Below are 55,353 nucleotides of genomic sequence, written 5' to 3'. Positions count from 1 at the left end.
CCGGCCACTTCATGGAGTCCGTCGGCTACCGGCCCGGCAAGGCGAGCGCCACGGCGGCGGGGCTGGCTGAGTGGGGCGGCGGCACGCTGCTGGCGCTGGGTCTGGCGACCCCGGCGGCGGGTGCGGCGGCGGCCGGCGGGATGGCGGGCGCGGCCACGGTGCACATGCCGAACGGCTTCTTCAACCAGGAGGGCGGCTACGAGTACGCCGCGACCCTGGGCCTGGCGGCGACCGGCCTCGCGGTGGCGGGCCCCGGCCGCCTCTCCCTCGACCACGCGCTCGGGCACGTCTTCGACCGCGGCTGGATGGTTCCGGCGGCGCTCGGCGCGACGGCGGCGGTGACGGCGGTGGTGGTGGGGATGCGGAACAAGAGGCTGGACGAGGCGAAGAAGGAGGAGGAGGCGGAACAGTTCGGGGAGCAGGATGCCCTGTTCGGGGAGTAGGAGGGTCTACTCACGGAACAGCCATGGCATGCCGTGCCAAGCTGCCCGCATGACTGATCAGTGCGCCTCCACCGAGGCCTCCGCCGAGACCTTCGCCGACCTCTGGACCGATATCGACGCCCTGTGGACCTGGCTGGACGAGAACCGGGCGCACGGCGACCAGGAGGGCCTGCTGCTGCGCATGCTCAAGCTGTCGGAGGAGGTCGGCGAGGTGGCCCAGGCGGTGATCGGCGCGACCGGCCAGAACCCGCGCAAGGGGACGACCCACACCTGGGACGACGTCCAGTCGGAACTGTGCGACGTGGTGATCACGGCGCTGGTGGCGCTGCGCACGCTGACTCCGGACACGCGTGAGGTGTTCACGCGACATCTGGCGAGGGTCAAGGAGCGTTCGCTGGGCGGGTCCTGAGCGCTGGCGGGGCGCGTCCCTGAGCGACCACTCGACTGAACGGCTGATCGGCGGAGACGCGCTGAACGATCAGGCAATTCGGTGTGTTTCACCATAAGAGTGGGCGAATGCAGTCCCCCGCACTCACCCCCGCCCCACCACAGCCGACAGCACGCCCGCCCCGGCGCCGTACCCCTTCAGTCCCGCTCATCACCACCTGCGCGGCCCTCCCCCTCTACGGCATCTGGGCCACCATCCTCGCGACGGGCGGCGGCGACCTGGCAGCCCAGTACGCCTGGGCGGGCTTCGCGGCAAGGCACCCCGGCACCCCGTACGCCCTGTTCTGGTACGCCGGCACGCACACCGCCAACTACAGCGTGCTGTCACCGCCGTTGATGGCGCTGCTGGGCGTCCGTACGGTGTCGGTCCTGTCCGGCGTGACAGCCACCTGGCTGCTGTCCGCACTCCTGACCCGGACGCCCGTACGATCCCCGCTGTGGCCGTCCCTGCTGGGCGCACTGGGCGTATGGGCGAACGTGGCCTCGGGCCGTACGACCTTCGCGCTCGGGTTGGCGTTCGGCCTGGCGGCGCTGCTCGCAGTCGTGGACAGGGCACACCTGAAGGTGACAGCGGTCGCCGCGTCGCTGGCCACCCTCGCGAGCCCGGTGGCGGGCCTGTTCCTCCTGGTGGCGGCTGCGGGATACGGACTGAACCGGCGGTACGCGAAAGCGCTCGCGCTGGCCCTCCCCCCGGTTCTTCTGGTGGCGTCGACGACCCTGTTGTTCCCCTTCGAGGGCGAACAGCCCATGTCCGCGCTCCGGTTGGCGTTACCGCTGCTGATGTCGACCGTCGTGGCATGGGCGGCGCCGCGAGAGTGGCGTGTGGTGCGGGCGGGCGCCGCGGTCTACGCGATCGGGGCCGTCCTGACATGGCTGATCCCGTCACCGGTCGGCATGAACGTGGAGCGCCTGGCCATGCACTTCGCCCCCGCCGTACTGCTGGCGGCGCTGCTCCACACGAGCTGCCGCCGCACCCTCGCCCTGTCCATCGCGTTGGCCGTCTCCGTCCACTGGTGCGTCCTGCCGACGGCGCTCGACCTGCGCGTCACGACCCCCGTACCCGCCTGGTCCAGACACACCACCGGAGTCCGCACCGAACTCACCCGCCTGGGCGCGACCCGGGCCAGGATCGAGATCCCCCCGGCCCGCGACCACCGCGAGGCCACCCTCTTCGCCCCCCACATCCAGCAGATGCGCGGCTGGAACCGCCAACTGGACGTGGAGAGAGGCGGGTTGTTCTACGACGACCACCTCGACGCGTCCCGCTACCGGGCCTGGCTGCACCACTGGGCGATCACCTACGTCGTCCTCCCCCGCGCCACCCCCGAGCCCCACTCCGTCGCCGAGTCGACCCTGATCCCCCGGGCGAGCAAGTGGCTACGCCCGGTCTGGCACGACGCCGACTGGCAGATCTACCGCGTTACCGACCCGACCCCGCTGGCCTCTTCCCCGGCTCGGGTGCTGCGCGCGGACGAGGCGGTCGTAAGCCTGAAGCTGCCGCGCCCGGCGACGATCACCGTGCGGGTCGCGTACTCGCCGTGGCTGCGGGCGGAGGGGGCGTGCGTGCGGGAACGGGAGGGGTGGACGGAGCTGACCGCTGCGGAGGCCGGGGTGTACCGCTTGACGTCGAGCTATGCGGGTTTGCTGGAGGGCCAACCGGCGTGCGGACGGACGTAATTACGCACGACCTCGCGCAATCGCACGCTGCATGAGCTGCCGCAGTTCGGCCCGCGCCAAGTCCTCGAACGTACGCAGCTTGACGTGCCGATGCACTTCCCCCGCCCCTCCATCAGCCCTGCCGGATCGGGCAGGCTCGCGCCCCCGGCGATGCCGAGCGTGATTCTCACGCCCGAGGTCGGCGACGGGGGCGTCCCGGGCGGCGAGGACTCGTTCGACGTCAGCGTTCTCCACGCCGCCACGGTGACATGCCACGGTCCCCGCCGCACCGCCTCAGCGACGACGCAGAGCCTTGCGCTGCACGGACTCCAGCGGCCCGTGCGAGAACCGCCGCAGCCAGAGAGTCGACCCGACGACGAGCAGGACACAGACAGAGCCCCACAGACCCATCACCCACCAGGGCCCACTGTCCGCAAAGCGCTCGGCAAGCCCGAGGCCGAGCCCGTAGCAGGCGAGCATGCACAGCAGGTTCTGGAGGACATAGCAGGACAGGGCCGTACGCCCGACGGAGGACAGCCCGCGGGTGACGAATGCCGGGACCCACCCACGGTCGAGAAGTACACCGATCAGCCCCATATACCCGACGGCGACCACCGGAGCGGCGACATACCGCCCGAGAAAGAAGAACTCCTCGCCACCCAGCCACAAGGCCCCATTGAACGGAAGCCCCAGCCCCAGCCCCCAGACCGCCATCCGAGACCGCAGCCGCCGCCCGCTGTCGCTCGGCGCGAACGCACCAGCGCGATGCAGCCGAACACCGAGCAGGAAGAGAAAGACCAGGAGCCCGAAGGAGATGACCGGCTCCATGCGCAAGGCGAGCGCATTCTCGAGCCGGAAGGAGATCTGATCGGCCCAACTGCCGTGCGCGTACACGTCGACGGCCTTACTGGACACGCCACCCTCGGAGTCTTCTGCGGGCGAGGCCAGCAGGGCGAGGGTGATCAGCGCCATGAGCGCCACATGCAGGCTCACGGACGCCCACATGACCACCCGCCGTACTCGATCGGAACGCGCCAGCAACCGGGCGACCAGCAATGCGGTAAGGGCGTACCCCATCAGCACGTCGAACCCGAAGACCAGCACGAAGTGCAGGGTGCCTTCGGCGAACAGGAACAACGCACGGGGCCGATATCCGCGCGGCCACGGAGTGCCCCGGCGGGCGGCGGAGTCGTACTGGATGGCCAGCCCGACCCCGAACAGAATCGTCAGCAGCGACAGAAACTTCCCGTCCGCGAGAAACCGGAAGAGCGCCTCGGCGGGCTCGTCAGCCGGATCCGGCATGGGCACGCCCTGCAAGAACGCCCACTCCGAGCCGGGCGCCGCGAAAATCCACACGTTCGTCATGAGCGTGCCGAGGATCGCGGCGCCGCGGAGCACGTCGAGCAGTGGCAGCCGGGCCGGTGCGGAGGAAAGGGAGGCGGACGCGACGTCCTTGGACGCGCGGAGGCTGTTGGGCATACCTCCAGGTTCTCGGCGCTTCGGGGGGCGATCGTCGTGCGGCCGGAGGAAACCGTCGTACATCCTTCGATGCAGCCGGCCGGGAACGGCGCTCTCGCGAAAGGGCGGCCGTCAGTCCTGGCGGCGAACCTACCGGCGCACCTTGAACCTCAGGTGCAGCACCCGGTCGCCCTGGATGACCACGTGGGGATCTTCGAGCAGGTGCTGCCCATCGATGCTGCCGAAGTAGCGTTTGCCCGACCCGAACACCACCGGCACCACATCCATCGCCACCTCGTCCACGAGTCCGGCCGCGAGGATCTGGCCGCCGACTTCGCCTGCGCTCACCGCGACGACGCGCTCCCCGGCGAGTTCCTGGGCCTTGTCGATCGCGGCCGTCACGCCATCGAAGAAGTGGTACGACGCCTCGGGGTGCCAGCCCGCGGGCTTGGGCCGGTGGGACACCACGACCACGTGGTCGCCGGCGGGCTGGTTGCCTTCCCACCCGTTCATCAGGTCGAAGAAGTGGCGGCCCATCACGATCGTGCCGATCGACTCCCACATCGGCCGGACGTACTCCGCCGACGCACGTGAGACCTTGAAGCTGCTTCCAGCTCCGGAATGGTCATACTCCTGGTCGCCGCTCTCGGTGATCGGGGTGTCCCCGCTGAAGTACCAATCGTGCAGTGGCCCGACGTCGTCGTTCACGTCGGCGATGAAGCCGTCCACCGACACCACGTTGTGCATGATCACTGCGCCCACGGGTTCTCCTCGGGTCTCCTTGCTCGCTCGCCCCCGATCCTGTCGCCCCGGGAGGTGACTGGGCATGTAAAAAATCAATCAGCCGGCATCGGACCGGCATCCGGCGGGAACCCCGGCTCGGCGGGGAATCGGCGCCGCAGTGCGAGGTATTCGGTCGGGGCGTGGCCGGTGAAGTCCTTGAACTCCCTGCTGAAGTGGGCCCGGTCGAAGTAGCCCGCCGCATGAGCGAGCTCCGACCAGTCGACCGGACGCAGGGCGTCCACGGACAGGATCAGCCGGGCAAACCGGTAGATCCGCGCCACCCGCTTCGGCGTGACTCCGACATGAGCCTTGAACTGCGTGGCCAGGTGATTGCCGCTCACCCCGGCGGCCTCGGTCAGCGCACCGACCGGTACCGCACCGTAGGACGCCTCCAAACGCCGGCCCGTGTGCAGGACCAGGTCGAGACCACGCGACGGCGCCTCGGCAAGCCGCGACCGCAGCTCCTCCTCCACTACCCGCAGCGTCTCGGTGGCCGATGCGAGGTCCCCGACCTGATTACGAATCCGGTCCACAGACCGTTGCCATACGGCGTCGACCGGCACCCATCGGTCCCGCAGCTCACTCGCCGGCACATCGACGAACGGCGACATCCCCCAAGGCTTGAAGTGCACCCCGACGAGCCGCACCCACGTGGGGTACTCGACGAGGAAACGCCTGGTCCATACCCCCATGAACCACCCGTCGCTAAACACTGCCGGCGGCACCGAAGGGTCGGAGTCGCGGAGGCGGGCGGGTCCGCCCAGGTTGATGAACAGATGCGCCGACGGCATCGGCGGGACGTTCATCCGACGGTGCCGCGGCGCCCCGGTCAGGCAGTAGATGTCATCGATGAACCGGTCCAGCGGCGGGGCGGGCACCCGGCCGACGTATTCCATGGAGTCAGTGTGGCCGACGGGGGTTCAGTTCGCGAGGGAGCAAAGACGCCCCGGCCGTATGCCGCCCCGACCGCCGGTCATCAGGTCACCAACCCGTGCCGGTAGGCGTAGACGACGGCCTGGACGCGGTCGCGGAGGCCGAGCTTGGTGAGGATGCGGGAGACGAACGTCTTGACGGTCTCCCGGCTGATCATCAGGGCCGCGGCGATCTCGTTGTTGGACAGGCCGTCCGCGATCAGGCGCAGGACCTCCAGTTCGCGGGGGGTCAGCGGAATGTCCTGGGCCGGGCCGTCCTCGGCGGGACGGATACGGGCGGCGTACTTGCCCACCAGCTGACGTGTCACCTCGGGGTCCAGCAGGGCGGCGCCCACGGCCACGGTGCGGATGCCGTGCAGCAGCCGGTCCGGCGGCGCGTCCTTGAGCAGGAACCCGCTGGCCCCGGCGCGCAGGGCCTCGTAGACGTACTCGTCGAGGTTGAACGTCGTCACCACGAGCACCTTGGCGGGGTGCGGCACCCCGGACCCGGCCAGCAGCCGGGTGGCCCCGATGCCGTCGAGTCCCGGCATACGGATGTCCATCACGACGACGTCCGGACGCAGCCGGCCGACGAGGTCGACGGCGGCCTGTCCGTCGCCGCACTCGCCGGCCACCTCCATGTCGGGCTGGGCGTCGATGATCGTCACCAGCCCCGTGCGGATCAGCAGTTGGTCGTCGCAGACCACGACCCGGATCGGCGCAGTCACGACGGGCCCTTGGCGGGGATGCGCGCCCGTACCACGAACCCGCCGCCCGTGCGCCGGCCGGCGCTGAACTCGCCACCCAGGACGTCGACCCGCTCCCGCAGCCCGGCCAGGCCGCGTCCGCTGCCGCCGGGGGATGTCGCCCGCGAGCCGGATGCCTCCGTAGTGACTTCCACGGTTATCTCCTTGTCGCCGTGGCGCACCATAACCGAAGTGCTAATGCCGTGGGCGTACTTGAGGGCGTTCGTCAGGGCCTCCTGCACCACCCGGTAGGCCACCAGGTGGGCGCTGCCGGTGGACTCCGGCGGGGTGCCCTCCTCGGTGAACTCCACCGGCTGGCCCGCCCTGCGCGTCTGTTCCACCAGGGTGCCGAGGTTGCCGACATGCTGGGTCCTGCCCTCGGTCGGCTGCGGGCTGTGGTCGGGGTTGAGCAGGTCGAGCAGGTGCCGCAGGTCGCCGATGGCCTGCCGGCCGGTTTCCGAGACGGCGGTCAGGGCTTGTTCGAGGCGCTCGGGAGCGGAGGTCAGATAGCGGGCCGCCTCGGTCTGCACGACCATCGCCGTCACATGGTGGGTCACCACGTCGTGCAACTCGCGGGCGATACGAGTGCGTTCGGCGGTGCGGGTCTCCTCGGCGACGCGGCGCCGGCGTTCGGCTTCCGCGATGCGGGCGGCGCGCAGCCACGCCCCCATGCCCCAGACCAGGGCCGTCGCCACGTAGAACATCACGAACCCGCTCGTCGACTCGCCCGAGCCGAGCCGGGAGAGGGCGACGGCCAGCGGTACGTACGCCACGGAGAGGACGAGGATGGTGGCGCGGCGGTGCTGTTCCACCCGGGACCCGGCGCCCAGCAGCGCGAGGGCCAGCGCCGTACCGGCCAGCGAGTGGTAGCCGAGCAGTTGGTCCAGGGCGAAGCCCACCGACACCAGTGCCACACTGGCCACCGGCCATCGGCGGCACATCATCAGCGGGAGGCTCTCCAGGACGATGACCACCACGGCCAACGTGTCGTAGGGCCGGTTCGGGACGCCGCCGAGCTGTGTGCCGTGGCTCTGCAGCGAGGGGAGGAACGACGCGGCCAGCAGCAGCGGGCCGAGGACGAGGTACCAGGCCGTCACGTCGAACTGGAGCCACTGGCCCGGGGTCCGGCGGAGCCGGATGCGGGGGAAGGCTCTCCGGAGGGCGATCACCGGACGAGCCTAGTGGTGGCGTCGTTCCGGTCGGTGTGTCGGCGGGGCACCACGTGGCCACGCCGGTGGGCCAGCCACATGAACGCGATCGTCACAAGCACGCCGAACAGGATCGCGTACACACTGCCCTCCGGCCCGAAGTCGCCGCCGGTGAGCAGTTCCGGGCCCGACATCGAGGAGTTCAGCAGGCCCTGCGGTGTGTCGTTGCCGGAGACCTCGGTGCTGTAGATGCCGGACGCGGCGAAGTTCCAGCCGAAGTGCACGCCGATCGGCACCCACAGCCTGCGGGTGGCGACGTACGCGGCCGTGAGCATGCCGCCGGCCTCGATCGCGATGGCGAAGGCGCCCCAGAGGCTCGCGTGCGGGTTGAACAGGTGCGACGCGCCGAAGAGCAGGCCAGTGAGGATCAGCGCGATCCACGTGCCGGTGCGTTCCTCGACGATGCGGAACAGCACACCCCGGTAGAGGACTTCCTCCGTCACGGCGGCGGCGGCCATGAAGCCGAACAGTCCCACCGCGCCCGTCGGCGATCCAAGGCCGTCGACCTCGTACTGCCCCGAGGAGAAGAGGTTCACGACGACGGCCGAGAACATCGCGGCACCGATCAGCAGACCCCGGCCGACCGCGGGGGCGGCGCCCTCCAGTCCGACTTCCGTGGACGGGCGGTGCTCGGTCCGTCGCACCACCCAGCCGTAGACGAATATCGCGAGTACGGCGGCCAGGCTGCCGACGACGAGTTGAAGCCACGGATTTCCGTCCACTGCGGCGAGGCCCTGACCGCCTGCGATGGAAATTGCCACGACGGCCAGAAGCTGCCAGATGAACCTCATGAGAACCCCTCTGAGTTCCTTTGAATTCCTTTGAATTCCTTCGGAAAAAGCCCGTCGGCGTGCGCGCCGAGGCCAGGACAAACGCTAGGGATTTCGTGGTCCGGGATCGTCACCACGCAGAGCGCACTTGGGCGTGGCTCCCGTGGGGGACAGCGCCGGCTGGTGGTTGTTCCCGGCGGCCCGTGCGGCCTATACGGCCTATGGGCCTATGCGGCCTGTGCGGCCTGTGCGGTGACGCGCTGGATGGCCTTGACGGCGATGTCGGGGCGGTCGACGTGGATGTAGTGGCCGGTTCCCGCGGCGGTGCTGAGCGTGCTGCGGGAGGACAGCGCGCGCCACTGCTGCTGGCCCTTGGACCACATCTCCTCCAGCGCGGGCCCGTACTCGGGGACCTCGGCGTACTGGGACTCGTGCTTGATGATCTGCACCGGGATCTTCCCGGCGGAGCGGACCTTCGTGTCGGCGATGATGAACTGCTCCGGGTTCTGGCCCTCGTTGACCGCCATGGTCTGGTCGCGCAGTTCGGCCGCCATGCCGGTGGCCGACTCGGGGATCGTCTTCGAGAGGCCTGCGGTCAGGGCGGGGATGGTGGCGTCCATGAGCACCAGTCCCTTGATCCGGTCCGGGTGGTCGGGGGCGTACCGGGCGGCGATGTACCCGCCCAGCGAGTGACCGGCCAGGACGACGGAGCGGTCACCGGCGAGGCGGTCGAGGACGACGGTGAGGATCTTGGCGCTGTCGTCGATGGTCTGCGTGCCGTTCGGCTTGTCGCTCTTGCCCTCGCCGAGCCGGTCGTAGGAACAGACCCGGGACTTCTCCCCCAGTGTCTTCTGCAGGCCGGCCATGGTGTCCAGTCCGTCGCCGCCGCCGGCCATCAGCATCACGAGAGGCTTGTCCCCCATCGCGTCGCCCGAGCAGGAGACGTTCACGAAGTGCTTTCCGACCCGGATCTTCTTGGTGCCGGAGAACTGGTCCCCGTCCCCGAGGTTCTTCTCCGCGGTCTCTTCGGTGACCTTGCCGGTGGCCTTCTCCGCGGTCTCCTCGGTGACCTTGCCGGCGGTCTTCTCAGCGGTCTTCTCAGAGGTCGACACGGGTCCGTCGCAGGCGATGAGCGCGGCGCCGGCCACGACGGAGGAGAGTGCTGTGATGGCGGTTGCCTTGATCCTGCGGTTCATCTGTTGCCTCCATAAAGCGGTGCACATTTCGAATGCGGCGTGCATTTCAAAGGGATGTCTATTTCAGGGCTCTGCGGCCACGACCAGAACGCTATGGAAAGCGAGGCGTGAAATCGTCACTCCCTGGCGCGCACTTGCGTGTGGCTCATCAGGGGGACAACAGGCAGGGCTTCGGGCGCAGTCGCACGCGCCACGTGGAGCTGACGGACGAGTTCATCGCCGACCGCACACCCCGACCGTGGCCCTGCGACAGTTCCTCGCACACCTCGTCGAGCGCCGCGCACCGCACTAGGGCTACGGCGACCTCAACATCCATCCCCTGTGGTCGCTCATGCAGATCCGACCCAACCTGCTGCGATCGGGCGCGGCAGCCTGGGCAACTGCTCGACCGGCTCCCCGTGATGTCGGATAGCCGTGAGCTCTCGTTGAGCAGGCGAGCATCCGGTACACGATCCGCCTCGCCGAGGCGTGAGAGGTGCCGCACGGTGTCCGAGGACTGACCGCGGTTGCCGGTTTCCTGTATGAGGCGGGGACGCTGAAGAACACCGCCCGCACCGGATGGTGGATGGCAGGCGTGCAGCACCCCGAGTCGGTCGTCGAGCACTCATGGCGCACCGCTCTCATCGCGACGATCATCGCGAAGCTGGAGGGCGCCGACCCCGCCCGGGCCGTGTTCCTCGCCGTCTGGCACGACTCCCAAGAGACCCGCACCGGCGACGTCAACCACCTCGGCAAGAAGTACACCGGCGGAGAGGCCGCCCCTCGCGACATCACCGCCGACCAAGTCGCTGGCATGCCCGAACTCCTGGCCGAAGCTGTGCGTGACCTTGTCGCCGAGTACGAGGCCAAGGAGTCGCCGGAAGCGATCTGCGCGCGGGACGCGGACAAGTTGGAGTGCATGATCCAGGGCATCGAGTACCGGGATCAGGGTTACGCCAATGCTCAGCGGTGGATCGACAACAGCCGGGGGCGGATTGTCACCAATGCGGGGCAGGCGCTGGCTGACGCGGTGCTGGAGACGGGGTCGTTGGACTGGCTGCGCGCTGCGCTCGGCGAAGGGAAGAGCTGAGTTCAGACCAACCGGCGGATCACAGAACAGCGGGCCACGACTTGCGCACGACCTTGGGCTGGCCCAGCCGACCATTCAATCAGCGGCACCAGTCAGGGCTTGTAGTCGGAATGTGGGGTGGCGATGTCCCAGAGCAGGTCGCGCAGGCTGATGCACTGGGCCACGGTGTCGGGATCCTCAATGAGTTCCGACCCCAATACCCGGCCTTCGGCATCGAAGTGGCCGACCGCGAGAAGACGATCGTCGTACAGCCACCAGTCGTTGCCTCCGGCAGGGAAGGTGATGCCCTCGGGTCACCGGTGTCGCGGCAGCCAGCGGATGTCCTCGCCGGCCTCGACGTTGAGGCGGGTCAATGAGTGCTCCCACCCGACGTATTGGGAGTGCGGCTCCGCAACCACCCGGACGCGTCGGACCGTCTTGCCTTCGCCCGTGACGCGCTTCATGAGCGTCATCCAAGGCTTGAGCCAGGCGTAGTTGTCCGGCTCGCCCCTCTGCCACCGCGCGTAGGGAGTGTCTTCGACGGGAGACCCGTAGTCGTCCCTCAGCTCCAGGTGGAAAGCGTCTCGTTCAAAGCTGTTGAACAGCTCGTCGCGCTGGGCCGGGGTGATCAGGTCCACTGTTTTCCTCCAGTTCCGTCACGCTGCTTCAGTCCCCCGTGGCGCATCGCTTACGTCAACGTGTGGGACAAGCAACCCCGCAGCCCAAGCTATTGCCTGGACCAGGTGCTCGGGCAGAAGACCGATGCATGGGTCGGGCTGGAGGAGTCGCGTCGTCAGGCCGTGAGCCGTGCGCTCGGCGGCCCATGCGTAGTCGAGGCTGGTGAAGTCGTCGTCGATCCAGATTGCTGGTGCGTCGCCGAGCCAGGTGCCGACGTGGTCGCGCTTCCACAGGTAGCCGTTGGGGTGGCTGGTGGTGATCTGCGCATGCGGGAGGTCGACGTATGGCAGCGTCGGGAGGCCGAGGAGCGGGCCGATAAGAGTGGTGGCGTCTTGGCGCCAGCTGGTGCACCAGACGGGCACGACCAGGCGGGTCTCGATCACATGCATGAGCAACGGACCGTGCGCAGGGTTGATCCAGATCGTGACCGGGTCGTCGCTGCTCCTGCCAGTAGGCACAACGTCGTGGCGGGTGTGGGTCGCCGGGCCGGCCCCCTCCGCGTCCGGGAAGGGTATGAGGACGCCGTCGACATCGAGGAGTAGATAGGGCAGGCGCATCTGTTTCTCCCATGTGAGCCGGGATGGGGTCAGAGCTTCCGTGCGGTGATCAGCAGGGTGGTGGGCCAGCGGCCGTGACGCGCGTCGTGGAACTCCTGGGCCGAGGTGAGCCACAGGCCGACGCGGTAGAGATGTTTCTCCCAGCGGTCGGCGTCGAAATCCCAGCGGGCGATGGGTAGTCGGGTGCGGTCGGGCAGAATGACGTAGTCGCGGCGGGGCCGGTCGTCGGCGGCGGGGCGTAATCCACCGCGCTGGGGGTGGGGGACGGAGAACGCGAGAACGCAGCCGGGTCTGAGGTGATGGACGATGGCCGGGAGCAGAAGCTCGGGGGCTACGAGCCCGATGGCGCCGAAGACGGAGTAGATCGCGTCAAACCGCTCGTCGGAGGCTTGCAGGTAGTGCAGGGCGTGGCTCGCCACGAAGGTGAGGTTCTTCAGCCGGCCGTAGTGCGAGCGGGCTCGGCGGACCTGGAGGCCGACGACGTCAACGCCGGTTACCTGGGCGCCGTAGCGGGTAGCGAGGTGGGCGGCGTTGTGGCCGGGGCCGCAGCCGAGTTCCAGCAGTCGCTTGCGGCGCAGATCCGGGCCGAGGATTTCGGCGCCGGGCCCGGTGCCGGGCCGCGTGGTCCATTCCATCCGCGCGGGTACGGACAGTGGCTCGGCGGGGCTGGCCGTTGTGCGCTGGAGAGCGTGGACGTACCAGGGGGACGCCTGGGCAAGCACGTCAGACCTCCAGGAGGTGGAGGACATCGGTGAGGTGGCGGCGGACGGCCTTGATGTAGGCGGGGTCGGTGTCCGGGTCATTGATCCAGCGGATGGACTGCTCCATGAACCACTCGACGGCCCACATGCGGTGCCAGCCCAGAGCCCACTGCGCGGCGGGCAAGCCACCGCGTTCGGCGAGGGCGTCGGGGGTGCCGCCTTCGGTGACGTAGGTCTCCAGGAAGACCCGCAAGCGTAGGGGGTCGGGTGTGTCGAGGGTGCCGTGCCAACTGGCGAGGTCGAGCAGGCCGGGACCGGTGAAGGCGCGGGCGAAGTCCAGCAGCCGCCAGCCGTGTCGGCCGATGTGAAGGCTGGTGGGGTGGAATTCGGAGTGCACCCATCCGAACGGAGCCACCGTCGTACCGGCCGAGCGTGCTTCAGCTGCCTGCGCGGTGCGGTCGAGGGCGTCCTCGATATCGTCCGTGTCCTGCCAGCGCTCAGCTTTGCGCAGCTGGCCGAGGTGCTCCAGGGCACGGCCCGGAAGCCGGCGCAACCCCTCCTGATCGAGGACCGGCAGAGCGGCGGCGGTGCGGGCGTGGTGCAGGACGACGGCCGCGGTGGCACCATCCAGGTCGTCGGCCTCGCGGGCGGGAGCGCCGAGGTCCTCCAGTAGCATCCCGAGCCATCCGTCCACGACCGCGGAGGCGTGAACGGCAGGCACCGGGACACCAAGGGTACGTGCCAGTCGAAGGGCCTGATCCTCGCTGTCGAACGGCTTCTTGGCGTACTTGAAGATGGCGGTGGTGCCGTCAGCGAAGGTCAGACGCTCGACGCCGGACATCGACCAGACCCGCACCTCCTCGCGCACCGCGCTGGACCGGCTAGCCATGGTCAACAGGTTGTCCAGGAGATCGGCGTTGAGGTTCATGTCCACAGGTGGCTCCAGTTGCTGTTGAAGGCATCCGGGGCGGGCGAGAGGTACTTGCCCGCCCCGATACCGGGACGGTGGTGTTACGCGGCAGGGCCCACGCGGTGGGCGTAGACCTGCTCGATCCATCCGGCCTTGAAGGCCGCGAGGTCGTCGCGGAAGGTGGCCATCGAGGCACCGTAGGGCGCCACGACGCCACCGGACTGGTCCGGCACGGACTGGCAGCCGTGCACGAGCCGTCCGCCGAGAGCGGCGTGTGCCTTGATGGACTCGATACGGCGGTGCTCGTTGAACCAGCCGCCGTGGTAGACCTCGTCGAGCAGGCCACCCATCTCGTCGTCCAGGTCGAAGACCACGGAGGTGGCCGCCGGGAAGAACCAGCACGGACCGACGTTGGAGATGTGCCCGTCCAGCTCCACCTTGTTCAGCGCCATCAGCGTGGCCGCCTCGCGCAGCATCCGCAGGTGCTCGGCGGTGATCTGCGGTAGCCCGAGACCGGCTAGATGCTCGTCGCGGAACACGTACGTATACACCTCGTATGCAGTGGCGAGCACACGGGCGGCGTCCGACGTGGACTTGGCGTGGGTCTTGATGAACTCCAGCGCAAGCTGCTCGACCGCGCTCTCGCTCGTCTCCTCCATGTCCAGGAGCTCGGCCTTGACCAGCTCCCAGTCGGCGACGAGCCAGGTGCTGGACTCGAAGCGGAAGAAGTACTCGGCCGGGTCGATGGTGATGCGTTGGCCGTCGACCTGAATGCCGGGCAGGCGGCCCCAGCGCTCGTCGAATGCCTCGGGCAGTACGACCGTGATGGCCGTGGTGTCGATGGTGGTCATCGTGTCTCCGTCTTTGATCGGCCGGGTTCGGACACAGCAATGCCCGAACTCGGTGTGGGCGTACGGAACTTGGGGCGCCGTCCGGCCGAAGCGGGGAGCTTAGTCACGGTGTTGAACCGTGCCGGGCGGCTGATGTTTAGTGAACGCGCCGTCACGCACAGTGGGTACGGTGAGAGGCAGTTGAAGCGGTATACGCGGTTTACAGCCCCGGGGCGGGAGGCGAGCGTGGCAGCGTCGAGAGAGCCCAACTCCCGCCTGCGCGAGGTCATCGACGCGATCGGCTGCACGTACGAGGCCCTGGCGAAGGACATCCGGCGCATCTCCGCCGAGAACGGCGAGATCCTGCAGACCAACAAGTCGGCCGTCTCCCACTGGGTGAACGGCACCCGCCAACCCACCGGACGGACCGGCCAATACCTCGCCGAAGCCCTGTCCCGCCGGACAGGCCGCACCATCACCCAGACCGAGATCGGCCTGCGCGCACCAGACGCCGAAGGGCCGGAGCAACGGGATCCCGTCCTGGCCGCCACCGACCTGGGCCGCGCTGACGTCGAGCGCCGCCGCTTCCTCGCGGTGGCCGCCTTCACCACGGCAGGCGTCGCCATGCCGCTCACCCACGACCACGAGGCCACCGCCCGCATGCTTCGGGCCCGCACCGGCGCGTCCGTAGTCGGGACAGAAGACGTGGACGTCGTACGCCAGATCACCGCAGCTTTCAGCGCCGCCGACGAACGCCTCGGCGGCGGCCACGGCCTGACCACCGTCACCGCGTACCTCGCCGACACCGCAGCACCCATGCTCAGGGGCCGCTTCCCGAGCGAAGCCTTACGGCAGGCTGCCTTCGGCGCCGTGGCCGAACTCGCCTACCTGGCAGGCTGGAAGCACCACGACCTCGGCCAGGAAGGCGCCGCCCAGCGCTACTACCAAGTCGGCTACCAACTCGCCTGCGAAGCCGACCCCCACGGCCACGCCGCCTGGATGATGCGCGCCCTCGCCCACCAGGCCCTCAGCCTCAAACAGCCCCACCACTGCGTTGACCTCGTTGAAGGGGCCCTGACCCGCGGTCTAGGCCATGTCGATGGCCAGACTGAGGCCCTGCTCCACATCACTCACGCCCGCGCCTACGCTGCCACCGGCGAGAAGCCCGCGGCAGCCCGCGCCCTGATCGCCGCCGAGGACGCCCTTCTTCGCGACGACGGCCCTGGGCCCAGTTACTCCCGGGTCAGCGGCCCCGCCGCCGGCACCGTGGCCAGCCATACCGCCCGCACGTTGACCGACCTGGCCGACCACGTCGGCACTGAGCAACAGCACCGCGATGCCCTTATCCGCTGGGACCCCGAGAAGTACAAGCGCGTCCACGCCCTCACCTACGCCGACCTCGGCGACAGCCTCGCCGTCCAAGCGCGCGCTGACGAGGCCGTCGCCGCTTGGTCCCAGGCCCTGATCCTCATGGAAGGCATGACCTCCGACCGCACCCGCAAGGCCATCACATCGCTCCGCTCAACCCTCTCCGTCTACCAACGCCGCAAAGTGCCTGGCGCCGCCGAACTCTCCCGCCGCGCACGCGAAGCACTGGCCTAAGCTGCCTACGAATCGGCCGACGAAGGGACACCAGCCGTGGCTCAGCGGACAACCGACGACCAGCCCAAAGCCCTCAAGCCCGCCCTCGAATCCATGACCCTGCTGGTCGCCGCCGTCATCGTCCACGACCGAGCCACCAACCGCGTCGTCCTCCTCCAGCGCAGCCAGAACGCCAAGTTCGCCCAGGGCATGTGGGACCTCCCCGTCGGCAAGAGCGAACCCGGCGAGCCCATCACCGAAACCGCCGTACGCGAGCTGTACGAGGAGACTGGCCTCACTGTGAAGCCGGAGTCCCTGAAGGTCGCCCACATCATTCACGGCGCCTGGGGCGTCGAGGCGCCCAACGGCTTCCTCACCGTTGTCTTCGCTGCCCACGAATGGACTGGCGAACCCGAGAACAGGGAACCGCGGAAGCACGCCCAGGTCTGCTGGGTCGCCACCCACTCCATCCCAGAGGAGTTCGTGGATACAACCGCCAGTGCCCTCCATCGCTACCTCACCGACGGGCCCCAGGTCTCGCTCGACGGTTGGTGAGAGAGGCGGCCAACGCTTCACGCAGCAGCCGTGCAGCGTGAGACCTAATGCATTGACCCACGGAATGGGGCCCGCCCAGGTGACCGTGCCCCCTGCCTTGCGCCCCCTGTGCAGCCCTCCGTATGGGTTTCGGCACGGGCTGAGGGTCTTCCTGCCAGGAAGCCCGTGCCCACTCGACGCGCTGTCGCTCGGTCTCGTCGTGCCTGTCGGTGATGAATTCGGCTTCTTCGTCGATCTTCGTCGAGTCGGCCCACTTGTCCAGCACGAGCTGTGTCCCTCCCCCGTCCCCTCCACTTGATCGACTCGCTCACCTAGGATGGCGAGCACCATCTCAGCGGCCCGACGGGCTTCCTGATCCGCCTACCCGGCGGACCTCGAAGGACATGCCCCCACCCGCACGAGTCTTCTTCGTGCTGCCTGGGGGCTTTTTCTTGCTGTTCCGTGAGTCCGCGGCGTCCGTAGCCGCTCGCCTCCTCGAAGGATCGCTGGCGCTGCATCTGACCGAGAACTTCCGTCACCAGCACGGCCGGAGCCCCGCACAGGCGGAGGTGCGGTCCTGGGAGCGCAGCCTCCCCGCCCTCGTCAACGCGCTCATCGAGGCTGGGCTCGACGACGTGGAGGTCCTCGTCGAGTACAGCCTGCCCCTCACCAGCAAGCGCGCGGACGCCCTGCTCGCCGGTGTGCACCCGACCACCGGCCAGCCGTCGTACGTCGTCGTCGAACTCAAGCAGTGGAGCGCGGCCTACCCGGAGGAGGACGAGCCCCTGCTGTGCCGCGTCGACACGTACGCGCAGCCCGTGCTCAACCCGATCGAGCAGGTACGGGGCTACTGCGAGTATCTGCTGTCGTTCAACGGGGCGTTGGAGCGGATGCCCAACTCGCTGGCCGGCGTGGCATTTCTGCACAACGCGACCGAATTCCAGATCGCAGGGCTGAGGAGCGTCGAGGAGAACCAGTACGGCCGGATGTACACCGGGGAACAGCGCGGCGCCTTCCTAGACTTCCTGCGCTCGCGGCTCGCCGCGAAGCCTGGCGCACACGTGGCCGACGTACTGCTCGACGCCAAGGTACGGCCGTCGAAACAGCTGATGTCCGTCGCTGCAGCCGAGATCCGCGACCGCGAACAGTTCGTGCTCATCGCCGAGCAGCGGGTCGCGTACGAGAAGGTGATGTCCGCCGTCCGCAAGGCCAAGCGCGGCAACCACAAGCAGGTGATCGTGGTGACCGGCGGTCCCGGATCCGGCAAGAGCGTGATCGCGCTGTCGGTCCTGGGCGAACTGTATCGCCGCGGAGTGCCCGCGCTGCACGCGACCGGGTCGCAGTCGTTCACCAAGACGATGCGCAGGGTCGCGGGGCATAAGAAACGTGAAGTGCAGCAGCTGTTCAAGTACTTCAACAGCTTCATGGACGCCGAGCCCAACGACCTCGACGTGCTGATCTGCGACGAGGCCCACCGGCTGCGGAGAACCTCGGCCAACCGCTACACCAAGGCGGCGCTGCGTACCGGACGGCCCCAGGTGGCGGAACTGATCGACGCGGCCCGGGTCCCCGTGTTCCTGCTCGACCAGCACCAGGTAGTTCGGCCCGGCGAGATGGGGACCAGGCAGGAGATCGAACAGGCCGCCGCCGCACAGGGCCTCAACTGCACGGTGGTGGAACTGGACGGCCAGTTCCGGTGCGGCGGCAGCGACGCGTACGAGAAGTGGGTCATCGACCTGCTCGGCCTGGACGGCGGCACACCCAGCCAGTGGGAGCCCGACGGCAAGCTGCAACTACTGACCGCCGAAGCCCCGCAGGAGCTGGAGGACTTCCTCGTCGCGCGGCGGGAAGAGGGCTACGGCGCCCGCATGTCGGCCGGCTACTGCTGGAAATGGACCACGAAGATCACGCCCGACATGACAACACTCCCCGAAGACGTCGTGATCGGCCAATGGTCCCGCCCCTGGAACCTGTACGGCGACCGATCCGCGCTCGGCGCACCACCCGCACCCCTCTGGGCTACCGACCCGGCCGGATTCGGCCAGGTCGGCTGCGTCTACACGGCACAGGGCTTCGAGTACGACTGGTCGGGCGTGATCATCGGCCCCGACATGGTCTGGCGAACGGACCGTTGGCTCGTGGACCGCTCGGCTTCGAAGGACCCGTCTTTTACCAAGGCGACGCCGGACGACGACGTCGACCACCTCATCCGCAACACGTACAAGGTGCTACTGACGCGGGGAATGGTCGGCACGATCCTCTACTCGACGGACGCGGAGACCCGCGAGAAGCTGCGATCGCTCATCCATCCGGCGTCTCGGGCCGAGATGTCGGCGCTCGTGTAGTTCCGCGTGTGCGAGAGGTGGCCATCCTGTGCCAACGGGCGGTGGAGCCCGGGAGTTGCGTCGCCGCCCGCCGCGCGGGACGTCGTGCGGTGTCGATGCCGTCCTCATGAGAGCGGCGCACTTCCGAACAACGCAGCTCTACGCCCCGAACGCGAGGGGCCATCAGTTCCACCCTGGTTCAGCGGGCACACGGCAATGCACCTGCTTCCCAATCGTCGACCTCCGCACGTGCCATCCCGGCGCCAGCAGGTCGACCAGGCCCAGCCCTCGCCCGGCTTCGGCCTCCGCACTGTCGAGCGGCGTAGCCCGGCGCCTCGGCAGCGCCCCTGGGTCCGGGGCATGGACGTTCAACGCGACGCCATACGCCGTCACGTACACCTCCACCACGATCGGTACGTAATCGCCGTAGGCACGCGCCGAGTTGCCGACAAGTTCTGATAGGACGAGTTGCGCGGAGTCCACGGCTTCGTCCTCGATGCCCTGAGCCAGCAGTTCGGCGCGGGCCAATTGCCGTACGGCACACAGGTTCTGGGGCGAGGCACACACATGAGCGGCGAAGCCGTGGGGCCGGGTGCGGAAGTAGAAGCCGGAGCGCTGAGTGAAGGCGGGTCTCTCCGCTCCCCGCACGGGGCCTGGCCGGCGTCCATGCCGCGTGCACACAGGTTACGTACCGCCCCATGGTCGTCGTAAGACAAAAGCCAGCGATACTTCGTGTCCTTCAGCAGAATTGAGGCCAGGGCACTGTGTTCGTCGCTGTCAAAGGACCACTCGTACAGCCACGGGGCCTTATCTACGTACGGCGGGTCCAAGTAGATCACCACTTCGTGATCTTCAAGGAACCCGAAGCGCTCGGAGACCCTCTGGAGGGCAGTACGCCAGTCAGCCTGCCAGACATCCAGCAGACGCCCTGCCGAAGCCAACTCGGCCACACCGTTGATCCTTCGTGTTAGCCCCTCCAGGCCGAATCGGCAGTCAATCTTATACTTCGATGCTTGAGCACGCCCGCCGATGGGTCCGGCCCGACCATGGAGGATGCCCGAGAAGGTCGTGCGATTCAAAAACAGGCATTTCAGGGCACGATCCCGCCGACTACGCGGGTTGGTCGCACGCCAACGGTCCCATTCCCTCGACCGTGATCGTCAGCTCACGCATGGACGAGATCAGCCACGCCGAGTCGAAGGCGGCTGTCTTCCAGAAGGCAGCAACCAGCGGGTCGACGTCTGCCAGGATGCCGTGCTCGGCCACTCCCGCGCCGAGCAGCCTCAAGGTCGCCGTTGCTCCTCCGCAAAAGGGTTCCACCACCAGACGGGGCGGGGGAATGTTGGCGGCAATGAGACCTTCGATGACAGGCACCAGTTGGCGCTTGGCGCGCGGGTACCTGAGAGGGCTGATCACGGAGTGGCTGAAGAGTGACTGATCTCCAAGGGGCTCCGGCTTGTCCAACGCCGCCTCCGGGGGCCACGAACTGCGGCGACGCGCGACACCTCGCTTGCTGCCCATCGGATCCTCTCTGCCTGCATGCCCATGTGACGAACCAACTAGCCTTGTCGTCACGGTTACTGTAGCCGTTTTCTAGCGTTCTCCCAGGTCAGATACCTGGTTTTGCGGCCGTGAGGCGGCTGCCGAGACCGCGGGTGACAGCGCCTTCGACGAGGTCGACGCAGTTTGGGGCTGCTTGAGGCTGAGGACCTGGTAACAAAGGCGCGCATCATCCAGACGGCGTGGCCGTGTGGGTCGGCTTCGCAGGCGAGTTGGCTCCAAATGCCCACAGACACGTGCATCGGACTTCGCGAGGACGTGACGCCCGTTGAATGGGGGAGGTCACTTCGGGGGCCGCCGATCAACTGCGCCTTCCTGTAGTGGGCGCGCGTGCGCTGAACGGCCTCAAGTCCAGCGCCGCACTGCCAACCCGGCTCGCGGAGACCCCCCTTGGCGCACGGCTCGCGGATCTGGACGGTGCGACGGCTGCACTCAGAGAACCGACCAGGTTCACAGTTCTGGGACAGCGACTTGGGCCTCAATCAGCGAGAGGTCAACAGGCCGACAACGTGGACCGGCCCTGAAGATCAGGCTCGTACGTCTCGTTGCTGAAGTTCCTTGAGCACTCCCGCCACCGTCGCGTAGTCGTTGTCCACGTGGAGGACGGTGTGCCCGTGGTGGACCGCGGTCGCACACACCAACAAGTCGATCACTCCTGCCGCACGGTGCTGGCCCTGCTGAGTCAGCTTGTACTGGGCGGTATCGACCCAACGCCAGGCGTTCTTTGGAACGGGAGAGAGCAGGCAGAGTGCGTCCAACTCCTCCGCGAGCTCATCCCGGTGGGACGGGCCGGTTGCCGAGTAGAGAAATTCGGCGCGTGTCGGCTCGCAGAGGTGAAACACCCCGGCGGCGATGTGCCCCTCCCAGGGCGCCAATGCTCCAGGCGTGCGGAACAGATACCACAGGGCGGAGGTGTCGAGCAGGTATGTGATCACTCGAAGGCCTCGCGTCGGGCACGCTTGCTCGCGTCATGCGCCGCCGCGGCCTGCTCGAACTCACCACGCGCACCGCGTGCGGCCAGCTTCTCGGCCGCCTCGAGGCGCTTGATCCGGGCCACGTAGTCCCGCAGGGCCGCGTTGACCGTCTCTTTCTTCGTCGTGACACCCATCAGTCGCATGGCTTCGGCGAGCGCCTCGTCATCGAGATCAATCTGTGTGACGGACATCGAGCACCTCCAGCATCCACGATGTATGCAATCAAGATACACCGCCAACATTGGTGTATGCCATCGCCAAGCCCAGCCGCCGGAGGCTGCGAGGCAAGACCGGGCAGGCACCTGTACAGGCCGTTGCCCAGTAGACGTCAAACGGCGTGGCCCTGTCCCGAAGAGCTAACCCGCCACCCAGGACGCTGTCCCAGCGCACAACGCGTGCACGCCTACGTGGGAACTCCCGGGAACTCGCAGGTAGAAGCAGGATGTGCCCGAACGCAAATAAGGCCGCAGTCGGGACAAAAACCCAGGTCAGAGCTATGCTGGCAGACGAGTTGGGCTATACGCCGGGTTCGGTCCCGGAGGTCTCGCACTCGCGGCTGCGGACACGGGCCGGCCCAGCGTTCCGTTACGGTCGGCGGTCACCGGGTGGCGCCCTCCGGCCACAGCACCCGTACCGGTACACCCATCCGCTGGGCGTAGGCCACGACGTCCGCCGTTCCGCCGTATCCACGCGCGGGCCGACCGTCCCACACGGCCAACAGCTCATCCACCAGACCGACGAGGATTTCGGAGCCAGTCATGTGCGCGGCCGAATCGGACCGGATCAGGCCCGCCTCGTGAACGTTGACCGCGCGGGACTTCAGGGCGTCGTACGTCGGGTGATGCCACTCCGGCAGCCCCTCGCGGTACTGCGCGGCCGGAATCACCACCTCCAGGTATCCCCCGTGCTTGAGCACGGCTTCGGCAAACCAGGCGTCGGGACCGTCCGCGATGCACGAGACGGCCGTCAAACTGTCGGCTTCGTAGGCGCCTACAGCCTCATCCAGCATCGCTCGCACCCGTCGCTCCACATCTTCTGTGAGCCCTCGATGACCGGTGATCCCCACCCGCATCCCGTGCTCCCTCCCAACAGGTAGACGCCGTATAGGCGTTCGTCGAAGTCCCGCACCACCTTGGGCGGCGCAATTGTGGCGTACAGCGCACTGCGCGCGCCCGCTCCGCGATGCGCCTCGACCGATACCGAATTCCGGCGTCGAGTGCCCGTCGATGGAAACCAGCCGCTCACGAGATGCCTTCCGCATACCGCCCCCTGAAGTACGAACGCCGGCCGGTGCCGCGCCCCGGGCTACTGCCAAACCCGTACCAGGTCTTCAGGTCCCCAGTGGGCCGCAAGGGGAAGATCCCCGGTGACGCCGCTGCGGGACACTGCGACCAGCGGGGTGTCCGGGCCGGCGCCGGGTACGGCCAGCACGTCCCGGACGAGAGTGTCGTATTCACGTCTGCCGAAAGGCTGGGACTCCAGCCACTTGATGGAGCCGACGAAGTGCACCGCGCCGGCCACGGTTTCGCGATCCGCGCCGATCAGGTCGACCTCGGGGTTGTTCTGCCGGTTTCACCAGCCGCCGACCGCCTCTGTGTCAGGCCAGTGCTCGTCGGGCAGCAGCCGGAGGAGTGACTCTCGAACGACTGGCTCGACGGCGCGTCCCCGCCAGGTCGTCCATGAGCGCTCGATGCGCTCCAGGGCCAGATCGCCGCGACTGCGTTCGATGAGCGGGATCCCACGCTGCAGGAAGGCCAGCCAGAACCGCAGGTATGGATCGGCGATGCGGTAGCGCTTGTTCTTGGTGTCGGCCTTCCCGGACAGTGGCAGGTCGGCCGCCAGGACCCGCTTGGTCTGCAGGGTGTTCAGCAACGGAGACAGCGTGCCCGACGGCAACGCTCCCGTCCCGCCGGCCTGGGCGGCGATGGCGGCGAAGGTCCGCTCGCCGCTGCCCACCGCCTCCAGCACCGCCCGCGAAAGCGAGGCATCGGGAAACTCCCCGAGGAGCGACAGCTCACCCGCGACCAGCACGGAAACGTAGATTGCATCTTACGTAGATGGAATCTACGTAAGATGCCAGAAGACTTCCTCGAGATAGAAAATGGCGCCACCCCCGAGGCCATAAGGCCAGGTCAGAGCCGAAAAGGCAGACGAGTCGGGCTGTACGCCGGGTTCTGTGCCCCCGGGACCTCGCGGTCGTCGGGGCGACGGCCATCCATCTAGGACCGGCGTTGCCGCCGGCCTCGTGCGGTCTACCCGCGGACTCGGGCGGGCAGCCCTCGAACGTCCGCGCAGAGTCGCCCTTCTTTCGAAGGGGCGGCTCCTCTTGACCTTGCTCCGGGTGGGGTTTACCTAGCCGCCTGAGTCGCCTCAGGCGCTGGTGGTCTCTTACACCACCGTTTCACCCTTACCGAGGACCGAGGTCCCCGGCGGTTTGCTTTCTGTGGCACTGTCCCGCGGGTCACCCCGGGTGGCCGTTAGCCACCACCCTGCCCTGTGGAGCCCGGACGTTCCTCGGGGAGGTCCATAGGGACCTCCACGCGGCCGTCCGCCCGGCTCGTCTGCCGTGTCGACCATGCTACCGGGCCTGGGTCCTTCCTCGATCCCTTCCGCGGTCCCCTCCTCGATCCCGCCGCCGACGTCGCCAGCACCGAGCCCGCCAGGATCAGGGTGAAGGCCGCGACGATGCCTGCCGTCAGCGGCTCGTCCAGGAAGATCGCGCCCGCTGCCACCGCGACCGCCGGGTTGACGTACGTGAAGACCGTCGCCCTGGTCGGGCCCACCTCCTTGATCAGCTCCAGGAAGGCCACGAAGGCGACCGCGGTGCACACGGCACCCAGGGCGGCCAGTGCGGATAGGACCGAGGCCGAGGGCATCTCGGACGGCCTGGTCACCGCCGCCGCGGGCGCGTAGACCAGGGCCGCGAGGGCCAGGCAAGGGGCGATGAGCTGGAGGGTCGGGATGTCCTTCAGGTAGCGCGCGGCGATCAGAGGGGCGGTCGCGTAGCCGATCACCGTTACCAGCACCTCGGCGAGGGAGCGGGCGTCGCCGCCGGTCAGGTGCGGGACCGTGAGGACTCCGACGCCGGCCAAGCCCAGTGCCAGGCCCGTCGCACGCCGTATCCCCAGCCTCTCCGTGTCGCCGAAGAAGCGGGCCAGGGCCACTCCCACTATCGGGACTCCGGCGATCAGCAGGCCCGCCGTGGAGCTGGACAGGTGGCGTTCGGCGTCGGTCAGGGTCCACCAGGGGCCGATGATCTCGATGCACGCGAAGGCCAGCATCGGGCGCCAGTGCGTCCTTATCGTGCCGGGCAGGCCGCCCTGGCGTATCGCGAAGGGCAGGAGCAGGGCAGCGCCTAGCGCGCAGCGCGTGAACACCACCATCGACGGGGACAGCGGAGCGTCAACCGCTACCTTGATCAGCAGGTAGGGGATGCCCCAGACCACTCCCATCAGGGAGAACAAGAACCAGCCGCGTGCAGTCATGCGGCCATGATCACGGGATCAGCGACGCCCGTCTTGAACGCTGTTGCGGTACGCCGCCGGCGTCACTCCCAGCACCCGGCGGAACCAGCGGGTGAGGTGTGCCTGGTCGGCGAAGCCCACCATCCCCGCGACCTCGGCCGGCCGCAGTCCGGAGTCCAGCAGTCCGCGGGCCCGGCCGACCCGGTGCTGGGCCAGCCAGGCGTACGGCGGTATCCCCATCGTCGTACGGAAGGCCCGGAGGAGTTGGTAGCGGGACAGCCCCAGGTCGGCGGCGAGCTCGGAGAGGGAGGGTGGCTGCAGGAGTTCGTCGGCGAGCCGGTCGCGTACGACGTGGGCGATGTGCGCGGCGCCGGGCACGACGTCGTTCGCTGCTCGGGCCGTCGAGTGGCGGCGGGCCAGCGCCGTGAGCAGCCACGGGAGGCGGGACTCGGCCTCCAACGGGTCGGGGCACGCGCTGAGTTCGGTGTGGGCGCGGCAGAGGGCGGTGGCGAGTTCGGGGTCGTCGAGGAGGGGCTCGCGGAAGTGCGGGAGGCTTCCCACGATGCCGTCGCCCAGCAGAGCAGGCTCGGGGTACAGGGCGCGGTAGGCGTAGCCGTCGGAGGCGGCGGGGCGGCCGGTGTGCATCTCGCCAGGGGCGAGTACGACGATGGAGCCCGGGCCGGGGCGGAGGTGGTCGCCCCGGTAGTCGATGACCTCGGAGCCGCCGACGCAGATGCCGATGCTGAACTCCTCGTGCGTGTGCGAGGCGTAGACGTGCCGGTCGAAGCGGGCGGTCAGCAGATCGAGCGGTGGGCCGCACCGGCCGAGCCGGGCCCTGGTCCAGCGGGCCTGTTCCCGTGTACTCACCCTGCACCCCCTCAGCCCGAGGGGATCAGATGAAGTCCGTCGTGTCCAGTTCGAAGGCGAAGGGCTCGGGGAGGGTGAGCGGTTTACCGAAGGGGCGGGTGCAGTGCTCTCGGTAGTCGTCCTGCCTCGGGTCGCTGAACAGCGTGACCTGGGAGGTTTCGCGGTCGGCCAGCAGATAGAGCGGGATGCCACCGCGGGCGTAGCAGCGGCGTTTGGCCTCGCGGTCGGTCTGCGGTTTGGTGGAAGTCACCTCCAGCACCATGGCGACGCCCTCGCAAGGCATCCAGGAGTCAGCGCCCCCGAAGAGGTCGGATTCGACTGGCGCGAACGTGACGTCCGGGATCGCATGGTTCTTCGGGCAGGCTCCCCCGCTCTTCAGTCTCAGGCCCTTGTTCCCGGAGAGATCCATGTCGGTCCGAGAGTGCTTGATTACCTGCCGCACGATCCGGCTGATGTACTTCTCGTGCTCCCCGTCCGGCGGCGGCGTCACAACGATCTCCCCCTCGATCAGTTCAGCCCGGAAGCCTTCCGGGGTGTCGAGGGACATAAAGATCTCCAGCAGTCCCTCAGCCGGCGTGGTGGGCTCATGAGCCACGGCAGTCATGTCACGCCCCTCCTTCGGTCGCTCGCCAGACTGGGACATCGGCTGATCACCTGTACGTGAGATCGGGATCCGTTCCCTCGATCGTGGCACACGATCACGACCGGCGTCAGGCACCACGGGCCCGCGCTTGACCCTGCCGCAACGTCAACGTCTCTACTGATCCCATGCGGATCGGAGAACTCGCCACAGCCGTCGGCGTCACCACGCGCACCGTGCGGCACTACCACCACCTCGGCCTGCTGCCGGAGCCCGCGCGGCTGTCGAACGGCTACCGGAACTACACCCTGCGCCACGCCGTCGTACTCGCCCGTATCCGGCGGCTGACCGAGCTGGGGCTCGGACTCACGGAGGTACGGGACGTCCTCGCGGACGACGCCGGCCGCGATCTCGCGGAGGTGCTCACCGAGCTGGACGAGGACCTGGCCCGGCAGGAAGCAGCCATCCGGGAGCGGCGGGCACGGCTCCGTGCCCTCCTCGACTCCGAGGAGGAGCTGCCCGCCGAAGGGCCCGTCTCGCCCGAACTCGCCACGCTGTTCGCCGAGATGGCCCACCCCGACGAATCTCCCATGGCCGCCAAGGACCGCGAGATGCTCGCGCTCATCGAGACCACGGCCCACCCGGAGGAACGGGAGCGGCTGATGGGTCTGCTCGGCAGCGCCCTGGCCACACCCGGCGGTGTCGAACAGGCCCTCGCGGTCTATGCCCTCCTCGACGCCCTGGCCGACGCCCCCACCGATGACCCCCGCGTGGACGAGGCCGCCCGCGCCCTCGCCGACTGCATCCCCCGCGAGCTGGTCCCTGACGACGTCGACATCGACCACGACGACAGCTTCCTGCGCGCCTTCTACGCCGACTTCGCCCCCGCGCAGGCCGAGGCGATCCGGCGCGCGCTGCGGATCGTGACCGGGGAAACCGGGGAAGAGGCGGGGCGGTCATGAGGATGACCACGCGGATCGCTCACGCCCTCCTCCGGCACGAGCTGCGGCTGCTCGTCAGCCTGGTGCTGTGGATCACCAGGCGGCGGCACGGGACGGGCGGCGGCGGGCAGGCCTTCGGCTACGCGCGCGGGCAGGGCGCGATGATGTTCGGGTTCGCCTTCGTGTGCGTGATCGAGACGCTCACGATGTCCGTCCTGCTCCGTCACTGGCCGACCGTCGAGCGGATCGTGCTCGTCCTGGATGTGTACGGCGTCGTCATCATCGTCGGCCTGCACGCCGCCTCGGTCGCACGGCCCCACGTGCTCAACGACGGCTCACTCCGCGTCCGTTACGCCGCCCACGTCGATCTGCGCATCCCCGTCACCCACATAGCCTCCATACGACGGGAGTTGCGGACCACGCACCAGCGCACCGACGGTGAACTCGACATCCCCGTGGGCTCGCAGACCGATGTCACGCTCGAACTCACCGAGCCCGTCACCCACTTCACCTTCTTCGGGCGGCAACGGAGGATCCAACTCGTCCGGCTGCACGCCGACGACGCCGACCGCCTCGTACGAGCAACCAAGGAAGCGATCACGCAGGCGCGAAACGCACCCTCGCCGCAACCGGATCCGCTTGGGTGAGCCGGACGCGGAGGCGTTCGCCGAGGGGCAGGGGCTCGGCGTCGCTCTCGATGGGGGCTACGACCGCCGGGGAGTCCAACTGGACCTTCCCCACCGTCGGACGGCGTTCCTCCACGTCCACCACGCACCCGTCGAAGACCTCCCCCACCCGGTCCTTGAGCAGCGCCGCCTCCACGATGTCCACGCAGGCGCGCTCCACCTGGCCCGCCCTACGCGTGCCGTCGGCCATCTCCTTGGGAAGGGTGTCGAGGGCGGCGAGTACCCAGTCGGGAACAGCATCTCCGGAAACCGTCGCCAGGCAGATCTCGGTGGCGTAGCGGTCGGCGAGGCGGCGGAGGGGGGCCGTGCAGTGGGCGTAAGGCGCTGCTACGGCGGAGTGCGTCGTGATGTCCGGCAGGAGCCCGTTCCGGAAGACCGTGTAGCCCGCGCCGCGCAGCAAGGTCGTGCACTCCAGCAGGAACGCCGCGTGGTGCGGGCGGTGCGGGTCGAGGGAGCGGATCAGGGCCGCGTACGAGACGTGGTGCGGCCAGTCGATGTGCAGGGCGTGTGCGGTACGGCGTAGGCGGCCGACCGCGCCGTCGGGGGCGGCGGGCAGGGTGAGGAGTACGCCGGTGCCGGCGCTCAGCATCAGATCCGCGGCCGCCATCCCCGTCAGCAGGGAGATCTGGGCGTTCCAGCCGTCGGCGGGGAGGGGGGCGCGGTAGTTCAGCTCGTAGGTGTGGTCGTGCTCGACGATCTCCTGCTCGGGCACGTTGAGCGAGATGCCGCCGCGTTCGATCTCCAGGCGTTCCCTCGCCTCCCCGATCTCCTTGAGCAGCGCGAGCGGTTCCTCGGCCGCACCGGAGTCGATCTGCCGCTGTACGCCCGCGTAGTCCAGCTTCGCGCGGCTGCGGACCAGGGCCCGGCGGACGTCGACGGCGAGCGTGCGGCCGTCCGCGTCGAGGTCGATGGTCCACAGGGCTGCCGGGCGGGGCTGGTCCGGGAGCAGGCTTGCCGCTCCCTCGCTCAGCAGCACCGGGTGCAGGGGGATCTTCCCGTCCGGGAAGTACAGGGTGGTCACCCGGCGGTGGGTCTCCAGGTCCAGTGGTGACCCGGGTACGACGAAGGCGGCGACGTCGGCGATGGCGTACCGGACGCGGTAGCCGGTGCCCTGGCGGGAGAGGTGCATCGCCTGGTCCAGGTCGGTGGAGGTGGGTGGGTCGATGGTGAAGAGGGGGATGTCGGTGGCGTCGTGCTCCGGCACGGCGGGGGTGGCCGGGACGGCTTCGGGCGGGAAGCTCTCGGAGACGCCTAGTTCGGTACGCAGCGCGGTGAGGGCGGCCCGGAGGGGGGCTTCGGGGGCGCCGGTCACGCGGATGTGGCGGCGGGGCATACCCATGAGCCTAGGCACAATTCGGCCCGTACGCCGGTGCGGAGCCCGGCCGAAGTACGCCGTACGCCGTTGCGGAGCCCTACCGAAGTACGCCCTACGCCGTTGCGGAGCCCCGCCGAAGTACGCCGTACGCTGTCGCGAAGCCCGAAACAGAAGGAGAACCCGTGCTCGTCCTGCTGCCGCCTTCCGAAGGCAAGGCCTCGTCCGGCCGTGGCGCCCCGCTCAAGCTGGAGTCGCTGTCGCTGCCCGGGCTGACGCAGGCCCGCGAGGCCGTCCTCGGCGAACTCGTCGAGCTGTGCGCGGGCGACGAGGAGAAGGCGCGCGAGGTGCTCGGGCTGAGTGAGGGGCTGCGGGGCGAGGTCGCCAAGAACACGGAGTTGCGGTCGGCGGGGGCGCGGTCCGCCGGGGAGATCTATACCGGTGTGTTGTACGACGCTCTGGACCTGGCCTCCCTCGATACGGCGGCGAAGCGGCGGGCGGGGCGCTCTCTGCTGGTCTTCTCGGGGTTGTGGGGTGCCGTGCGGGTGACGGACCGGATTCCCTCGTACCGCTGCTCGATGGGTGTGAAGCTGCCGGGGCTCGGGGCGCTGGGCGCGCATTGGCGGGCGCCGATGGCCGACGTTCTGCCCGAGGCCGCCGGGGGCGGGCTGGTGCTGGATCTGCGGTCCTCCGCGTATGCCGCCGCCTGGAAGCCGAAGGGTGAGGTGGCCGGGCGGACGGCGACCGTGCGGGTGCTGCATGCGCCTACGCGGAAGGTGGTCAGCCACTTCAACAAGGCGACCAAGGGGCGGATCGTACGGAGTCTGCTGGCGGGCGGGGTGGCGCCGAAGGGGCCGGCTGAGCTGGTGGAGGCCCTGCGGGACCTCGGGTATGTGGTGGAGGCGGAGCCGCCGGTGAAGGCGGGGACGGCGTGGGCGCTGGATGTGCTGGTGGACGAGATCCACTGAGCATCGATCTTGATCGTTGCAATATGCGCAACGCTCTTTGCGCATGATGCACGCCACCGGCACGATACTCAGCATGAGCGCCTCCCTCCTTGATCTCGCCCCCGTCATCCCCGTGGTCGTCGTACAGGACGCCGCCGACGCCGTTCCGCTCGCTCGGGCGCTGGTCGCGGGTGGGCTGCCCGCGATCGAGGTGACGCTGCGGACGCCGGTCGCGCTGGACGCGATCCGGGCGATCGCCGGGGAGGTGCCGGACGCGGTGGTCGGGGCCGGCACGGTCATCACGCCGGAGCAGGTGAACGAGTCCGTATCCGCCGGGGCGCGGTTTCTGGTGAGCCCGGGCTGGACGGACGTACTGCTGGAGGCGATGCGGGCGTCCGGGGTGCCGTTCCTGCCGGGGGTGTCGACGACGTCGGAGGTCGTGGCGCTGCTGGAGCGGGGCGTGACGGAGATGAAGTTCTTCCCGGCGCAGGCGGCGGGCGGTACGGCCTATCTGAAGTCGCTCGCCGGGCCCTTGCCTCAGGCGCGGTTCTGCCCGACCGGCGGGATCGGGCTCGCGTCGGCTCCCGAGTATCTGGCGCTGCCCAACGTCGGCTGTGTGGGCGGGACTTGGATGCTGCCGGAGGATGCGGTGGCCGCGCGGGACTGGGGGCGGATCGAGTCGCTGGCCCGCGAGGCGGCGGCGCTCAGCGCAGGTGCGACGTGTCGTTGAGGAGCCGTACGCTCGCGTTGCCGTCCGCGTAGTACGCCACCGCCGACAGTGAGGCCGCCGAGAGTTCCATGCGGAACAGGGACTCGGGCGGGGCGCCGAGGGCGAGTCGTACGAGCGTCTTGATCGGTGTGACGTGGGTGACCAGCAGCACCGTGTGGCCCGCGTACGCCGCCACCAGCTTGTCCCTCGTGGCCGCGATCCGCGTCGCCGTCGCCGCGAAGCTCTCGCCGCCGCCGGTCGGTTCGGCGTCCGGGGAGGCGAGCCAGGCGTTCAGGTCGTCGGGGTAACGCTCCTGCACCTCGGCGAAGGTGAGGCCCTCCCAGGCGCCGAAGTCCGTCTCGATCAGCCCGTCCTCGATGCCGACGTCCAGGCCCAGACGGGCGGCGACGATCCCGGCGGTCTCGCGGGTACGGGCGAGGGGGGACGCGAGGATGGTCTGGATCGTCCCGCGCCGGGCGAGAGCGGCCGCCACGCGTTCGGCCTGCTCCCTGCCGACGTCGGACAACGACGGGTCGGTACCGCCACGCCCCGAGAAACGCTTCTGCGGCGTCAGGGGCGTTTCGCCGTGCCTCAGCAGTACGAACGTGGCGGGCGCACCGAGGTCGGCGCCGCCCCACCCGACAGCCGGCGTCGCCACGTTCCGCGCGGCGCGGACGTCGGCGTCATCCTTCGCAGCTCCGCCGCCCGGCCCCTCGGCATCAGCCTTCGCCGCTCCGCGGCGCAGGGAACTGGCAGAACTACCGGTGTCCATCGCCTCGTTCGCCAACCGGTCCGCCCGTCTGTTCAGCTCCCGCGGAATCCATTCGTACGTCACCTGCCCCACCCCGAACACCGCCGCCGCCTTCGCGGCCAGCGGCTTCATGTCAGGGTGCTTGATCTTCCAGCGGCCCGACATCTGCTCGACGACGAGCTTGGAGTCCATCCGGACGTGGACCGTGGCGGCCGGGTCGAGGGCGTGGGCGGCGCGCAGGCCCGCCAGCAGCCCCCGGTACTCGGCGACGTTGTTCGTCGCGATGCCGAGGTACTCGGACGCCTCCGCCAGCGTCTCCCCCGTCGCCGCGTCGGTCACCACGGCTCCGTAGCCCGCGGGCCCCGGGTTGCCCCGTGACCCGCCGTCGGCCTCGACGATGAACTCCCGCACCGGAAAGGCTCCTAGAGGCCCGACTCGGACGTACGCACCAGAATGCGCCGGCAGTTCTCGCACCGCACCACGGTGTCCGGCGCGGCGGCGCGGATCTCGTTGATGTCGGTGATGGACAGCTCCTGGCGGCAGCCCTGGCAGGTGCGCTGGTAGAGCTTGGCCGCGCCGACGCCGCCCTGCTGCTCGCGCAGCTTCTCGTAGAGCTTCAGCAGATCGGCGGGGACGGACCCGGCGATGACCTCGCGCTCCTTGGTCGCCGAGGCGATATCGCCGTCCAGCGACTCGAACGCGGCGTCCCGGCGGGTCGTCGCGTCGTCGATCTTCGACTGGACGGAGGAGACCCGCTCGGTCAGCTCGCCGACCCGCTCCTGTGCGGATTCGCGGCGCTCCATGACCTCCAGGACGATGTCCTCGAGGTCGCCCTGCCGCTTGGCGAGGGAGGCGATCTCGCGCTGGAGGTTCTCCAGGTCCTTGGGTGAGGTGACGGCGCCGGAGTCGAGGCGCTGCTGGTCGCGGCCGGCGCGCTGGCGCACCTGGTCGACGTCCTGCTCGGCCTTGATCTGCTCGCGGGCGCAGTCGCTCTCCTCGGTCTGCGAGGCCACGAGCAGGTCGCGCAGCTGGGTGAGGTCCTTGGTCAGCGACTCGATCTCGGCGTGCTCGGGGAGCGACTTCCGCTTGTGGGCGAGCTGCTGGAGGCGGACGTCGAGGTCCTGGACGTCGAGGAGTCGGATCTGGTCGGCGGGCGCGGCGTTCAGTTGGGGGCTCCAATTGACGGGGAGTGGATGGTCCACGGGTCGGTGACCGTCTTGGACACATGGACGCGCAGGTCCCAGCCATTCCGGTCGGAGATCTCGTCGAGCTGGGCTGCTGCCAGCTCGCACCAGGGCCACTCGGTGGCCCAGTGCGCTGCGTCGAGCAGCGCGAGAGGACTGTGGGCGCGAGCCTCCATAAATTCTGCCGCCGGGTGGTGGCGGAGGTCCGCGGTGAGGAAGGCGTCGACACCGGACGCGCGTACGTCGTCGAAGAGGCCGTCGCCGGAGCCGCCGCTGACCGCGATCGTCCGTACGACCGCCTCGGGGTCGCCGGCGACGCGGATGCCCTGCGCGGTGGCGGGCAGGCGTTCGGCGGCCCGCACAGCGAACTCGCGCAGGGGCAGCGGGTGGTCCAGCTCGCAGATCCGGCCCAGGCCCCGACGCCCGGACGGGTCGGAGGGGTCCGGCACCAGCGGTCGTACGACCCGCAGGTCCAGCGCCCCGGCGAGGGCATCGCTCACACCCGGGTCGGCGGTGTCGGCGTTGGTGTGGGCGACGTGCAGCGCGATGTCGTTCTTGATGAGGGTGTGCACCACGCGGCCCTTGAAGTGGGACGCCGCGACCGTCGTCGTACCGCGCAGGTAGAGCGGGTGGTGGGTGACCAGCAGGTCGGCGTCCAGCTTCACCGCCTCGTCGACGATCTCCTGGACCGGGTCGACGGCGAAGAGGACCCTTGCGACCTCCTGGCCGGGGTCGCCCACGACGGTGCCGACCGCGTCCCAGGACTCGGCCCGCTCGGCGGGCCACAGGTTCTCCAGCGCGGCGATGACTTCAGACAGACGGGGCACGGACTAAAGGCTACCTGGAGGTTCTGTGCCGCTGAACCTGCGCCGGGGCCCCACCATCGGGCGCCGCCCCGCCCAGCACATCCGCCCCCGTTTCCTCAGGCGAATCGAATCGTGGCCATCCTTATGTGTGAAGCGGGTGCCCGGCGGTCCCCCGTCTGTGCGTGCGAAAACTAGCTTCGTCGCCGGAGGTGATCGACCGATGACGGCCTGTGCGATCGAACCCACCGCGGAGAACGAGGACGACCCGACCCCGCCGCCGGGGTGCGCGATCACCGTGGACGGCTGCTACGCCGCACGCCTCGCCGCGGACGGCGACTCCCTGTTCCCGGAGCGCTGGACCCTGGACGGCCCCGAGCCGTACGCCGTGCCGCTGCCCGGCAACCAGCCCGAGGAGCCCGGCACCGAGGTGCAGCCGATGAGCGACGGCCGGGTCCTGATCCGGCGCCTCACGGACGGACGCCATGTCTTCGCGCTGCTCTACCCGACCGGGCCCGGCACCGGTGAGCTGCCGCTGGGCGCGGTCGAGTGCCCGGACCCCGGCTCCCGGCTGCGGCTGCTGCCACCCGCGCCGGGCGGCGACAAGGCGTACGCCCTCGCCGTGGGCCGGCGCTCCAGCGCGGTGTGGCTGGTGGCGGGCGGCGCCTTCGGGCCCGAGCAGCTCGCCGAGATCCCCGGACGCTGCTCGGGCGGGGTGTGGCTGGACCGTACGGAGCGGATACTGGCCCTCGACCGGGAGGTCGGCGGGCGGACCAAGACCGTCGTCGTCGACCTCGATCGCGGCGGCGAGGTGTCGCCGCTGCTGCAGATCGCCGCGGACAGCGACGACCGGCTCCTGCTCGCCGACCCCGACAGCGGACTGCTGCTGATCAGCTCCGACGCGCCCTCACCGGGGCAGGCCCGGCTGGGCTGGGGAGTGCTCGGCAGCACCCTTCCGGTGCGGTTCCCGGAGAGCCTGCGGGTCGCGGACTGCACGGTCACGCCGTTCGCCGTCCAGCCGGGGCAGATGCTGATGCCGGAGAGCTGTGCGGTGGCGCTCCGCGTCGACGGTCCGGTGAGCAGCTGGCTGGGTCTGTGGCGGCCGAGCGAGCGTCGGGTACGTCATCTTCCGGGGCCCGAGGGGTGGTTGGCGGGGGCGGGGGTGTTCACGCGGGACGGCGTGCTGCAACTGCCGTATTCGTCGGGGGTGGTGGCGTGTGGGGTGGCTCGGGTGGAGGCGGGGGCGGGACCGGAGGCGGAGGCTGAAGCGGTGCCTGAACCCGTGCCGGGACCGGGAGTTGAGCCGGAGGACAACGCTCCGCCGGAGCCCGTCACCCCGCGTCCCGTGCCCTTGCAGGAGGCCCCTCTGCACGATCGTATGGCGACCAGGTAACGAAGTAGTGGCGGTTGGCGTGTGCGGCTGGATTCGGTGCGTGGTGTGCTGGTTACACTCGCCCGGCTGTAAGAAGGATCATGTTGACGGGGTGAATTTCTTCCGATGAGTGACGCCACTACGACCCAGCAGCCCGCCCAGACCCAGGAGTCCGCCGGTCGCGGCAAGCACCGGGGTCCGGTCTCGTCCCACGAGGGTGAGGCGGCCCCGCGCGGTCGTCATCGCAAGCCGGTGGAGCAGCAGACCGAGACGGCTGCCTGACGGTAGGTCGATCGGCCCCGCTCGTCCAGTGGACGGGCGGGGCCGTTGTCGTACAACGGGTGCTACTGGCGCTTGAGACCGAGCACTTCCGCCGCCGCGAAGGTCTCGCCCTTCGTGTCCGCGTAGTGCTGCGTGAGTACGGCGTCCAGCTCGTCGTACGTGAAGGTCTCCTGCTTGCTGTCGAACTGGGCCTGGACACGCGGCCGTTCGACGATCGCGACCATGCCGCCGTGGACGACGAGCAGCTGGCCGTTGACGCGGGCGGCGGCCGGGGAGGCCAGGTAGCCGACGAGGGGGGCGACGTGTTCGGGGGCGAGGGGGTCGAGACCGCCGTCGGACACGTCAGGGAAGACGTCCTCCGTCATCCGGGTGCGGGCGCGCGGGCAGATCGCGTTGGCCGTCACGCCGTACTTGGCCAGGGCGAGGGCCGTGGAGGTGGTGAGGCCGACGATTCCGCCTTTCGCGGCCGCGTAGTTGGGCTGTCCTGCGGAGCCGGCGAGGAAGGCCTCGGAGGAGGTGTTCACGATCCGCCCGTACACCGGCGCGCCCGCCGCCTTGGAGCGCTCGCGCCAGTGCGCGGAGGCGAAGCGGATGGTGTTGAAGTGGCCCTTGAGGTGGACCCGCATCACCGAGTCCCACTCGTCCTCGGTCATGGAGAAGACCATACGGTCGCGCAGGATGCCCGCGTTGTTGACGAGGATGTCCAGCTTGCCGAACTCGGCGACGGCCAAGTCGACCAGCGCACCGGCCTGTTGGAAGTCGGCGACGTCCCCTGTGTGGACGATGGCTTTGCCGCCCGCCGCGCGGATCTCGGCGGCGACCTCCTCGGCGGGCCCGGCGGAGGCAGTGCCCGAGCCGTCCCGGCCGGGTTGCCCGTAGTCGTTGACGACGACGGCGGCGCCGAGCCGGGCCAGCTCCAGCGCCTCGGCCCGGCCCAGGCCGCGTCCGGCGCCGGTGACGATCGCGGACAGGCCCTCCAGTGGCAGCGACACGAACACTCCCGTCAGATCTCGATGCAGGTACGCAGTGCCGTGCCCGTCCGCATCTGGTCCAGGGCCTCGTTGATGTCGGCGAAGGGGACGCGGTGCGTGATCAGTCCCTCCAGGTCGATCCGGCCGGCCCGCCAGAGGGAGATCGTCCGCTCGTAGGAGCGCAGGACGTCGCCGCCGCCGTACATGGACGGCAGGATGCGCTTCTCGTCGAAGAACAGCTCGAACATGTTGAGCTGGAGGAAGTCGTCCATGGCGCCCGCGCCGACGACGACGAGGGTGCCGCCGCGACGGGTGTTCTCGTAGGCGGTGCGCGCGGTGGCGGCCTTGCCGACGACCTCGAAGACGTAGTCGAAGCCCTCGCCGGCGGTGACGTTCTGCTTGGCGTCGGGCAGTTCGTCCGGCGAAACGGCCTTCGTGGCGCCGAACTTGAGCGCGGACTCGCGGCGCGAGGCGACCGGGTCCACGGCGACGATCTCGGCGGCGCCCTTGAGGCGTGCGCCCTGGATGGCGGAGATGCCGACGCCGCCGCAGCCGATGACCGCGACCGACGAACCCGCCTCCACGTCGGCGGTGTTGAGCGCCGCTCCGAGCCCGGTGGTGACCCCGCAGCCGATCAGCGCCGCGATGTCGAAGGGCACGTCGTCGGGGATCGGCACCGCGCAGCCCGCGTCGACCACGACCTCCTCGGTGAAGGTTCCGGTGCCCGCGAAGCCGAACACGTCGCCGCCGGGGCGCTTGAAGTTGGGGGTGCCCGCGTTCATGAACCCGGCCAGGCACAGCTCGGTCTGCCCGCGCTTGCATGCGGGGCAGGCGCCGCAGGCGGGCAGCCAGCAGACGACGACCCGGTCCCCGGGCTTCACATTCCTTACGCCCTCCCCGACTTCGAGGATCTCCCCGGCACCTTCGTGCCCGGGCACGAAGGGCGCGGGCTGGGGCAGTACGCCGTTCATCGCGGACAGGTCCGAGTGGCACAGCCCCGTGGCCCGCACCCGGACCCTGACCCGTCCGGGGCCGAAGCCCACCGCCTCGACGTCGTCGAGGACATCGAGTTTGTCCTGGCCGATCTCGTGCAGTACGGCTGCGCGCATGGTGCGGCTCCCCTCGGAAGGCTGTTGGCTCACGAGTGCTGGACGATGGTGTCGGCGAGGACGGACGCGTCGTCCCGCTCGACCGCGCTCACGGCGACCCGGACGGCCTCTGCCCCCTGGCGCCACATACGGATGCGCAAGGTCTCGCCCGGGTAGACGACCCCGGCGAACCGTGTGTCATACGACCGCACGCGTGCGGTGTCGCCGCCGAGCAGTGTGTCGACGACCGCCTTGAGCGTCATGCCGTAGGTGCACAGGCCGTGCAGGATGGGCCGCTCGAACCCGGCGACCTTGGCGAACTCCGGGTCGGCGTGCAGCGGGTTCCAGTCGCCGGAGAGGCGGTAGAGGAGGGCCTGGTCCTCGCGGATCGGCCGCTCGACGACCTTGTCCGGCTCACCGGCGGGCGGTTCGAGGCGCGCGGACGGACCGCGGTCGCCGCCCCACCCGCCTTCTCCCCGTACGAAGATCTGCGCGTCGTTGGTCCACAACGGGCCCTCGGCGTCGGTGACTTCGGTGCGCATGACGAGGACGGCGGCCTTGCCCTTGTCGTAGACGGCGGCGATCCGGCCGGTGGCGGTGGCGGTGCCCTTGACCGGGATCGGGCGGTGGAGGGTCAGGGACTGGCCGCCGTGCAGGACACGGGCCAGGTCGACCTCGACGCCGGGCATGGACAGGCTGCTGATCACGCCGGGCGAGCCGCTGCCCGCGACGGTGGCGAAGCTCGGCAGGACATGCAGCCGGGATTCCAGGGTGTAGCGCAGTTCGTCGGGGTCGGTGGCGGGGTTCTCCTTGTCAGGATTGGCGCCGGCGCCCACCCCCAGGTGGTACAGCTGCACATCCTTGTGGTCCCAGGCGATCTCGCCGGAACGGGGTTCGGCGGCGAGCGCCTTGGCTGCGTCGATGGGCATAGGGCTCAGGACTCCTGACGACTCTCCCGGGCAGAGAACCTCGGCGCGGCCGTCCGCACCGTCGGCCGCACCGAGGTCGTTCACTGGCCGACCTAGAACGCGTTCCAGTCCGGCGCCCTCTGTATAGCCCAGGGCTCCGAAGTTGTGAAGACTCCTGACAGGGTGTCAGACGCGTGGGGGGCCAGCTGAGCTGATTGGGGCCCGTGACATTTGTCCCGTCGGAGTCCGTACAAGCGCATCTGCCCTGCCGGTGTCGCGCGTCCGTAGCGTCGAGGTCATGACGCAGACAGAACATGCCGGGGTCTTCACGGGGGCGGCCGTGTCCTTCACGGGAGCGGTCAAGACCTTCGGCGCGGTACGGGCCGTCGACGGTCTCGACCTGGAGATCGCGCACGGTGAGACGGTCGCGCTGCTCGGCCGCAACGGCGCGGGCAAGTCGACGGCGATATCGCTGCTGCTCGGCCTGAACGAGCCCGACGAGGGCACGGTGAAACTCTTCGGCGGGCCTCCGGAGCGGTCGGTGCGGGCGGGCAGGGTGGGGGCGTTGCTCCAGGAGGCGCGGGCGGTGCCCCGGGTCACCGTGCGCGAGCTGGTCTCCTTCGTGGCCGGCCGCTACCCCGCCCCGCTCCCCGTCGACCAGGCCCTGGAGCTGGCCGGGCTCGCCGAGTTGGCGGAGCGACGCGTGGACCGGCTCTCCGGCGGCCAGACACAGCGGGTGCGCTTCGCCGTCGCGCTCGCCGGAAACCCTTCCCTCATCGTGCTGGACGAGCCCACGGCCGCCCTGGACGTGGAGGCCCGCCAGTCCTTCTGGCGCTCGATACGGGCGTATGCGCGCCGCGGCCACACCGTCCTGTTCTCCACGCACCACCTGGCGGAAGCGGACGCGTATGCCGACCGGATCCTCGTCGTCGACCACGGCCGGATCGTCGCGGACGGCTCGGGCGAGCAATTGAAACGGGCGGTCGGCGGCAGTGTCGTGGCGATGGATGTGCCGTCCGGCGTGGATCTGGAATCGCTGCCCGGGGTGCGGTCGGTGGAGGTGCGCGGGGGCCGGGCGCGGCTGCGCACCGACGACTCGGACGCGACGGTCGTCGCGCTGGCGGCGCTGGGCGCGGTCCGTCGGCTGGAGGTGGCGCCGGCGTCGCTGGAGGACGCGTTCCTGACGCTGACCTCGAACTCGTCCTCGGCGTCGGCGTCGACCTCGACCTCGCGTGTCGCGGAGGCGGTGTGATGTCCGCGATCTCGGACTATCTGCGGCTCGAAGTGCGCCGGACCCTGCGCGACCGGGGGTTTGTGATCGGCGGGATCGCGATGCCGGTGATGATGTACCTGCTGTTCACCAACCTCGGTGCGAACGACGGGAGTTGGAAGGCCCAGTCGATGGTCGGGATGGCCGCGTACGGCGCGCTCGGCTCGGCCCTGAACACCGGTGGCGGGGTCGCCGAGGACCGGGCGATCGGCTGGCTGCGGCAGCTGAGGGTGACCCCGATGAGCCCGCGCGAGGTCGTGATCGGCCGGGCGCTGACCGGCTCGGTGACGGTGCTCCCGGCGATCGTCGCGGTCCTCGCGGCCGGCGGCCTGGTCAACGGCGTCCGGCTCGCCGTATGGCAGTGGGCGGCGATCGCGGTGCTGCTGTGGCTGGGGTCGGTGCCGTTCACGCTGCTGGGTCTCGGCAACGGCTACGGGCTGACCGCGCAGACCACGGGCGTGGCGAACATGCTGTGCAACCTGGGCCTCTCGGTGGTCGGAGGCCTGTGGTTCCCGGTCGCGCTGTTCCCCGACTGGCTGCGCTCCCTGTCGACGTACACCCCCTCCAACCGCTTCGCCCAGCTCGGCAGGTCGGTCGCCGAGGGGCACGCTCCTGCGGCCGCCGCGATTCTGGTGCTGGGAGTCTGGCTGCTGGCCTTCGGTTCGTACGCTGTGTTGTCGTACCGGCGCAACGCCGGGACCGTCTGATCGGGGGCAGGACATGTCCTGGTTGCGGAAGATCTCGTGCGACGCCGAGTACAAGGCCGCCCGCAAGGACGGGAAGGTCGCTGCGAACGTGGGCCCGCCGCCCACCGGCTTCAGCCTCCTGCCGTGGCTGTTCATGGGAATGGGCTCCTTCTCCAACCTCTTCCAGGGTGAGACCTCGAACCCGTTGATCGCGGGCCTTGGGCTGCTCACCTTCAACTCCCTCTACATCTACGTGGCGTTCCGCGCCTTCCGGCGGGAGACCCGTGAGGCGACCTCCACCCGGGTGGCCCTGGTCCTGATGGGCCTGGTGACCTGCGGTCTGGCCATCGGCTACGGCGACACCTGGCTGCTCTTCTTCCCCCTGTTCGGCCTCGCGACCGGTGCGGTCGTACGGATGCCGCACCTGCGCTGGGCCGGCGCGATCGTGGCCGTGCTGTCCGGCGTGGTGTCCGTCATCCGTGACGGCTGGGGCGGTCTCGACATCGCCTACGCCACGTGGATCTCGACGATGGTGACGGCGGCGATCCTGTCCCTGTCCGAGGCGGTACGAGAACTGCGCGCCGCCCGCGAGGAGTTGGCCCGCCGTGCCGTCGAGGAGGAACGCCTGCGCTTCTCCCGCGACCTGCACGATCTGCTGGGCCACACGCTCTCCGTGATCGTGGTCAAGTCGGAGGCGGCCCGCCGACTGGCGCCCCGCGACATCGACGCGGCCCTCCTCCAGGTCGGCGACATCGAGTCCGTGGGCCGCCAGGCCCTGACCGAGATCCGCGAGGCGGTCACGGGCTACCGGGAGGGCAGCCTCACCACGGAACTGGACCGGGCCCGCTCCGCCCTCTCCGCAGCGAACATCGACTCCACGGTCCACCGCTCCGGCCCCCCTCTTCCCCCACGGACCGAGGCCCTGCTGGGCTGGGTGGTACGCGAGGCGGTCACCAATGTCGTACGGCACTCCGACGCGGCCCGCTGCGAGATCACGGTGTCGGGGGCGACGGAGCGGGTTCGGCTCACGGTGACGGACGACGGGACGGGGACGGACGACGTGACGGGGACGGGGATGGTCGGGCGCAACCTCCTGGAGGGTGTCGGCGGCACCGGTCTCAAAGGGCTGACCGAACGCCTCGCCACAGCGGGCGGCTCCCTCACGGCCGGGCCGGGATCTCGCGGGGGCTTCACGGTGACCGCGGTGTTGCCGGTGGACGCGACGGCCGTGCCACAACCGATACCGGCGGAGCAGCTCGCGTGACCGATGGGCGCCCTACCGTTGGCCCGTGAACGAGATGCCCCGCGATCATCGCCCAGCCAAGTCCATCCGCGTCCTCCTCGCCGAGGACCAGGGCATGATGCGCGGCGCCCTCGCCCTGCTGCTCGGGATGGAACCGGACATCGAGGTCGTGGCCCAGGTGTCGGCCGGGGACGTGATCGTGGACGCGGCGCTTGTCCACCGTCCCGACGTCGCCCTCCTCGACATCGAGCTCCCGGGCAAGAGCGGCCTGGACGCCGCCGCCGAGCTGCGCGACCAGGTGCCGGACTGCCGGGTGCTGATCCTCACGACCTTCGGCCGTCCCGGATACCTGCGGCGGGCCATGGAGGCGGGCGCCGCCGGATTCCTGGTGAAGGACGGCCCCGTGGAGGAACTGGCCGCCTGCATCCGCCGGGTGCTCACCGGGGAGACGGTGATCGACCCGGCCCTCGCCGCCGCCGCGCTCAGCGCCGGCCCCAATCCGCTCACCCCCCGTGAGTGCGACGTCCTCAAGGCCTCCGCGGACGGCGCGACGGTCGCCGACATCGCCACCTCGCTCCACCTCTCCGAGTCCACGGTCCGCAACTACCTCTCCGCCGCGATCGGCAAGACGGGCACCAGAAACCGGATGGAGGCACTGCGGGAGGCCCGCCGGCAGGGGTGGCTCTGACCCGCCTCATCTCACGGACTCCCTCCGGAACAACGCCGTCCACAAGAACTCCTCCCCGAACCACTCCGACCCCTCCGGTTCGTCCCGCATCCGGCGCAGCTCGACCTCGGTCAGGTCCGAGAAGATCCGGCGCAGGGACTCGTCGGTGTAGGCGAGCCCGCCGTGCAGTCGGGCCTCGCGGTAGAAGTCGGCGTCGGACAGCTCGGAACCCATCTCGCCCGCCGCGAAGCAGGTGAGGGCGAAGTGGCCGCCGGAGGCGAGGACTTGGTCGAGCAGGGCCAGGTAGCTGACCCGTCGGTGCGGCGGCAGATGGTGGAAGCAGCCGGAGTCGTAGACCAGGTCGTACGGTCCCGCCAGTTCCTTGCCGGCGAGGGCGAAGGCGTCCCCGCAGTGGAACGTGGCCTGGATCCCCTCGTCACGGCACCGCTCCCGCGCCCAGTCGACGGCCGCCGGCGACAGGTCCACGGCGTCCACCTCGAAGCCGTGCGCGGCGAGGTGAACCGTGTTGCGGCCGGGACCGCAGCCCAGGTCGAGCGCACGGCCACCCGCGGTGATCAGCCCGCGGTCGAGATACGCCACCAGGTTTTCGTCCGGTTTCGCCACGAAGAACGGCACCGGCCTGGAGCGGTCCGCGTAGAACCCGTCCCACCATGCGGCGCCCCGGCCCGTCCACCGGTCGGCGTCCGGCGCGAACAGGCCGTCCAGCAGCCGGAGTACGTCCTCCACGGTGCGTATGTTCCGGTCCATCCGGGTCCACCTCCTTGGCCGTCCGGTGATCGTAGATCGGAGCAGGCGACCACTCCCCTCCGACGTCGGTGGTCGTGCCGTTCTTCCAGGTGCAGGTGACGCGCTGGACGGTCGGGGCGAATCAAAGGAGTCCATGGGCCACGCGAACCGTTGCCTCGGACGAGCGCGATTTTCTCTCAGCGCCCGGATTTCCTCCCCGGCAGCCACACCATCATCAGCACCGCCCCCGCCACCAGCACCCCCGCGCTCACCCGGAACGCCAGCGCGTACCCCTCCGTCAGCGCCTGAGGCGCAACGCTCCCCGCCGAACGCGCCGCCGCGATCGTCGACATGACCGCGAGCCCCAGCGAACCCCCCATCGTCCGCGAGGTGTTGACCAGCCCGGAGACCAGTCCGGCCTCACCGGGCGCCGCCCCCGACGTGGCCAGCGAGGCGAGCGGCGTGATCGCGAGGCCCGCGCCCAGCATCATCAGGATTCCCGGGAGCATGATGGCGGTGACGTACGGCCCGTCCGTGGTCAGTGTCGACTGCCAGCCGAACCCGGCGGCTGCCACCAGCGTGCCCAGGACGGCCAGGCTGCGCGCCCCGATCACGGGCATGAAGCGGGGCGCGAGCTTCGAGCCGAGGACCACGGCCAGGGAGGTCGGCACCAGCGCGAGCCCGGCCTCCAGCGGGGAGTAGCCCCGTACGTTCTGCGCGTACAGCGTCATGAAGAACCACATGCCGAACATCGCCGAGCCACTCAGGAACATCGCCACGTTCGACGCGGCCACCGACCGCACCCGGAGCAGTCCGAGCGGCATCAGCGGAGCCGCCGTACGCGCCTCGACGACGAGGAACAGCCCGATGAGCGCGAGCCCGGCGAGCAGCGGGACGAGGGTGGCCGACGCCGTCCAGCCCTCGGCCTCGGTCTGCGAGATGCCGTACGCCAGACTCGCCAGCCCTCCGGTCACCAGCAGCGCGCCGGGCAGGTCGAGGCGCCGCCCGTCCCCGGCCCGGCTCTCCGCCAGCCACCGCAGGGAACCGAGCAGCACCACCGCGCCCACCGGCACATTGATCAGCAGCACCCACCGCCACGACAGGGCGTCAACCAGCACCCCGCCGACGAGACCGCCCGCCGCTCCCCCGCCCGCGCCGACCGCGGTCCAGGTCGCGATCGCCCGCGCCCGCGCCGGCCCTTCCGGCACCGCCGAGGTCACGATCGTCAGCGTCGCGGGCGCCAGCACCGCCGCGCCCAGGCCTTGCACGGCCCGCGCCACCAGTAGTTGCCACTCCTCCTGGGCCAGTCCGCCGCCGAGGGAGGCCAGCGTGAACAGGCCGAGCCCCGCCAGGAACATCCGCTTGCGGCCGTACAGATCACCGGCCCGCCCGCCGAGCAGCATGAAACCGGCGAAGGCGATCGCGTAGGCGTTCACCACCCACTGCAGACCGGGAGCGCTCAGCCCCAGGTCGGCCCGCATCGAGGGCAACGCCACGTTCACGACGGAGACGTCGAGCACGACGAGGAACTGCCCGGCACACGCGAGCGCCACCAGCAGCCAGGCGGGAGGCGCGGTACGGCTGGATATGGGGGTGGTGTCAGCGGCTCGGAGCATGGGCGTCATGCTCTCAACCGGGTTACGCACCTTGCATCGGGATTTCGCGCCACCCGTCCCTCGGTCATAGGTCGTAGGACCGCGGTTGTCGCACCTCGTGGGCACCGCTGATGGGCGATCAGATCGTCATGGGTCGGTCAAGATTTCGTTAGTACGCCAAAGCATCGGAATAGTTGCCCGGGCACACCGGGTTCATGATGCACATGAACCCAACGCCGACCGACCGGCCCACCCCGAGAGCCGGCCGAGCCGTCGTCCCGGTGCTCGCCTTCGCGGGCATCGTGGTCGCGGTGATGCAGACCCTGCTCGTCCCGGTCATCAAGGACCTGCCGCAGCTGCTCGACACCTCACCCAGCAACGCCACCTGGGTCCTGACCTCGACGCTTCTCTCGGGAGCCGTGGCCACGCCGATCATGGGCCGGCTCGGTGACCTGTTCGGCAAGCGGCGGATGCTGATCCTCAGCCTGGCCGTGATGGTGGTCGGCGCGCTGATCAGCGCCGTCACCAGCGACCTGCTTCCGATGATCGTCGGCCGTACGCTCCAGGGCTTCGCGATGGGCGCGATCCCGCTCGGCATCGGCCTGATGCGCGACATGCTGCCCCGCGAGAAGCTCGGTTCGGCGATGGCCCTGATGAGCTCCTCGATCGGCGTCGGCGGCGGCCTCGCGCTGCCCGCCGCGGCCCTGGTCGCCCAGCACACGAACTGGCACGCCCTCTTCTACGGCGCCGCCGGCCTCGGTGTCCTCTCGATCGTCCTCACCCTCCTCGTCGTACCCGAGTCCCCGATGCGCGCCAAGGGCTCCTTCGACCTGCCGGGCGCGTTCGGTCTCTCCCTCGGCCTGGTCCTCTTCCTGCTCCCCATCACCAAGGGCAGCGACTGGGGCTGGACGTCCGGCACCACACTCGGCCTGTTCGCGGGCGCCGCCGTCGTCCTGCTCCTGTGGGGCGTCTATGAGCTGCGCACCGCGGCCCCCCTGGTCGACCTGCGCACCACCGCCCGCCCGGCCGTCCTCTTCACCAACCTGGCGTCGATCATGGTGGGTGTCTCCTTCTACGTCGTCTCGCTCGTCCTTCCCCAGCTGCTCCAGCTCCCGAAGGCCACCGGCTACGGCCTCGGCCAGTCGATGGTCGTAGCGGGACTGCTCGTGGCCCCGCTCGGCCTGACGATGATGTTCACGGCCCCCGTCTACGCCCGCCTCTCGGCGAAGTACGGCCCCAAGACCACCCTCATCCTCGGCATGCTGATCATCGGGATCGGCTACGGCGCCGGGCTCGGTCTGATGAGCGCCGCCTGGCAGTCACTGGTCATCGCGGTGATCCTGGGCGCGGGCATCGGCCTCGCGTACTCCTCGCTCCCCGCGCTGATCGTCGGCGCGGTCCCGGCCTCGGAGACGGGCGCCGCGAACGGCCTCAACACCCTGATGCGTTCCATCGGTACGTCGGTGTCGAGCGCCGTGATCGGCATGGTGCTCGCCAACACCGCGAACAACGTGAACGGCGTCGCCGTCCCGACCATGCACGGCTTCCGGGTCTCCTTCCTGATCGCCACGGGCGCCGTGGCCGTCGGCCTGCTGATGGCCCTGTTCCTGCCCAAGCCGAACCGCGCGCCCCAACTGCGCGCGAGCAGCGAGGAGGAGGAGAACCTGGCCCGCGCCGAGGAGGCACTGCGCGGCTTCCGCGGCCGGGTCCTGGACGCCGAGGGCACTCCGGTCGCCCGCGCGAAGGTGACGCTGATCGACCGCCGGGGCCGGCAGGCGGGCGCGACGCTCTCCGCCGACGACGGCAGCTACGCCCTGACCGTCCCCACCCAGGGCGCGTACGTCCTCGCCGCCCGCGCCACCGGCCACGGCCCGCTCGCCTCGTCCGCGACCCACGCGGGCGACGAGCGCCCGGTCGACGTGGACCTTGCGCTGCCGGGTGAGACCGTCTCCGCACCCTGAGCAATCCGAACCCTGCGTGGGTCAGCCGTCTTGGCCCTGCGGTCCGACGAACTGCATGTCCAGGTGAAGCTTGACGACATCGCCGAGGAGCCCGGTGCCGAAGTCCAGCCCGAAGTCGCTGCGCCGGATCTCACCCGTCGCCTCGAACCCGGCGTGCTTCCTCTGGTCCACAGGGTGGTCCACCACCCCGCCGAACTCGACAGCGAGCGTGACCGGGCGGGTCACGTCCCCGATGGCCAGGTCCCCCTCCATCGTCCAGTCCTCGCCCTCTCCGGACACCCGAGTCGAGCGGAACGTCATCGTCGGCCGCTTCTCCACATCGAGCAGCTCGGCGGAGCGGGTGTGCGCGTCGCGGTCGGAGTTCCCGGTGTCGATGGAGGCGAGCGCGATCTCGGCGCTCACCCGCACATCGTGGACGGCCTCACCGACGTACAGCCCGGTCTCGAACTCGGTGAAACGGCCGCGCACCTTGGCGATCCCGAGGTGACGGATGGTGAAGTTGACCGCCGAGTGAAGGGGGTCGAGTTCCCAGTCACCCGGGGAGAGGGGCAGCGCGGCGACGGAAGCGGCGGTGATGTTCGCGGAGTTGTCATTGCTCATGGCTTCATCGTGCGAGCCCCGAGGCGGGTGAGAGAGGCCGGGCGAAGGGTAGTAGTGGCAGGGCCATCCTCCGCGACGGCACGCGTTGTACGGTTCGACAGGTGAACGACAACGAGTTGGGCACCTTCCTGCGCGCCCGCCGTGAAGCTGTCACACCCGCCGAGGTGGACCTGCCCACGGGCCTGCGCCGCCGCACGCCGGGGCTTCGCCGGGCCGAGCTCGCCACGCTCGCCGGCATCAGCGTCGAGTACCTCACCCGGCTCGAACAGGGCCGCGATCGCAACCCCTCGCCCCAGGTCCTCGGCGCCCTCGGCGACGCCCTGCGCCTGCGGCATGCGGACCGTCTCCTGTTGCACCGGCTGGCCAAGGACCACGGCGATGCCAAGGCGGTGTGTCAGTCGGTCACCGTGCCGCCGGTACGCACGGTGCGTGCCACCGTCCAGGCCCTTCTCGACCGCCTGGAGCCCGCACCGGCCGTCCTGCTCAACTGGATCGGTGACATCGTGGCCTGCACCCAGGGCTATGAGCGGTATGCCCGCCCGCTCGGCCTGCTCGACGGCGACCCGCCCAACATGGTGCGCTATCTGTTCACCGATGCCCGGGCACGCGCGGTGTATCCGGGATGGGACAGGCTGGCCGACGAGCAGGTCGCCCATCTGCGCGATGAAGCCTCGCCGCACGACCCTCATGTAGCCGCCCTGGCGGAGGAGTTGACCGCGACGGTGGGGGCGCCGTTCAGCGACCGGCTCGCCGTTCCGGCCCTGCCCACCCGATTCGGGACCGAGGTCGTCGACCACCCTGAGGCGGGCCGCCTCCGCCTGTCGTACGAGACGCTCACGCTCTCGGACGAGGGTCAGCGCCTGGTCGTGCACCTCCCGGCCGACGAGGCCACGGCCACCGCGCTCGACCGTCTCAACGGCCGCAGGCCCGGAGCGCTGCGGGCGGTGAGCGGCTGACGCCACGTGTTCGCCCCGGCCCCGTCGCCGTCTGTCACGCCGCTCAGTCGTTCACCCAGCTCATCAGCTTGCGGAGTTACTCGCCTCCACCTTGCCGCCGACCGCGAATGCCGCGGTCCACGCCGAAAGCGACAGCCCCCGCTGCTCCAGCCCCAGGTCAGCCGTCCCCCGCATCCGGCTCCGGCGCCGCAACAGCCGCCGGACCGGCGCGGAGCATGGCCCTGTAGAGGGCGTCGTGCCCAGGCGAGGCGGGCAGGGGGGCGCGGGCCGGGGCTTCGAAGGACTGAACCAGCAGGGCGACGACGCGACGCCAGGCGTCGGGGGCGGCGTCGCCGGTGGCGTTGACGACACCGGCGTTGGCCATGTGCAGCAGCACCAGGTCCGAGGAGTCGAAGTCCTCGCGCAGCCGGCCCGTCGCCTTGGCCCGGCTGATGAGTTCGACCATCCCCTCGTAGGCCTCGTTGCGGCGCCGCTCCAGAGCCTTGGCGGTGGGGAAGGTCGTGGTCAGGACGTCGGCGAAGCCGCTGTCGGCAGCCTGCATCGCACAGGCGGCCTCGATGTAGCCGACGAACCCGTGCCAGGGGTCCGGGTCCTCCAGGGCGACGGCGACCGCGTCGGCGTAGGCGTCCATGCGGTCGATGAAGACGGCGTCGACCAGCTCCTCCTTCGTGGGGAAGCGGCGGAACATGGTGGCGATTCCCACCCCCGCCTCACGGGCCACGGAGGCCATCGAGGCACCCAGACCGTCACGCGCGAACACCTTGCGCGCAGCGACGGTGATCCGCTCACGGTTGCGCTCGGCGTCGCTGCGCAGAGGCTGGGCGGCAGGACCGTCGGGATGCTGGGCGGCAGGGGTCATACCGGGGAGTCTAGCAATCGGATTGCCCTATCCATTTTTGGCGGTACGGTGGCGGCAGCAAACCGGAGTGGCCTATCCGGATCTTGATATGGATAGGGCTATCCGGATGATGTTCCTCCTTCGACCAGTTTTTTGGAAAGGATCGCTGTGACCAGCATCGCCATCGTCGGAGCCGGCCCCCAGATGGGCCTGGCCATCGCCCGTACCTTCGGCTCCCAGGGCTTCGACGTCGCCCTGATCTCCCGTAACCGCGAGAAGCTCGACGGTCTTGTCGGCAAGCTCGCCGCCGACGGCATCACCGCCGCCGCGTTCCCCGCGGACGTGCTCGACCGCGACGCGCTCACCCAGGCGCTCAAGGACGCCGCCACGCGGTTCGGCGGGATCGACGTCCTGGAGTACTCCCCGGTGGGGTCGTTCGGTGTCACCACGCTGACCGCTCCGGCCGGGACCGAGCCGTCTCATGTGGAGTTCGAGATGAACTTCCAGCTCTACGGAGCCATCACCGCCACCAAGGCGGTACTGCCGGCGATGCGGGAGACCGGCGCGGGCACCCTGCTCTACACCACCGGCGCCGGCTCGATCTGGCCCGACCCGCGCGTCGCCAACGTCAACGCCGCCGCCGCGGCGCTGCGCAACTGGGCGATGAACCTGCACAAGGAGCTGGACGGCACCGGTATCCAGGCCGCCCACGTCGGCATCGACTCATCGATCGGCGTCTCCGTCATCCCCGGCGTCGAGGCGGCCAAGCCCGAGCAGATCACCCCCCTCTACTGGGACCTGCACACCACCAAGCGCGACGAGGCCGAACTCGTCTTCCGCCTCGACGCCGAGGGCTTCCCCCGCCCCTGACACCGCGCCGACTCCGCTGACTCGGCCCCTCGCCGACCCCCGATCGCGTCGCGGCGTCCCAGCGCCGCGACTCTGAACCCAGGCACTTTCGCGAAGATCTCTTCCTCTGGAATCCACCCGGCGTTCACGATCAGAAGGGATTCGCCCCGCACCATCCATCTCTGCGATCTCCGTGTGACCGGAGATCCGCGGCACGCGCCTGACGGGGGTTCAGGACGGGAGGGGGTGGGGCGGGATGATCGGGACGCTGTTCCGGAGCGAGGACGTGCCTGCGGAGGACAGGTTCGAGCTCTGGCGGGAGCGGGTCGGCCGCACCGTCGCACCCGCCGATCTCACCAGTGACCACGCCGCCGACTACTGGGCGGAGCAGCGGCTGTTGCAGCTGGGACCGGTGACCGTGTGGCCGACGTCGTTCCTGCCGTCGCGGTTCCGCCGGAACGCGAAGATGGTGCGGCAGTCCGACCCCGAGCTGTACCACCTGAGGCTGGTGCTCGGCGGAGGGCTGGCGGTCGACCACGACGGACGGTACGACACGTACGGCCCGGGCGACCTGTACCTGGCCGACAGCTCACGGCCGGGCGACGTGCGGGCGTACAGCGACGGAGAGCGCCGCGCCTGCACGGGGGTGGGCGTGGAGGTTCCCAAGGCACTGATGCATGTGCCGCCCCACCGGGAGCTGTTGGGCAGACGACTGTCCGGGCGGGAGGGAATCGGCGCTCTGCTGACGGACTTCCTCACCGGCCTGGACCGGCAGGCGGACACCCTGCGGCCGTCCGACGCCCCGCGCCTGGGAACCGTCCTCGTCAACCTGCTGTCGGCCTGGATCGCCCAGGTGCTGGAGGCCGAACACGCCCTGCCGCCGGAGACCCGGCAGGGCGTCCTGATCACTCGCGTTCACGCGTTCATCCAGCAGAACCTGCACGACCCGAATCTGGCACCGCCCGTCATCGCCGCCGCGCACCACATCTCGCTCAGCTATCTGCACCGCCTCTTTCAGGAAGCGGCGCAGGGAGAAACCGTCGCGGCCTGCGTCCGCCGCCGCCGACTGGAGGGCGCCCGCCGCGACTTGGCGGACCCGGCCCAGCGCACCACGCCGATCCACTCGATCGCCGCCCGCTGGGGCCTGCCCCGCGCCTCCGACTTCACCCGCGCCTTCCGCGCCGCGTACGGGATGGCACCCAAGGAGTACCGGCTCCAGGCGCTCGCCGTGCGGGAGTAGATCCACCGCCAAGTCTCAGTGGACTCACAGCTAACGACGTCCCCAGGAACTGCATCGCATCCTGATCAAGTCACTGCAGGACCTTCCGACCACGGAAACAGAGAGGTTGCTCGATGTCATGCATATGAAAAACCTGCCCCGCGTCTTCGCGGCCGCCCTCGTGGCGCTGTGCGCAGTCGCTGCCACACTGGTGTACACACTCGCCTCGTCCACACCGGCGAACGCGGAGGACGACTGGAGAAACCTCCGCAACCTCAATGCGGGACGATGCCTGGCTGTGCCCAACAACAGCACGGCGGACGGCACCGGCCTGGTCCAGTGGACCTGTAGCGACAACTCCGACCAGGACTGGACGTTCACCAAGGTCGCGGGCGGAAACGGAGACCGTTACCTCGTCCGCAACCGCCACAGCCTCAAGTGCCTGGCCATGCCCAACTCAAGTGTGGCCGACGGCACACAGGCCATCCAATGGCCCTGCGACGCCACCGGCAACGAGCAGGTCTGGGTCCACGACAGCTGGAACCGGCTGCGGAACCTGAACAGTGACAAGTGCCTGGCGGTCCCCAACTCCACTACCGCCAACGGCGCCGCGATCATCCAGTGGACCTGCTCGACGAACCTGGACCAGCGCTGGGTGTGGTCCGAGGACACCTCGATCTACGCCCGTCTCTACAACATGGGCACCGGCAAGTGCCTGGCCAACCCCGGCTCCAGCTACGACAACGGCATCGCGATGATCCAGTGGGCGTGCAGCAACAGCGACAGCAACTACTGGGCGCTCCAGTCGGTGACCGGGGGCTTCCGGGTCGTCAACAAGGTGAACGGCAAGTGCCTGGCCCTCGCGGGCGCGAGTACGCAGAACGGCGCCAAGGTCGTCCAATGGCCGTGCGGCGGCGGCGACGAGCAGGTCTGGACCCGCATCAGCCTCGACCGGTTCCAGAACAAGAACAGCGGGCTGTGTCTCGCGATCCCCAGCACCAGCCCGACGGCCGGAACGGAAGCCATTCAGTGGACCTGCTCAACCAGCGTGAGCCAGCAATGGATGTGGTGACCCGCAGACGGGTATGGCCCGTCCTCCTGACCGCACTCGTCCTCACGGTCCTGTCCGGCCTGCTCCTGCCGGGCCCGGCCTCCGCCGAGGGCATCTCGGGCGAGTCGATCGTCTACGAGAACCGCGTGGGCGACGGCGACGGCACTCGTACCCCCGACATCATCAGCACGAGCGCGAACAACGCGGTCGTGGTCTGGCGTGAAGGCCTCCGGCCCGGCAACGTGGACATGGGCTACGTGCGGTACGCGTACACGACCGACGGCGGAGCCACCTGGAGCCGTCCTCGGATGCTGGCCCAGGAGACCAGTGACCACGCCTGGCACTACGTCATCCTCTACAAGGCGGGCAGCACGCTGTACGCCTACCTCGGGCGCACCCCGATAGCAGATAATGAGGGTGACGGCAAGGACGGCGACGCGAGCGACGGGATCAACCACAACGGCCTTCCGATCTCCGGCACCGTCCTCAAGCGCAGCACGGACGAGGGCCACAGCTGGCAGGACGCACCCCTCAGCCTGCCGGCCAGGAACAACCTCGTCCTCTCCGGCCGCCCGCTCCAGCGGCACAACGGGGATTACGTCATGCCGTACTGGTCGTCGGGGCGGGAGAACGGGGTGCTGATCTCCGAGGACCTGCAGAACTGGAGGGCCATGACCGGCCCAATCATCGCGGGGGCCAGCATGACGGCGGGAGAGAACCACATCGCCTACTCGCAGACGCCGGCGAATTCCAGCCGTCCGAAGGACTCGCTGGTCATGGTGGCCCGCACCGCATGGGACGGCGCCGCGACGTCCACGAGCACCGACGGCGGCGAGACCTGGAAGCCGTTCACAGAGGACAAGGCCCTGCCGAACTACAACATCGCCAGGAACTACTTCACCACCGACAGCAGCGGCCAATATCTGTACATCTACAACACCGGTGAGGGCATACACAAGCGTGACATCCTGAACTACAAGACCAGACGCCCCGGCGGGGACTGGAGCAACGCCAAGTTCTTCGCCAACGGCGGGGACCCCACGATTCAGCCCGACGGCGAGGGCTGGGACAACTACCCCATGGCCCACGAGTACGCCCCGGGCAAGTTCTGGGTCGTCTGGGAGTTCGACACCACCCAGATCAAGACGAACAAGCTCGATATTTCCGACGCCCCCTGATCCACCCCGCCACACCGCCGTACCCCCTGTCGCCCGCCGACCAGGGGGTACGGCAGCATGGGGCGCCGAGACGTTCGTACGACGGAAGGTCCCCGCCCATGACCGCGGCGCCCAAGCCCGAGATCCTGGCCGCGTTCGAGGCGGCGAAGGGGTTCATGCCCACGGGTGAGGGCCTGGCCCTGTACGCGGCGGCCGTAGAGGCCGGGCAGCTCGGACTGCCGCTCCTCGAGGTCGGCACATACTGCGGGCGCTCCACGATCCTGCTCGCCGACGCGGCCCGCGAGGCGGGAGTGACGGCGATCACCGTCGACCACCACCGAGGCAGCGAGGAGCAGCAGCCCGGCTGGGACTACCACGACCCGGAGACGGTCGACCCCGAGCTGGGGGTGATGGACACGCTGCCCACCTTCCGCCGCACCCTGCACCGCGCCGGACTGGAGGAGCACGTCGTCGCCCTGGTCGGCCGCTCCCCGCAGATCGCGCAGATCTGGAACTCCCCGCTCGGCCTCGTCTTCATCGACGGCGGCCACACCGACGAGCACGCGGGCGCCGACTACGAGGGCTGGGTCCCCCATGTGGCCGAGGGCGGCCTGCTGCTGATCCACGACGTGTTCCCGGACCCGAAGGACGAGTTCACCGGCCAGGCCCCGTACCGCGTCTACCTCCGGGCTCTCGCGTCCGGCGCCTTCACGGAGGTCTCGGTGACCGACTCGCTGCGCGTGCTGCGGCGAACGGGAGCAGGGATCTGAGGGCCCGGTTAGAGTCGCAGACGTGTCGTACGTAGGCCCTGACTTCGAACCGCCCCGCCCCCGCCGCTCCCGGCGCGGGCCCCTGACCGTCGCTGTTGCCGCGCTCGTGCCGGGTGCGCTGTTGGGGTGGCTGGTGTATGAGGCGGTCGGCGGTACGGGGGGTGGCGGCGAGGACGACCGGCCGCAGGGGTCCTCGACGAGCGCGCCGGCCGCCGCTCCCCCGGCCGCGGATACCTCCTCCCCGACCGAGGACGGCAAGGAGCCGAGCCCGACCCCCACGCCCGCCGGCTCCTCCGGGCCCCTCGCGGGCAAGGTCGTCGTCATCGACCCCGGCCACAACCCCGGCAACTTCCAGCACACGTCCGAGATCAACCGCAAGGTGGATATCGGGACGAGCATGAAGGAGTGCGACACTACGGGCACTTCCACCAACGCCGGTTACACGGAAGCCGAGTTCACGCTCGACGTGGCCCACCGCATGCGGACGATCCTGCAAGCACAGGGCGCCACAGTGAAGTTGACCCAGGACGCCGACCGGCCCTACGGCCCCTGCATCGACGAACGCGCCCGCATCGGCAACGACGCCCGCGCCGACGCCGTCGTCTCCGTCCACGCGGACGGCTCCGGAACCGGCAACCGCGGCTTCCACGTGATCCTGCCGGGCTCGGTCGACGCCGGTGCCGCCGACACCCGCCCCATCGTCGTCCCCTCACGCGACCTCGGTGAGCGCATCGCGGGCAACTTCGTGCGCTTCACGGGCAGTGCGCCCTCCAACTACGTCGGCGACGGCACCGGACTCGTCACGCGTAAGGACCTTGGCGGTCTCAATCTGTCAACGGTTCCCAAGGTGTTCATCGAGTGCGGCAACATGCGCGATAGCAAGGACGAGGCGCTGCTCACCAGCGGCGCGTGGCGGCAGAAAGCGGCGCAGGGGATCTCTGAGGGGATTGTGAGTTTCCTGCGGGGGTAGTGCTCAGCGGGCTGATCCCTGCGGACACCCTGGTCGGGCGGACGATAGTGTCGTCCTTACGATGAGGGGCCACCCCCGCGCTTCACACCGGGGCCTTAAGGCGACATGGTGACAGCGACGCCTCTACTTACGACGAGACGACCTACGAAGGACCTGAAGTGAATATCCGCTCCCTCACTCGAGGCGACGGCGTGGTGATCGGAGCAGCGGTGTTGCTCTTCATCGCGTCGTTCCTCAGCTTCTACACGGCCGAAGGTGTCTCCGACACCCCGAACGCGTGGGAAAGCCTCTACACCGGCATGGGCGTCTACCTGGGCGGAGTCGTCGGCGCCGCCTTGATCGTCGTCAACCGTGTCCTGCCGCAGCCGCGCAAGGTCGCCGGCCTGGACCTCGGGACGGTCGGCGCAGCCTTCTCGGTCTTCGTTACGTGGATGCTGCTCTGGTTCCTGATGGACGTTCCCGAGAACATCGAGGCCGGATCCGGTCTCATCCTCGGCTTCATTGCGGCCCTCGTCCTCGTCACCGGCCCCTTCCGCCACAACTCCAGCCGCTCGGCGATCCGTTCGCGCGGCCCGACGAGGGAGATCTCGTCGG

General features: G+C 69.5%; 56 protein-coding genes, 1 other RNA gene and 4 pseudogenes (1 of these 61 only partly in view). 26 read left to right on the top strand and 35 right to left on the bottom strand.

The annotated features are described in order from the left end of the window. The 3 genes from ACTWQO_RS34115 to ACTWQO_RS34105 form a co-directional block, all read left to right on the top strand. Positions 1–443, top strand: the 3' portion of a protein-coding gene (locus ACTWQO_RS34115) for a DoxX family protein (protein WP_443241239.1). Its footprint begins 124 nt before the window's first position; only the last 443 of its 567 coding nucleotides appear in the window; its start codon lies beyond the left edge, outside the window; it ends in the stop codon at positions 441–443. 49 nt (positions 444–492) lie between these two features. Further along, the gene (locus tag ACTWQO_RS34110; protein ID WP_443241238.1) at positions 493–852 is read left to right on the top strand and encodes a MazG-like family protein; all 360 of its coding nucleotides are present in this window, start codon (positions 493–495) and stop codon (positions 850–852) included. 107 nt (positions 853–959) lie between these two features. Continuing rightward, on the top strand, positions 960–2,567 hold the full coding sequence (locus ACTWQO_RS34105) for a hypothetical protein (protein ID WP_443241237.1): 1,608 nt from the start codon (positions 960–962) through the stop codon (positions 2,565–2,567). Positions 2,568–2,840: 273 nt separating this feature from the next. Here the strand turns inward: ACTWQO_RS34105 and ACTWQO_RS34100 are convergent, their stop codons facing one another. The 7 genes from ACTWQO_RS34100 to ACTWQO_RS34070 all read right to left on the bottom strand — a co-directional run bounded on the left by ACTWQO_RS34100 (position 2,841) and on the right by ACTWQO_RS34070 (position 9,618). Then, a complete protein-coding gene (locus tag ACTWQO_RS34100; protein ID WP_443241236.1) occupies positions 2,841–4,025 on the bottom strand; it encodes a DUF418 domain-containing protein in 1,185 nt (394 codons plus the stop codon). Positions 4,026–4,154: 129 nt separating this feature from the next. Further along, complete coding sequence (locus ACTWQO_RS34095; protein ID WP_443241235.1) at positions 4,155–4,766, bottom strand: dihydrofolate reductase family protein; 612 nt, start codon at positions 4,764–4,766, stop codon at positions 4,155–4,157. A gap of 74 nt (positions 4,767–4,840) precedes the next feature. Further along, positions 4,841–5,683 (bottom strand): helix-turn-helix domain-containing protein, encoded by an 843-nt coding sequence (locus tag ACTWQO_RS34090; RefSeq protein ID WP_443241234.1) that lies wholly within the window; start codon positions 5,681–5,683, stop codon positions 4,841–4,843. Positions 5,684–5,763: 80 nt separating this feature from the next. Next, entirely contained in the window at positions 5,764–6,426 is a 663-nt protein-coding gene (locus ACTWQO_RS34085) for a response regulator (RefSeq protein WP_443241233.1), read from the bottom strand. Then, positions 6,423–7,610 carry a sensor histidine kinase gene (locus ACTWQO_RS34080; protein ID WP_443241274.1) on the bottom strand — a complete coding sequence of 396 codons (1,188 nt, stop codon included), beginning with the start codon at positions 7,608–7,610 and terminating at the stop codon, positions 6,423–6,425. The genes ACTWQO_RS34085 and ACTWQO_RS34080 overlap by 4 nt, the downstream gene beginning before the upstream one ends. Continuing rightward, complete coding sequence (locus ACTWQO_RS34075) at positions 7,610–8,443, bottom strand: lysostaphin resistance A-like protein (protein ID WP_443241232.1); 834 nt, start codon at positions 8,441–8,443, stop codon at positions 7,610–7,612. The genes ACTWQO_RS34080 and ACTWQO_RS34075 overlap by 1 nt, the downstream gene beginning before the upstream one ends. Positions 8,444–8,649: 206 nt before the next feature. Next, positions 8,650–9,618 (bottom strand): alpha/beta fold hydrolase, encoded by a 969-nt coding sequence (locus ACTWQO_RS34070; protein ID WP_443241231.1) that lies wholly within the window; start codon positions 9,616–9,618, stop codon positions 8,650–8,652. A gap of 475 nt (positions 9,619–10,093) precedes the next feature. Between ACTWQO_RS34070 and ACTWQO_RS34065 the strand changes: the two genes are divergently transcribed. Then, on the top strand, positions 10,094–10,687 hold the full coding sequence (locus ACTWQO_RS34065; protein ID WP_443241230.1) for an HD domain-containing protein: 594 nt from the start codon (positions 10,094–10,096) through the stop codon (positions 10,685–10,687). A 92-nt stretch (positions 10,688–10,779) separates the two neighbouring features. Here the strand turns inward: ACTWQO_RS34065 and ACTWQO_RS34060 are convergent. From ACTWQO_RS34060 to ACTWQO_RS34040, 5 genes and pseudogenes are all read right to left on the bottom strand, one after another. Continuing rightward, positions 10,780–11,304: pseudogene (locus ACTWQO_RS34060) on the bottom strand (DUF6879 family protein). A gap of 18 nt (positions 11,305–11,322) precedes the next feature. After that, positions 11,323–11,901 carry an HAD domain-containing protein gene (locus ACTWQO_RS34055; protein WP_443241229.1) on the bottom strand — a complete coding sequence of 193 codons (579 nt, stop codon included), beginning with the start codon at positions 11,899–11,901 and terminating at the stop codon, positions 11,323–11,325. 29 nt (positions 11,902–11,930) lie between these two features. Then, positions 11,931–12,623: a class I SAM-dependent methyltransferase gene (locus ACTWQO_RS34050; protein WP_443241228.1), complete on the bottom strand. Its 693-nt coding sequence runs from the start codon at positions 12,621–12,623 to the stop codon at positions 11,931–11,933. Position 12,624: 1 nt separating this feature from the next. Beyond that, the gene (locus tag ACTWQO_RS34045; protein ID WP_443241273.1) at positions 12,625–13,530 is read right to left on the bottom strand and encodes a phosphotransferase family protein; all 906 of its coding nucleotides are present in this window, start codon (positions 13,528–13,530) and stop codon (positions 12,625–12,627) included. An 83-nt stretch (positions 13,531–13,613) separates the two neighbouring features. Beyond that, entirely contained in the window at positions 13,614–14,363 is a 750-nt protein-coding gene (locus ACTWQO_RS34040) for a hypothetical protein (RefSeq protein WP_443241227.1), read from the bottom strand. A gap of 225 nt (positions 14,364–14,588) precedes the next feature. Here ACTWQO_RS34040 and ACTWQO_RS34035 point away from each other — a divergent pair, with 225 nt between their 5' ends. The 3 genes from ACTWQO_RS34035 to ACTWQO_RS34025 all read left to right on the top strand — a co-directional run bounded on the left by ACTWQO_RS34035 (position 14,589) and on the right by ACTWQO_RS34025 (position 18,802). Beyond that, the gene (locus ACTWQO_RS34035) at positions 14,589–15,944 is read left to right on the top strand and encodes a tetratricopeptide repeat protein (protein WP_443241226.1); all 1,356 of its coding nucleotides are present in this window, start codon (positions 14,589–14,591) and stop codon (positions 15,942–15,944) included. A gap of 36 nt (positions 15,945–15,980) precedes the next feature. After that, entirely contained in the window at positions 15,981–16,478 is a 498-nt protein-coding gene (locus ACTWQO_RS34030; RefSeq protein ID WP_443241225.1) for an NUDIX domain-containing protein, read from the top strand. A gap of 431 nt (positions 16,479–16,909) precedes the next feature. Next, the gene (locus ACTWQO_RS34025; protein WP_443241224.1) at positions 16,910–18,802 is read left to right on the top strand and encodes a DNA/RNA helicase domain-containing protein; all 1,893 of its coding nucleotides are present in this window, start codon (positions 16,910–16,912) and stop codon (positions 18,800–18,802) included. A gap of 162 nt (positions 18,803–18,964) precedes the next feature. Here ACTWQO_RS34025 and ACTWQO_RS34020 read toward each other — a convergent pair whose 3' ends face one another. The 12 genes and pseudogenes from ACTWQO_RS34020 to ACTWQO_RS33965 all read right to left on the bottom strand — a co-directional run bounded on the left by ACTWQO_RS34020 (position 18,965) and on the right by ACTWQO_RS33965 (position 26,250). Next, positions 18,965–19,429, bottom strand: a complete 465-nt coding sequence (locus ACTWQO_RS34020) for an ATP-binding protein (RefSeq protein ID WP_443241223.1) — start codon at positions 19,427–19,429, stop codon at positions 18,965–18,967. 462 nt (positions 19,430–19,891) lie between these two features. Then, the gene (locus ACTWQO_RS34015) at positions 19,892–20,068 is read right to left on the bottom strand and encodes a hypothetical protein (protein WP_443241222.1); all 177 of its coding nucleotides are present in this window, start codon (positions 20,066–20,068) and stop codon (positions 19,892–19,894) included. Between the two features lie 355 nt (positions 20,069–20,423). Beyond that, a pseudogene (locus tag ACTWQO_RS34010) lies at positions 20,424–20,556 on the bottom strand (tat (twin-arginine translocation) pathway signal sequence domain-containing protein); the annotation flags it as partial. 312 nt (positions 20,557–20,868) lie between these two features. Beyond that, positions 20,869–21,276, bottom strand: coding sequence for a PIN domain nuclease (locus ACTWQO_RS34005; RefSeq protein ID WP_443241221.1), 408 nt, complete (start codon positions 21,274–21,276; stop codon positions 20,869–20,871). Continuing rightward, positions 21,273–21,506 carry a type II toxin-antitoxin system VapB family antitoxin gene (locus tag ACTWQO_RS34000; RefSeq protein WP_443241220.1) on the bottom strand — a complete coding sequence of 78 codons (234 nt, stop codon included), beginning with the start codon at positions 21,504–21,506 and terminating at the stop codon, positions 21,273–21,275. The genes ACTWQO_RS34005 and ACTWQO_RS34000 overlap by 4 nt, the downstream gene beginning before the upstream one ends. Positions 21,507–21,913: 407 nt before the next feature. Next, complete coding sequence (locus ACTWQO_RS33995) at positions 21,914–22,387, bottom strand: hypothetical protein (RefSeq protein WP_443241219.1); 474 nt, start codon at positions 22,385–22,387, stop codon at positions 21,914–21,916. 233 nt (positions 22,388–22,620) lie between these two features. After that, positions 22,621–22,836, bottom strand: a complete 216-nt coding sequence (locus ACTWQO_RS33990) for a hypothetical protein (protein ID WP_443241218.1) — start codon at positions 22,834–22,836, stop codon at positions 22,621–22,623. A gap of 51 nt (positions 22,837–22,887) precedes the next feature. Then, entirely contained in the window at positions 22,888–23,346 is a 459-nt protein-coding gene (locus tag ACTWQO_RS33985) for a hypothetical protein (RefSeq protein WP_443241217.1), read from the bottom strand. Positions 23,347–23,462: 116 nt separating this feature from the next. Then, positions 23,463–23,875: RNase P RNA component class A (gene rnpB / locus ACTWQO_RS33980), an RNA gene on the bottom strand. Positions 23,876–24,017: 142 nt separating this feature from the next. Beyond that, positions 24,018–24,800 (bottom strand): annotated as a pseudogene (locus ACTWQO_RS33975) (DMT family transporter); the annotation flags it as partial. An 18-nt stretch (positions 24,801–24,818) separates the two neighbouring features. Beyond that, positions 24,819–25,646: an AraC family transcriptional regulator gene (locus ACTWQO_RS33970; RefSeq protein WP_443241216.1), complete on the bottom strand. Its 828-nt coding sequence runs from the start codon at positions 25,644–25,646 to the stop codon at positions 24,819–24,821. 25 nt (positions 25,647–25,671) lie between these two features. After that, positions 25,672–26,250 (bottom strand): Uma2 family endonuclease, encoded by a 579-nt coding sequence (locus tag ACTWQO_RS33965; RefSeq protein WP_443241215.1) that lies wholly within the window; start codon positions 26,248–26,250, stop codon positions 25,672–25,674. Between the two features lie 164 nt (positions 26,251–26,414). On the opposite strand from ACTWQO_RS33965, the gene ACTWQO_RS33960 reads away from it, so the two are divergent. After that, a complete protein-coding gene (locus ACTWQO_RS33960) occupies positions 26,415–27,188 on the top strand; it encodes a MerR family transcriptional regulator (protein WP_443241214.1) in 774 nt (257 codons plus the stop codon). Continuing rightward, positions 27,185–27,814, top strand: coding sequence for a hypothetical protein (locus ACTWQO_RS33955; RefSeq protein ID WP_443241213.1), 630 nt, complete (start codon positions 27,185–27,187; stop codon positions 27,812–27,814). Before ACTWQO_RS33960 ends, ACTWQO_RS33955 begins: the two co-directional genes overlap by 4 nt. On the opposite strand, the gene ACTWQO_RS33950 is transcribed toward ACTWQO_RS33955, so the two are convergent. Continuing rightward, positions 27,765–29,186 (bottom strand): RNB domain-containing ribonuclease, encoded by a 1,422-nt coding sequence (locus tag ACTWQO_RS33950; protein ID WP_443241212.1) that lies wholly within the window; start codon positions 29,184–29,186, stop codon positions 27,765–27,767. The two genes, ACTWQO_RS33955 and ACTWQO_RS33950, sit on opposite strands and share 50 nt — an antisense overlap. A 164-nt stretch (positions 29,187–29,350) precedes the next feature. On the opposite strand from ACTWQO_RS33950, the gene yaaA reads away from it, so the two are divergent. Together yaaA and ACTWQO_RS33940 are read left to right on the top strand one after the other, a co-directional pair. After that, positions 29,351–30,133, top strand: coding sequence for a peroxide stress protein YaaA (gene yaaA / locus ACTWQO_RS33945; protein ID WP_443241211.1), 783 nt, complete (start codon positions 29,351–29,353; stop codon positions 30,131–30,133). 73 nt (positions 30,134–30,206) lie between these two features. Beyond that, positions 30,207–30,842, top strand: coding sequence for a bifunctional 4-hydroxy-2-oxoglutarate aldolase/2-dehydro-3-deoxy-phosphogluconate aldolase (locus ACTWQO_RS33940; protein ID WP_443241210.1), 636 nt, complete (start codon positions 30,207–30,209; stop codon positions 30,840–30,842). Here ACTWQO_RS33940 and ACTWQO_RS33935 read toward each other — a convergent pair. From ACTWQO_RS33935 to ACTWQO_RS33925, 3 genes are read right to left on the bottom strand one after another with little or no spacing between them, the layout of a single operon-like run. Then, entirely contained in the window at positions 30,817–31,983 is a 1,167-nt protein-coding gene (locus ACTWQO_RS33935; RefSeq protein WP_443241209.1) for a bifunctional RNase H/acid phosphatase, read from the bottom strand. The genes ACTWQO_RS33940 and ACTWQO_RS33935 overlap by 26 nt on opposite strands. A gap of 11 nt (positions 31,984–31,994) precedes the next feature. After that, a complete protein-coding gene (locus ACTWQO_RS33930) occupies positions 31,995–32,738 on the bottom strand; it encodes a zinc ribbon domain-containing protein (RefSeq protein WP_443241272.1) in 744 nt (247 codons plus the stop codon). Continuing rightward, positions 32,735–33,583 carry a Nif3-like dinuclear metal center hexameric protein gene (locus ACTWQO_RS33925; protein ID WP_443241208.1) on the bottom strand — a complete coding sequence of 283 codons (849 nt, stop codon included), beginning with the start codon at positions 33,581–33,583 and terminating at the stop codon, positions 32,735–32,737. Before ACTWQO_RS33925 ends, ACTWQO_RS33930 begins: the two co-directional genes overlap by 4 nt. 199 nt (positions 33,584–33,782) lie before the next feature. Between ACTWQO_RS33925 and ACTWQO_RS33920 the strand changes: the two genes are divergently transcribed. Next, complete coding sequence (locus tag ACTWQO_RS33920; RefSeq protein ID WP_443241207.1) at positions 33,783–34,952, top strand: hypothetical protein; 1,170 nt, start codon at positions 33,783–33,785, stop codon at positions 34,950–34,952. Between the two features lie 105 nt (positions 34,953–35,057). After that, positions 35,058–35,213: a hypothetical protein gene (locus tag ACTWQO_RS33915; RefSeq protein WP_301979588.1), complete on the top strand. Its 156-nt coding sequence runs from the start codon at positions 35,058–35,060 to the stop codon at positions 35,211–35,213. Positions 35,214–35,275: 62 nt separating this feature from the next. Here ACTWQO_RS33915 and ACTWQO_RS33910 read toward each other — a convergent pair whose 3' ends face one another. Genes ACTWQO_RS33910 through ACTWQO_RS33900 form a run of 3 tightly spaced genes read right to left on the bottom strand, consistent with a single transcriptional unit; the run spans position 35,276 to position 38,201 of the window. Then, positions 35,276–36,205 carry a 3-oxoacyl-ACP reductase gene (locus tag ACTWQO_RS33910; protein WP_443241206.1) on the bottom strand — a complete coding sequence of 310 codons (930 nt, stop codon included), beginning with the start codon at positions 36,203–36,205 and terminating at the stop codon, positions 35,276–35,278. 11 nt (positions 36,206–36,216) lie between these two features. Further along, on the bottom strand, positions 36,217–37,293 hold the full coding sequence (locus ACTWQO_RS33905; RefSeq protein WP_443241205.1) for a Zn-dependent alcohol dehydrogenase: 1,077 nt from the start codon (positions 37,291–37,293) through the stop codon (positions 36,217–36,219). A 29-nt stretch (positions 37,294–37,322) separates the two neighbouring features. Next, on the bottom strand, positions 37,323–38,201 hold the full coding sequence (locus ACTWQO_RS33900; protein ID WP_443241204.1) for a MaoC/PaaZ C-terminal domain-containing protein: 879 nt from the start codon (positions 38,199–38,201) through the stop codon (positions 37,323–37,325). A gap of 277 nt (positions 38,202–38,478) precedes the next feature. Between ACTWQO_RS33900 and ACTWQO_RS33895 the strand changes: the two genes are divergently transcribed. From ACTWQO_RS33895 to ACTWQO_RS33880, 4 genes are read left to right on the top strand one after another with little or no spacing between them, the layout of a single operon-like run. Next, positions 38,479–39,432, top strand: coding sequence for an ABC transporter ATP-binding protein (locus tag ACTWQO_RS33895; RefSeq protein ID WP_443241203.1), 954 nt, complete (start codon positions 38,479–38,481; stop codon positions 39,430–39,432). Between the two features lie 8 nt (positions 39,433–39,440). Then, positions 39,441–40,157, top strand: coding sequence for an ABC transporter permease (locus ACTWQO_RS33890; protein ID WP_443241271.1), 717 nt, complete (start codon positions 39,441–39,443; stop codon positions 40,155–40,157). 13 nt (positions 40,158–40,170) lie between these two features. Continuing rightward, entirely contained in the window at positions 40,171–41,400 is a 1,230-nt protein-coding gene (locus ACTWQO_RS33885) for a sensor histidine kinase (protein WP_443241202.1), read from the top strand. Between the two features lie 34 nt (positions 41,401–41,434). Further along, the gene (locus ACTWQO_RS33880; protein WP_443241270.1) at positions 41,435–42,067 is read left to right on the top strand and encodes a response regulator; all 633 of its coding nucleotides are present in this window, start codon (positions 41,435–41,437) and stop codon (positions 42,065–42,067) included. 6 nt (positions 42,068–42,073) lie between these two features. Here ACTWQO_RS33880 and ACTWQO_RS33875 read toward each other — a convergent pair whose 3' ends face one another. Then, positions 42,074–42,814 (bottom strand): class I SAM-dependent methyltransferase, encoded by a 741-nt coding sequence (locus tag ACTWQO_RS33875; RefSeq protein WP_443241201.1) that lies wholly within the window; start codon positions 42,812–42,814, stop codon positions 42,074–42,076. Positions 42,815–42,990: 176 nt separating this feature from the next. Beyond that, positions 42,991–44,409: an MFS transporter gene (locus tag ACTWQO_RS33870; protein WP_443241200.1), complete on the bottom strand. Its 1,419-nt coding sequence runs from the start codon at positions 44,407–44,409 to the stop codon at positions 42,991–42,993. A 203-nt stretch (positions 44,410–44,612) separates the two neighbouring features. Between ACTWQO_RS33870 and ACTWQO_RS33865 the strand changes: the two genes are divergently transcribed. Further along, complete coding sequence (locus tag ACTWQO_RS33865) at positions 44,613–46,349, top strand: MFS transporter (protein WP_443241199.1); 1,737 nt, start codon at positions 44,613–44,615, stop codon at positions 46,347–46,349. Positions 46,350–46,370: 21 nt separating this feature from the next. Here ACTWQO_RS33865 and ACTWQO_RS33860 read toward each other — a convergent pair whose 3' ends face one another. Further along, a complete protein-coding gene (locus ACTWQO_RS33860) occupies positions 46,371–46,949 on the bottom strand; it encodes a YceI family protein (protein WP_443241198.1) in 579 nt (192 codons plus the stop codon). Between the two features lie 101 nt (positions 46,950–47,050). Between ACTWQO_RS33860 and ACTWQO_RS33855 the strand changes: the two genes are divergently transcribed. Beyond that, positions 47,051–47,905, top strand: a complete 855-nt coding sequence (locus ACTWQO_RS33855) for a helix-turn-helix domain-containing protein (RefSeq protein WP_443241197.1) — start codon at positions 47,051–47,053, stop codon at positions 47,903–47,905. Between the two features lie 157 nt (positions 47,906–48,062). Here the strand turns inward: ACTWQO_RS33855 and ACTWQO_RS33850 are convergent, their stop codons facing one another. Further along, positions 48,063–48,764 carry a TetR/AcrR family transcriptional regulator gene (locus ACTWQO_RS33850; RefSeq protein WP_443241196.1) on the bottom strand — a complete coding sequence of 234 codons (702 nt, stop codon included), beginning with the start codon at positions 48,762–48,764 and terminating at the stop codon, positions 48,063–48,065. Between the two features lie 147 nt (positions 48,765–48,911). Between ACTWQO_RS33850 and ACTWQO_RS33845 the strand changes: the two genes are divergently transcribed. The 7 genes and pseudogenes from ACTWQO_RS33845 to ACTWQO_RS33815 form a co-directional block, all read left to right on the top strand. Then, a complete protein-coding gene (locus ACTWQO_RS33845) occupies positions 48,912–49,613 on the top strand; it encodes an SDR family NAD(P)-dependent oxidoreductase (protein ID WP_443241195.1) in 702 nt (233 codons plus the stop codon). A 235-nt stretch (positions 49,614–49,848) separates the two neighbouring features. Further along, a complete protein-coding gene (locus tag ACTWQO_RS33840; protein ID WP_443241194.1) occupies positions 49,849–50,832 on the top strand; it encodes an AraC-like ligand-binding domain-containing protein in 984 nt (327 codons plus the stop codon). 118 nt (positions 50,833–50,950) lie between these two features. Further along, the gene (locus ACTWQO_RS33835) at positions 50,951–51,883 is read left to right on the top strand and encodes an RICIN domain-containing protein (RefSeq protein WP_443241193.1); all 933 of its coding nucleotides are present in this window, start codon (positions 50,951–50,953) and stop codon (positions 51,881–51,883) included. Then, complete coding sequence (locus ACTWQO_RS33830; RefSeq protein WP_443241192.1) at positions 51,880–53,040, top strand: exo-alpha-sialidase; 1,161 nt, start codon at positions 51,880–51,882, stop codon at positions 53,038–53,040. Before ACTWQO_RS33835 ends, ACTWQO_RS33830 begins: the two co-directional genes overlap by 4 nt. 98 nt (positions 53,041–53,138) lie before the next feature. Beyond that, positions 53,139–53,789, top strand: coding sequence for a class I SAM-dependent methyltransferase (locus ACTWQO_RS33825; RefSeq protein WP_443241191.1), 651 nt, complete (start codon positions 53,139–53,141; stop codon positions 53,787–53,789). Positions 53,790–53,811: 22 nt separating this feature from the next. After that, positions 53,812–54,759 carry an N-acetylmuramoyl-L-alanine amidase gene (locus ACTWQO_RS33820; RefSeq protein ID WP_443241190.1) on the top strand — a complete coding sequence of 316 codons (948 nt, stop codon included), beginning with the start codon at positions 53,812–53,814 and terminating at the stop codon, positions 54,757–54,759. Between the two features lie 158 nt (positions 54,760–54,917). Next, positions 54,918–55,353, top strand: a pseudogene (locus tag ACTWQO_RS33815) (hypothetical protein); the annotation flags it as partial.

Source organism: Streptomyces sp. 4N124, from assembly GCF_052245395.1.
Lineage (GTDB): Bacteria > Actinomycetota > Actinomycetes > Streptomycetales > Streptomycetaceae > Streptomyces.
This window is presented reverse-complemented; position numbering and strand designations above follow the sequence as displayed.

Coding starts and splice junctions, on each gene's coding strand:
- ACTWQO_RS34110 (WP_443241238.1), top strand. CDS start 493: ATGACTGATCAGTGCGCCTCCACCGAGGCCTCCGCCGAGACCTTCGCC.
- ACTWQO_RS34105 (WP_443241237.1), top strand. CDS start 960: ATGCAGTCCCCCGCACTCACCCCCGCCCCACCACAGCCGACAGCACGC.
- ACTWQO_RS34100 (WP_443241236.1), bottom strand. CDS start 4,025: ATGCCCAACAGCCTCCGCGCGTCCAAGGACGTCGCGTCCGCCTCCCTT.
- ACTWQO_RS34090 (WP_443241234.1), bottom strand. CDS start 5,683: ATGGAATACGTCGGCCGGGTGCCCGCCCCGCCGCTGGACCGGTTCATC.
- ACTWQO_RS34075 (WP_443241232.1), bottom strand. CDS start 8,443: ATGAGGTTCATCTGGCAGCTTCTGGCCGTCGTGGCAATTTCCATCGCA.
- ACTWQO_RS34070 (WP_443241231.1), bottom strand. CDS start 9,618: ATGAACCGCAGGATCAAGGCAACCGCCATCACAGCACTCTCCTCCGTC.
- ACTWQO_RS34055 (WP_443241229.1), bottom strand. CDS start 11,901: ATGCGCCTGCCCTATCTACTCCTCGATGTCGACGGCGTCCTCATACCC.
- ACTWQO_RS34045 (WP_443241273.1), bottom strand. CDS start 13,530: ATGAACCTCAACGCCGATCTCCTGGACAACCTGTTGACCATGGCTAGC.
- ACTWQO_RS34040 (WP_443241227.1), bottom strand. CDS start 14,363: ATGACCACCATCGACACCACGGCCATCACGGTCGTACTGCCCGAGGCA.
- ACTWQO_RS34000 (WP_443241220.1), bottom strand. CDS start 21,506: ATGTCCGTCACACAGATTGATCTCGATGACGAGGCGCTCGCCGAAGCC.
- ACTWQO_RS33995 (WP_443241219.1), bottom strand. CDS start 22,387: ATGCGGGTGGGGATCACCGGTCATCGAGGGCTCACAGAAGATGTGGAG.
- ACTWQO_RS33965 (WP_443241215.1), bottom strand. CDS start 26,250: ATGACTGCCGTGGCTCATGAGCCCACCACGCCGGCTGAGGGACTGCTG.
- ACTWQO_RS33960 (WP_443241214.1), top strand. CDS start 26,415: ATGCGGATCGGAGAACTCGCCACAGCCGTCGGCGTCACCACGCGCACC.
- ACTWQO_RS33955 (WP_443241213.1), top strand. CDS start 27,185: ATGAGGATGACCACGCGGATCGCTCACGCCCTCCTCCGGCACGAGCTG.
- ACTWQO_RS33950 (WP_443241212.1), bottom strand. CDS start 29,186: ATGCCCCGCCGCCACATCCGCGTGACCGGCGCCCCCGAAGCCCCCCTC.
- ACTWQO_RS33940 (WP_443241210.1), top strand. CDS start 30,207: ATGAGCGCCTCCCTCCTTGATCTCGCCCCCGTCATCCCCGTGGTCGTC.
- ACTWQO_RS33920 (WP_443241207.1), top strand. CDS start 33,783: ATGACGGCCTGTGCGATCGAACCCACCGCGGAGAACGAGGACGACCCG.
- ACTWQO_RS33915 (WP_301979588.1), top strand. CDS start 35,058: ATGAGTGACGCCACTACGACCCAGCAGCCCGCCCAGACCCAGGAGTCC.
- ACTWQO_RS33905 (WP_443241205.1), bottom strand. CDS start 37,293: ATGCGCGCAGCCGTACTGCACGAGATCGGCCAGGACAAACTCGATGTC.
- ACTWQO_RS33900 (WP_443241204.1), bottom strand. CDS start 38,201: ATGCCCATCGACGCAGCCAAGGCGCTCGCCGCCGAACCCCGTTCCGGC.
- ACTWQO_RS33895 (WP_443241203.1), top strand. CDS start 38,479: ATGACGCAGACAGAACATGCCGGGGTCTTCACGGGGGCGGCCGTGTCC.
- ACTWQO_RS33885 (WP_443241202.1), top strand. CDS start 40,171: ATGTCCTGGTTGCGGAAGATCTCGTGCGACGCCGAGTACAAGGCCGCC.
- ACTWQO_RS33880 (WP_443241270.1), top strand. CDS start 41,435: ATGCCCCGCGATCATCGCCCAGCCAAGTCCATCCGCGTCCTCCTCGCC.
- ACTWQO_RS33875 (WP_443241201.1), bottom strand. CDS start 42,814: ATGGACCGGAACATACGCACCGTGGAGGACGTACTCCGGCTGCTGGAC.
- ACTWQO_RS33870 (WP_443241200.1), bottom strand. CDS start 44,409: ATGCTCCGAGCCGCTGACACCACCCCCATATCCAGCCGTACCGCGCCT.
- ACTWQO_RS33865 (WP_443241199.1), top strand. CDS start 44,613: ATGAACCCAACGCCGACCGACCGGCCCACCCCGAGAGCCGGCCGAGCC.
- ACTWQO_RS33860 (WP_443241198.1), bottom strand. CDS start 46,949: ATGAGCAATGACAACTCCGCGAACATCACCGCCGCTTCCGTCGCCGCG.
- ACTWQO_RS33850 (WP_443241196.1), bottom strand. CDS start 48,764: ATGACCCCTGCCGCCCAGCATCCCGACGGTCCTGCCGCCCAGCCTCTG.
- ACTWQO_RS33840 (WP_443241194.1), top strand. CDS start 49,849: ATGATCGGGACGCTGTTCCGGAGCGAGGACGTGCCTGCGGAGGACAGG.
- ACTWQO_RS33835 (WP_443241193.1), top strand. CDS start 50,951: ATGCATATGAAAAACCTGCCCCGCGTCTTCGCGGCCGCCCTCGTGGCG.
- ACTWQO_RS33825 (WP_443241191.1), top strand. CDS start 53,139: ATGACCGCGGCGCCCAAGCCCGAGATCCTGGCCGCGTTCGAGGCGGCG.